The organism is Amphritea balenae (assembly GCF_003858655.1).
Classification (GTDB): Bacteria; Pseudomonadota; Gammaproteobacteria; order Pseudomonadales; family Balneatricaceae; genus Amphritea; species Amphritea balenae.
Genome location: NZ_RQXV01000013.1, coordinates 1 through 56,651 on the forward strand (window position 1 = coordinate 1; position 56,651 = coordinate 56,651).

A 56,651-nucleotide genomic window follows, 5' to 3' on the forward strand; every position below is an offset into this window, starting at 1 on the left:
CTTTTACTTACATTGGACGAAAACCTAAAAACGCAATTTCTCAGCATCTTGATAATTTACTTAAAAAAATAAGTTATGGCTGTTGGTGGCAGGAGCCTACAACAATAGGTGCGTCTTCTCTGGTAGATAAGGTTTATGTTGCATATCCAGATTTAATAGATAAGCGATTGAAATCTAAGGATGTTGTTGGTTTAAGTAGCAGCATGTTTTTGGATGAAGATGTAGTTGAGTTTTCCAAGCTATTGTTATCGACTCACTCCTTAGATATTAAAAGCCTGAAGAACCTTGATGCTGTATTAACTTTGCCACATGAATCGTTATTTGGTGATAATGAGCGTTACCGCTCTCACGTACTAGAAACACTGCATAGGTATGGCGAAAATAGCGCAGTTAAGTATCATCCTCGATATAGTGAATATGACCTGCTTAGACTGGAAGATGAAGGGGTCACTCTATTACCTGCGGAGGCAGCATTTGAAAGTTTATTGATGCTGTTACCTACCAAGACAACTATCATTGGGGATGTTTCCTCGACACTACTAACTACGCGTTGGATTAGGCCTGATCTTAATGTGATCTCGGAAAGTAGAGGGGGGGTGAATAGGAAATTAGAAAACTTATTTAAAGAATTAGATATTCTTATTTCTTGAATAAAGCTTCTGTTTTATAAAATTTAGTTGTTTTCTCTCGTTGTGTTTTAAATCGTTTATGAACCCACATGTATTGGCTTGGTGCTTTGCGAATCCCTGCTTCAATCGCTGCATTTATAAGACTTGCATCTTCGGTTTCCTCACCTGAAGGGAAGCCCTGTACAGCACTAGCCTCAAGGACATAACCTGAATTGTCAGGTTTGCGCCAGCAATCAAGCTTTACCAGAGGTGACTGATTCAATTTGTGCATTTTTGTTGTAGCGACAGTTGTCGCAGCTGATTGGCCAAAAAAAGGCACAAAAACAGTACCTTTACGACCCAGGTCCTGATCCGGGGCATACCAGATACAGCGGTTTTTGCGCATCGCTCGCAGCATCTGACGCGTCTGTTTACGTTCTATCGGTTGGCTGAATCGCTCTCTGCCGGAGGTGAAAAACCACTCCAGCATCGGATTGTTGTGGGCGCGGTACAAGGTACTACAGGGGGCGCCGTGTAGGGAAAACAGTAAACCTGCAAGATCCAGACATGAGAAATGCCAGCCCATCAGGATGACACCGTTGCCCTGTTTCAGATAGTTATCCAGCAGTTCGAAATTTCGAAATTCAGTATTTGAACGAAAAAGATCTTTGTCTTTCCAGTAGGCCCAGCCGGTTTCGATGAGGCCGATACCGTTGTTTTCAAATACTTCCTTAACCCTGTTTTGTTGTTCTTCCTGGCTCAGTTCAGGAAAACAGGTTGCTATATTTACCTGGGTGACATGGCGTCGAGAGGGCATCAGGCGGTAAAGCACACGGCCAAGTGTCCTGCCTATCCGGTAACCTGCGGCTAATGGAAGTGCGCATACCAGCCGTAACAAACCAATACCGAGCCAGAGCCCCCAATATTTTGGTGCTAAAAAATCTGACCAGCTCACTTCTTTATCGCCCACAATCTATCCAGATGCTGTAAAATCAGGCAATTATAATGTTTGCCTCCCCTGAACTCTAGTTCTGATCAGAATGCTGGAGGCTGAATAACTAAGAGTTTGATTAATTGTGAAGACAGATAACAGTATGCAGGTTTATCTTCGGTTACTGCAGTATGTGAAGCAGTACTGGCCTGCCTTTATCGTTAGTGTGGTTGGTTTTGTGATTTATGCGGTATCACAGACAGCTTCGGCCAAATGGCTCGAAGCTTTCGTTGATACGGTTGAGCGGGGAGCGTTTGAAGACCGAATCTGGCTGGCGCTGGCTATACTGGGGATCTTTTTTATCCGGGGTATCGGCACTTTCTTGGGTAATTATGGACTAGCCTATGTTGCCCGTTATGTTATCCATAACCTGAGACTTGATCTGTTTAAGCATCTGATGATTCTGCCTAGCAGTTATTATCATAAAAGCTCAAGTGGGGAGCTGTTAGCCAAGCTTACTTATAATGTTGAGCAGGTCACCGGAGCTGCGACGAACGCACTTAAAATAGCCCTGCGGGAAGGTCTTACTGTTATTGGTTTGTTCGGTTATATGCTTTATCTGAACTGGAAGCTGACGTTATTGTTTTTAGTTATAGGACCGATAGTGGGTGCGATTGTGGGGATTGCTGCCCGTAGAATGCGTGGGATCAGCCGAAATGTGCAGAAAAGTGTTGGGGATATAACCTCATCTGCTGCTGAAGCAATCAAAGGCTATCAGGTGGTTAGAATCTTTGGTGGTAGCCAACTGGAGATTGACCAATTTACTGATGTAAGCCAGCAAAACAGACGGCAAACGATGAAGATGGTTGTGACACAATCGGTTACCACGCCTATCGTGCAGATGCTGGTTGCTGGTGTTATAGCGCTTATGACGTTTTTAGCGATGGATCCCGATCTGATCCAGGAAATGAGTACAGGGCAGTTTATTGCTTTTATTTCTGCTGCTGCATTGATGGCTAAACCGGTTCGTTCATTAACCGAAATAAGTAGCATGATTCAGAAAGGTCTGGCCGCATCTGAAAGTGTTTTTGATGTTGTTGATACCGAGCCAGAAAAAGATAGTGGTACTCTTAAGCTTGAGAACGTTCGCGGTGCTTTGCAATTCGATCATCTCAGTTTTACATATGATTCAGACGGCAAAACTGTTCTTAATGATATCAACTTAAATGTAGCGCCAGGTGAAACCATCGCGCTGGTAGGTAAGTCCGGTAGTGGTAAATCGACTCTGGCTGGATTGTTGCCGCGTTTTTACGATGCCAGTGAAGGTGAAATACTGTTGGATGGTCATAATATCCAGGAGTATTCGCTGGCTAGCCTGCGTAATCAGATCGCCTTGGTTAATCAGCAGGTGATTCTCTTTAATGGCAGCATTGCTGAGAATATTGCCTATGGTGCTATGGCTAATTGTTCAAGAGAGCAGATTGAATCAGCCGCCCAGGCCGCTCACGTGACCGAGTTTGCAAATAACCTGCCTGAAGGTCTTGATACGCTGGTCGGTGAAAATGGTACTTTGTTGTCAGGCGGGCAACGGCAACGTATCGCCATTGCCCGGGCAATTCTGAAAGATGCGCCAATTCTGATTCTTGATGAAGCGACCTCTGCCCTGGATACCGAGTCGGAACGCCATATTCAGGATGCGCTTGAGAATGTTATGCAAGGTCGTACAACGATAGTGATTGCTCACCGACTATCTACAATCGAAAACGCAGACCGGATCATGGTAATGGATGCCGGTCGTATACTCGAGCAGGGCTGCCATGCTGAACTTCTGCAGCAGAACGGTATCTATGCCAACCTCTATCAATTGCAGTTCTCTGAAACTGCGGATCTGCCAGCAACCAAACAACAACCGGATCAGGAATAAATAATATGAAACTGGTAATGCCCCGTTTTGATAAAGCTCAGGTGCTGGTTGTTGGAGATCTGATGCTGGACCGTTACTGGCATGGCCCGACATCCAGAATTTCACCAGAGGCGCCGGTGCCTGTGGTTAAGGTAGATCAACGTGAAGACCGTCCTGGTGGTGCCGCTAACGTTGCGCTTAACATCACGGCATTGGGTGCGGGTGTGTCGCTGGTAGGTATTGTGGGTGAAGATGAAGCCGGGCTAGCTCTGGAACAGCAACTGAGTTCAGCCAGAGTTAACTGTGCATTCTGTATGAGTAATTCTGAGCCGACGATTACCAAACTACGGGTAATGAGTCGTCACCAGCAACTGATTCGACTGGATTTTGAAGAGCGATTTGCGACGGATTACAGTCAGGCTTTACAGCAACAGATTCAGGCTTTACTGAGCAATGTAACAGCGCTGATATTATCGGATTATGATAAAGGGACGCTGAGCGATCCTCAGGTGTTGATTAAGGCTGCCCGTGCGGTAAAAGTTCCGGTACTGGTCGATCCCAAAGGCTCAGATTTTGAACGTTATCGTGGCGCAACCCTGCTGACTCCGAATATGGGTGAGTTTGAAGCGGTTGTCGGGCCTTGCCATACCGAACAGGAGTTGGTGGATAAAGCTCAGCAGCTGGTGACGAAATTGGAGCTTGATGCGTTACTGGTAACCCGAAGCGAGCAAGGGATGACCTTGATAAAGCCTGGTCAGAATGAGGTGCATTATCCTGCGCAAGCACGTGAAGTCTTTGATGTAACCGGTGCCGGAGATACGGTTATCTCTACACTGGCTGCTGCGCTGGCCTCTGGCGAAACCCTCGAAGTGGCTACCGGTCTGGCTAATATTGCCGCGGGTATTGTTGTAGGTAAGCTGGGTACGGCAGCGATCAGTGGGCCGGAATTACGCGGTGCGGTGAATCGGGAACAAGGCTCTGAGCGAGGCGCTGTCAGTGAAGAGCAGTTACTGATCGCGCTGGATGATGCGCGTTCTGCCGGTGAAAAGATCGTTTTCACAAATGGTTGTTTTGATATTTTGCATGCCGGGCATGTGGGGTATCTGGAACAAGCCAGAGCCCAGGGAGATCGTCTGGTACTAGCGATCAATGATGATGATTCGGTTAAACGGCTTAAAGGTGAAGGTCGGCCAATTAATCCGGTAGAGCGTCGTAAAGCGGTGCTGGCTGGATTGGAAGCGGTCGACTGGGTGGTTAGTTTTGCTGAAGATACCCCTGAACGATTGTTGCAGCAGGTTAAGCCTGATGTGTTAGTCAAAGGCGGCGATTACGGACTGGATCAGGTCGTGGGTGCTGAGTTTGTAAAGGGTTATGGTGGTGAGGTGAAAGTGCTTTCATTCCTCGATAATTGCTCAACTACAGCGATAGTTGAAAAAATTCAGAGTAAATAATTTCGCTTTAATCAGTTTTCCTTAGAAATGCTTGGCTTTCTGCTTGGGCGCAAATACTTCACTCAGATGGGTGTTGGCGGGAATTTTTATCGCCTGCACCCGATCTCTTATCAGTTTGTTTAAACTAAAAATTCCTTCCCGGTTGAGTCGGGCCAGCCAGAGGTCTGTGTTCATCACTACGCTGAGCTCGTTAGAAGTCAGATCGTATTGTTCTTCCGCATGTAGCAGCGAAAGCTGATCCGTTCCAGGTAATTCCAGCCTCAGAGGGTAAACTAGCTGTGCCGAGCAGGTCTGTTTATGGATATAGAGAAAAGGATTACCCAGCAACGGCTGGCGGTTGATATAGACCTGAGCTTCGGGAAGCTTCAAAGGGTTACGCCGCTCGCTGAATAGCTGCATGCTGTGTTCAGTATGATATTCCAGTGTGGAATAGGGCTTGATAAGACGCTGAGTATTCAAATCGGTGCGGCAGAACTGTTTGCCTTTCAATAACAGACACTCTTCAACCAGTTCCTGAGCAAGTGTCAGATAGGGATTGGTTAGCTGTTCCAGTGGTACATATCCCGAAGGTAGTTTAAGTACCGCATGGTCGGTGCGTTGTTGGCGAACCAGTACCAGATATTCTTTATTATCCAGCCGCAGATGAATCTGCGCAGAAACGCCGAGATTAGCATATTTACCAGGAATCTTAGGGGTACAGGCCTTGCGGCGCATCTGCATGGTTTCAAAGTCGACAGGAATACCAACCGGTGTGATATTCACCCCCCCGGCAAAAGGTGCAATCTCAATTGCCTGAGTGCGGAATTCGTTAGGATCTTTACTGGCAAGGATCATGCAGTTTCCTTCGTAAAATACCGGCTATTTTCAGTTCTTCCTGAGGCTATTGTATGCTGCTGCAACATTAGCCCGTAGATGATCCGGGTTTATCGTACCGATAATGGCACTGCTGACACCGGGGTGTCCGAATATCAGATCAAAGCTTGCCTGCAGTGGGTTTTCATACTGCTGACTCAAGTGGCCTGAAGCCAATGCTTTTTTAACCAGAATTCCCTTGTTGTTCGTTGCGGCAAAGTCGATAACGGCCAACTCTTCCTGATAATTCAGGTTGTGCGTCACCATAGCAATATCAGAACGTTTAAGGGTTTCGATACCGCCTTCTACCGTTTTACCCGACATGCCTGCCGCTCGAATCTTGCCCTCTTTTTTCAGGTGTTCCAGCTGTTCTAAAATACCGTAGCGTTGGATAATCTCAAGATCATTACCATCGGAGTGCACCAGTACGATATCAATCACATCGGTCTGCAACCGCTGCAGGCTTCTCTCTATACTTAATCTCACATGTTCGGGGGTAAAATCAAAATGTGATTGCCCAGTCTGGTTATTAAACTCTTCGCCTACTTTGCTGCAGATTATCCAATCATTACGCTGTCCCTGAAGCAGAGGCCCTAAACGCTCTTCACTATTGCCATAAGCGGGAGCTGTATCAATCAGGTTGATACCCAGCTCACGGCTCAAAACCAGTAATTCTTGAGCGGCCCGGGTATCCGGTATGGTAAAACTGTCCGGGTATTTTACGCCCTGATCCCGGCCTAGTTTTACCGTACCAAGGCCGATAGGACTAACTTTAATATCAGTGCCAGCAATTACTTCAGGGGTTAACAAAACATTGTCTCCCATACAGGTTCAGCCACTTTTGCTTCAGGTAACTGATTCAGCGTAGCAATATCGGACCGGTATTCAGGAGTGATGTTCTGTTGTTGCAGCAGATCTAATATCTGGTCACTGAGATCGGGTGCCAACGCCAGTTTAGTGGGCCAGCTGATGATGGTATTGCCGAACGATTGGGCGAAAGCTGCATCCGGTCGGGTAAGGGATGATTGTTTTGGCTCAGCCCGGTTTATATGAAAGCTAGCCCAGCGAGCCTCTTTCAGTTCAATCCAGGGTAATAGTTTGCCAAGAATTTTCTGAGCTTCAGCGATCTGTTGTTCGGTTGTACGTTGAACGCCGGTTTCTGCCAGATCCCCCCCCAGATACCACACTTGCTCGCCATTGCGGGTCGGGTGTGTGGTAATAGTCACGACGGGCTTAGTACCACTGCTGATACAGTGAGCAAAGGTTGGCAGAACTGAGCGGTGACGTACCATGACCATATGTAGGGGACGACGTTGCATCTGTAGTTTTTTAATCTGCAGTTCTTGCAACAACTGTTCGCTACCCTCACCTGCAGTGGTGATATAACGCTGTGCGTTGATTTTCAAATTACCCAGAGTAACGCCGCTCACCTGGCCAGATTGTGAATCCAGTTGTATCTTCGTCGACTCTACTTTACGAATATAATCAGCGTAAGGGCTGGCCAGTGCGCTGATGACGGAGGGTACGTCCAGCACAATTTCATTAAGTTTATATAACTGGCCACGAAACGTCGGGTGTTGAAATACCACTGGGCGCTGTTCAGGTGCTATCTGATCAACCCTGCCTTTAAGTGCTTTACTGGCGAAGAAGGTGGTCATCTTAGAGCCAAGAGAGCCCGCCGACCACATATAGTGGGCATCTGATAATACCCGCGCACTGCTCAGATCCAGTTCACCGGTGCCGGCCAGACATTCACGCCAGCGGGCTGGCATATCTGCGATGCTGTTTGATGCCTGAGTCAGGGCACCATTCAACGCATACTTTGTCCCGCCATGGATAATGCCCTGGGAACAAACGCTCTGGCCACCCCCCAGGGTGTTGGTTTCCAGTAAAATAGCATCATAGCCTTGCTGCCGAACCCTGTTTAGCAACCAAAGCCCGGCGATACCGCCGCCGAAAATAACCAGATCTGTATTGATAGTTTGCATGCATAGTCCTGCTGTAGGTGCGCCCATTATACCCTCGGTATCCCGTTCTGATAATGGTAGACTGCTGTTTTACTTGCGGAAACTGATCAACCGTATGGCTCGCTTGCTTTATACACTGGTATTTTATTGTCTGACGCCCATTATTCTTCTAAAGCTTTGGCTGCGGGGGAAGAAAGCGCCTGAGTATCGTTTACGCTGGGCCGAACGCTTTGGTCTTGTTAAATGGTGGCAGGGTGAACGGCCGATCTGGATTCATGCTGTATCTCTGGGCGAGACTATTGCTGTTATACCCCTGGTGGAACGGCTGTTGCAGGAACACCCGGATATACCGGTTATTATCACCAGCATGACACCCACAGGTAGCGCCCGGGTGTTGGCACAATTTGGCGCGCGGGTACAGCACTGCTACTGTCCTTATGATCTGCCGGATGCTCTGAGCCGTTTTCATCAACGGATTCAGCCACGCAGTTGTGTCATTGTTGAAACCGAGCTCTGGCCCAACCTTATTCATAGCTGTAAGCGCAGAGATATACCCGTCTCTGTTATTAATGCACGATTGTCATCCCGTTCTGCCAGGGGTTATGGAAAAGTCAGCTGGTTAAGCCGGCCTATGTTGCAAAACATTAGTCGGATAGCGGTGCAGAACTCTGATGATGGCGAACGCTTTATTGAACTGGGGCTGGGTGCTGAAAAGCTGGAAGTCACCGGCAGTATTAAATTCGATATCTCGGTACCAGCAGACAATGATGAGCGGATTAGTGAGTTACGAGAAGCCTGGGGTTGTGAACGGCCGGTACTCATTGGTGCCAGTACCCATGATAATGAAGATCAGCAACTGCTTGAAATATATACTAACCTCCAGTCTCGTTATAACAATCTGTTGTTGATACTCGTACCCCGCCATCCCGAGCGTTTTGCTGAGGTCTATGATCAGAGTGTTAAAGCGGGCTGGCACACCTGCCGTCGTAGCCTCGGACAATTGCCAACTCATGATTGTCAGGTCTATATAGGCGACACTATGGGTGATCTGATGTTGTTATACGGTGCTGCTGATATCGTGTTTGTCGGCGGCAGTCTAATCGAGCGGGGAGGGCATAACCCGCTGGAACCTGCTGTTCTTTCTAAACCGGTGTTAATGGGCGCCAATTATTTCAATTTTAATCAGATCGTTTCTCATATGGAGCAGGAACTGGCGTTGCAGACTGTGGCTGATAAGCGGGAACTGCAGCGGGCTGTTGCTGAGCTGATCGAACATCCGGAACAAGCCCGGGCAATGGGTATGAGGGGGCGTCAGTGTATCGACGCCAATCGTGGGGCATTAGAAAAACAGCTGCAGTTGGTCAAGCAACTGTCAGGCATATAAGTTCTAGGTTATAAGCTTTAGGTTTAAACCAACAGTCTTAGTCGCTGCTAAGGCGGCGATCCATCTCTTCACACAGCCAGTGGCCGATAAAGATATGAGCCTCCTGAATACGCGCGGTTTCAGTACTGGGTGCTTTAATCAGGTGATCAGCAATCGCTTTTAGTTTACCGCCATCTTCACCGGTCCAGGCCCAGCAAGTCGCGCCTTTTATCTGAGCGGCCTCGATCGCATTAATCACGTTAGTGCTATTGCCAGAGGTGGATAAGCCGATCACCAGATCATTCGGTTGGCAGAGTGCTTCTATCTGTCGCGTAAATACCGAATCAAAGCTGTAATCATTTGAATGTGCAGTAAGAATGGAGCTATCCACGGTTAGTGCGATAGCTGGTAACGCTTTACGCTCGGCTTTATAGCGCACCACAAATTCAGCCGCCAGATGTTGGCTGTCTGCTGCACTACCCCCATTACCCATAAACAGAAGCTTGCCGCCGGCGGTAAAGGTTGCGGCTATCTGTGTAGCCAGTTGCTCAACCTCTGCTCGTATTTCAGGTAATCGGTTGAAGGTTTGCATATGACGTTGCAGGGCGTTTTCAAATGACATCTGAGTATTCCTTACAGCTCAAAACTGAACTGTTCGCCGGCCTGTTCGGTGAATACTTCAGACAGTACAGCGTTTAACGTTGCGCCGTCACTGTCTCGTATCCAGCTATCCGTATCAACAGAGTAATCGAAGTGAAAGCCGCCGCTACGAGCTGCGAGCCATAACTGCTTAACCGGAGTCTGGCGGGTAAAAATAATCTGCGATTTGTTTTCACAGATAACGGTCAGAACGCCGCCATTATTGATGAAATCAATGTCAGTTTCAGCATCGTCGAGAATATCTTCGACAGCGGTCAGGGTGTCATCCACTTTCTGGTTAAATTCAGATTCGTTCATCAGTTAGCTCTGTAGCTGCAATTTATCGTTGTGACAGAGTATATAGCAGTTCTTTCAGCTACTCATCATTGGCGTGGTCCAGCAGAACGCTGCTCACTCTGTTTCTGCCGGACTGCTTAGCTTTAAGCAGTTCCTTATCTGCCAGCTCTAGTAACTGGAAAGGCGTTTGCCGCGTAATTATTTCGACGGTCGAAATGCCTATGCTTAAAGTAATAGCAGGTAACTTTTGATTACTTTGGGAGGCTAGCTGTTGTTGGATTTTTTTGGCTACAAATAGAGCTCCCTGATGATCCGTTTCTGGTAATAGTAGAATAAATTCTTCGCCACCATAACGGAACGCTTTGTCACCAGGGCGTTTAATATGTTGTCCGATTGTCAGGGCAGTGGTTCGTAAACAATCATCTCCGGCAAGATGGCCATAGCTATCGTTGTACTGCTTGAAATAATCGATATCCATCATTAATAATGAGAGAGATCGTTTAGATCGCGTCGCTCTGAGCCACTCAAGTTCCAGTTGATGCTCAAGCTCGCGACGATTATAAAGGCCGGTCAGGTGATCTTTATTTGATTGTTGTTGTAGCTGATCGGTCAGACGCTTCAGGCTGATCAGTCGGCTGATCCGCGAAACGATTATCTGGCTTGGAACGTCTGGGTGCAGGTAGTCGTTATAGCCCAGCTGACAAGACTGTGTGTGTTCAGCAGAACAGTATTGTTTGCTTAGCATGATTGTAGAAAGGTGTTGTAAAGAGCGCTGCTGTATGACCTGCAGGCAGCGTTGATTGTCACCATTGTCAGGGGGGCCAGTAAAGAGTACAAGATCGATAGTTTCAGGGCTGTCTAAAAATTCCACAAATGTTTCTGAGCCGGAGATAACCCGCAAGTCATAATCATTTCGTAGTGGCTGAATTAACGGCCAGTATTCCGTCATGGAGCCGAGCAAGACTATAATCGGGCGAGGTTTGAAACTGCAGCTGGCGATAGTATGTAAGGGCTGACGACCCGGTTGAGTCAGATAACTCAGAATATCCTCTTTACTGGCTAGGCCCAGCAGCGGTTGTCCTTCAGGATGGTGCATCACCGGGATACGTTTATCGTAGTTGCTTTGTTGCCAAAGGTCCTGCCATTCATCCAGCTGCTTTTGCGTTTGCGGGCCGGGAATAGGTAAAGGGTGATCGAGTTGTTCTAACAGTGATTGCAGTGTTTCGGTTTTCGATATATCCAGTCCTGAGCACCACAAAGCCCGGTACACCAGCGTGCGGAATTGTTGAGCTAGTTGAGCACTGAACTGCCTGAGTGATTCAGTGATCTGATTAGCTTGCCGGGTATTTGGTCTGTTAGGAGGCAGAGCTATAGTCAGATCCGGTGCGCGATGGCGCACTGTAGCAACTTCATTGGTGAGCTCCACCTGATCGTCAGTAGTACAGACATTACTAGTTACATCCGGTGCGTGTTGAATTAAGCGCCATTCAGTCAGATCCTGGCGTTCATCGGCTTGCAGATGCTCATGTAGTGCATAACAGAACGGACAATTGTAATCGCCATAGATAACAACTTTAAGATCAGTAATTGATGGCATGATCCCCAGAAACCTCTGTATCTGAATCCTAATAATAGGTAGATGATGTTGCGACTTGCAAGTTATCTTTAGTAATGCCGTCTGTATGCGGTATACGCAGGTACTCATCATGGCGGCAGCGCTGTATAATCGGCTTATTAACTTCAGATCAGGAATTTAAAACGTGAAAGCTTGTTGGATAGCGATCTTTTTTAGTGCTCTGTTAATCAGTGGATGTGGTCAAAAAGGACCGCTCTATCTGCCCTCTGATGCACCGCAGCAGACACAACTACAGTCACAACAGTAATTTAACCTTTTCTGACCCGATATATTTAAACAGTTGAAGACCATGGATAATTTTGAATACCTGAATGGCCGCCTGTGCGCCGAAGAAGTACCGGTAACCCGTATCGCTGAAGAGTACGGTACACCAACCTATATCTATTCCCGGGATGCACTGGAACGTGCTTATCTTGATTATGCGCAGGCGCTTGAAGGCCGTGATGCGTTGGTTTGTTATGCGGTGAAAGCTAATTCTAATATCGGTGTGCTGAATGTTCTGGCTCGCCTGGGTGCTGGCTTTGATATTGTTTCAGTGGGTGAGCTGGAGCGGGTGATTAAGGCGGGTGGCGACCCGGCTAAAGTTGTTTTTTCCGGTGTGGCTAAGCGTGAAGGCGAGATGCGCCGCGCTTTGGAAGCGGGTATTCACTGTTTTAATATTGAATCTGAAGCGGAACTTGACCGGTTGAATAAGGTTGCTGCTGAGCTGGATAAAGTCGCGGCAATTTCATTAAGGGTTAATCCCGATGTGGATGCAGGTACCCATCCGTATATTTCAACAGGGCTGAAAGATAATAAGTTTGGTGTGGCGATAGAAGATGCCGCGCGTATCTATGCTTATGCGAATAGCCTGAGTCATCTGGATGTACAAGGTGTGGATTGTCATATCGGCTCTCAGCTAACAGAGATTGCGCCGTTCCTGGACGCGCTGGATCGTTTGCTGGTACTGATCGATACCCTGGCTAGTGAGGGTATTACTATTAAACATCTGGATCTGGGTGGTGGCCTGGGTGTTTGCTATACCGATGAAGTACCGCCAACACCTCAGGAATATATCGCTGCAGTGATTGAAAGGCTGGGTGATCGGCCACTGAAGTTGATTTTCGAACCGGGCCGTTCGATCGCCGCTAATGCCGGTATCATGATCACTAAGGTCGAGTTCCTGAAATGTACTGAGCATAAAAACTTCGCCATTATTGATGGTGCAATGAACGACCTGATACGTCCGGCGTTGTATAGCGCTTACATGGAAATTATTCCGGTTGAAGTACGAGAAGGGGAAAGCCGTAGTTTTGATCTGGTAGGCCCGGTATGTGAGTCCGGCGATTTCCTGGGTAAAGATCGACAGCTAAACCTGGAAGCCGGTGATCTGTTAGCTGTTTGCTCGGCCGGTGCATATGGTTTCGGCATGAGCTCAAACTATAATACCCGAAATCGTGCAGCGGAGGTGATGGTGGATGATAACCAAATCCATCTGATCCGTAAGCGGGAAACCGTTGTCGATCAGCTGCGTGGTGAATCAGTTTTACCGGGTTAGTCTCTGAAAAAAGGGCTGAGATTAAACTTTTCTCAGCGCTAACAGAGACCCCGAATATAGAGGCAAATGCTGTCTTAACAGCAACGCCTGGCGAGAGAGATATGTTAGTTCGATTTACAAAAATGCATGGTCTGGGTAACGATTTTCTGGTGCTGGATACCATCACCCAGAAAGTTAAAGTGAACTCAGCGCTAGTGGCGCGTCTGGCGGACCGTAATTTTGGCGTGGGCTTTGATCAGATGCTGATAGTAGAGCCGCCGGGCAATCCTGATATGGATTTCCGTTATCGTATTTTTAATGCCGATGGCAGTGAAGTTGAGCATTGCGGTAACGGTGCACGTTGTTTTGCTAAGTTTGTTCGGGATAAGCGACTCACCGCTAAGGAAACCGTTGCGGTTGAAACTGAGAAGGGGCCTATCTACCTGACGATTACTGAAGACAAGCAGGTAGTCGTTGATATGGGCGTGCCCGTTTTGGAGCCCCAGCAGATCCCTTTCAGTGCTGATCAGGCTGCAGCCACCTATCCAATCGATGTCGATGGTCAGGCGGTTCAGATCAGTGCGGTTTCTATGGGTAACCCTCATGGTGTACTGGTGGTAGATGCGGTTGATACGGCGCCGGTTGAAAGCTGGGGGCCTGAGCTGGAACGGCATCCCAAGTTTCCAGCCAAAGCGAATATCGGTTTTATGGAAGTGATCAGCGGTGCTGAGATCCGGTTAAGGGTTTTTGAACGTGGCGCAGGAGAGACACTGGCTTGTGGCACGGGGGCCTGTGCTGCCGTTGTCGCCGGACGTTTACGTGGTCTGCTGAATGAAGAAGTGACAGTACATCTGCCCGGTGGCACACTGCATATTGAATGGGCTGGCGCAGGCGAGCCCCTGAGAATGACAGGACCGGCAACAACCGTCTATGAAGGACAGATTTTCCTATGAGCGAATTAAAGCCAGAAGCGACCAGTGCAACTGAAAATGGACATCTAGCCCTGAATGCTGAACAGGTAGCTGAATACCTGAAACAGCATCCGGACTTTTTTACTGGCAATGAGCATCTGCTGGAAAAACTGTATGTCCCTCATCAGCGTGGTAATACGGTTTCTCTGGTTGAGCGTCAGACCAGTCTGTTACGGGAGAAAAACCGTGAACTGCATGATTACCTTGGAGATCTGGTCGGTGTAGCCCGGGAAAATGATATCCAGTTCACAAAAACTAAAAAAATGATTCTGGCACTGCTGGATGCTGAAACACTGGATGATGTTGCCGTCGCTATCGATGAGAGCCTGTGTCAGGATTTTCACAGCGATACCACTGCGCTGCTACTCTTTAGTGAACATGCTGAAGAGCAGAATAATTTGCATCTGATTAAGCGTGAAGATGCTGCAGCGATTGATGGGCTGGTGGATCAGTCACAGACCCGCTGTGGTAATTTGTCAGAGTTACAGAACCAGTTACTGTTTAAAGAACATGCTTTTAAGGTTAAATCTGCGGCGGCAGTACCTTTGGTGAAGGGCGAAACACTAGGTTTACTGGCCATTGGTAGCTTTGATCCGACCTACTTTCAAAGCAATCAGGGAACTCTGTTCCTGGATTATATTGGTCAGGCAGTAAGTCGGATTGTCTCGCCGATGTTACGGAACACTCAGGCCTGAAAATGAAAACCGCGGATGCTGCTCTGGATGGATTTTATCTCTATCTGGGCAGCGAGCGTCAGCTATCCCGCCATACACTCAGTAATTACCGCCGTGACCTGACCCGCCTGCAGGAATATCTGCAGCACAGTACTCTGTTTCCTGATGGCAAGGTGAACTGGGCCAAAGTTGAAACGAAACAGATTCGCAACTTTGTCGGCTGGGTGCATCGGGAAGGGCTGTCGGGAAAAAGTATTCAGCGGCTACTGTCGGCCATACGTAGTTTTTATAAATACCTGCATCGCGAAGGCCTGGTACATCAAAACCCTGCACTGGGGGTACAGGCACCTAAAAGTCCCCGTAAACTCCCGCAAACACTGGATGTTGATCAGCTTAATCAGTTGCTTGAATCGGAGGCTACTGATGATCCACTGGAGTGCCGTGATCAGGCGATGATGGAACTGATCTATTCGTCGGGGTTGCGATTGTCTGAATTGGTTAGTCTCGATCTGCATAGTATTGACTGGCAAGATGCCAGCTTAAGGGTTGTGGGTAAGGGAAGCAAAGAACGGTTATTACCTATAGGCGGTAAAGCGATGCAGGCAATAGATTGCTGGCTTAATCTGCGTGATAGCCTGGCCCGACCGGAAGAGATGGCCCTGTTTGTGAGTAAGCGGGGTACCCGGATAAGTACCAGAAGCGTGCAGTTACGGATCGACCGACGGGGTAAAATGCAGCATACTCAAGGTAAAGTTTATCCACACAGACTTCGTCACTCCTTTGCCAGCCATATGCTGGAATCCAGTGGTGATCTGCGGGCAGTACAGGAGCTACTGGGTCATTCAGATATATCGACGACTCAGATCTATACTCATCTGGACTTCCGGCACCTGATGGATGTTTATGAAAAAGCCCATCCAAGGGCTCACAAGCAGACTGAAAATAACGATGATTAAATGTATAACCTTTGATCTGGACGATACTCTCTGGGCAGTTAACCCGGTAATCGTTGCCGCGAATAAAACCCTCTATGGCTGGCTCAGTGAAAATGCTGAAGCCTTTGTTAAATGTCATCAGCTAAGGGACTTCGAAAGCCTTAAGCAGCAAGCACTGCAGACGTTTCCTGATATCGGCCACAGTGTCACTATGATTCGGATGAAGCAGTTGGAAATTGGCTTGTTGCAGGCGGGTTATCCACAGGAGCAAGCGTTGGCACTCGCCCACCAGGCCTTTGAAGTCTTTATCGAAGCACGTAATCAGGTCGAGTTGTTTGAGCATGCCAGAACGATGCTGGAAAAGCTCAAACAGGCGGGCTATATGATTGGGGCACTGAGCAATGGCAATGCGGATGTCAATCGGGTAGGTCTCGGTGACCTGTTTGATTTCGCCCTCAATGCCGATGGTGTGGGTAAAGAGAAACCCCATCCATTGATGTTTGAACTGATGCTGGAACAGAATGGATTGCGGCCCGAGCAGGTCATCCATATCGGAGATAACCCTCATCATGATATCGAAGGTGCGAAGAACGCCGGCCTTTGGACTATCTGGGTCAATCTGGATAACCGTCACTGGCCTGATGGCCTTCCGGCGGATCAGGATGTTGGCTGTCTGGGTGAGATACCCGATGCTGTCGCTGAGATTTCAGTGCGGGCAACACAGCGAGTTACGCTTTAATATTTATCAGAATACATATTTAGACAGGCAGGCTATGACCGAACAGGCGACTCAGAATCAGATCAATTTGAGCTATGACCCGGCAGAAGATCGGATTCTGATTAAAGCAACCGAGAAAGGTAAAGAGTATCGAGCCTGGTGGACCCGCCGTTTGGCATTGCGCATTTATAAACTCTTTGCTGAACATAGCTTTCCAACTGAGAATCAAGCAACGCATTTACAGCCTGAGCAGCAGCAGAATCTCGGCCATATGGAAAAACAAGGCGCTGTAGAGGACGCTGATTTTGCAACACCCTTTCAGGAGGATGCCAGTCATTATCCGCTCGGGGAAAATGGTATTCTGGTCCAGCGGGTTGATATTAAAACTGAAGGTAAAGTAGTTAAATTTATTATGCTACCGGCTGAAGGTGAAGGTATGACTCTGGCTCTGCCACCCGGACAGCGTTACTCATTTGAGCATATGCTACAGCGAGTGATGCAGGCTGGAGAGTGGATCACCACAACACCGCAAGATAGCGCCGGTAACCCACAAAGTCCCCGTATAGCTCACTAATTATTCTTGTTTAAGGCTGAATGCTCGGAGTTACACAGCGAGTGATCAGCCAGAACCTCCAATACCCGACACTGATGCTCATCTTCATAGTGACAGTTGTCTATCATTCGCTGCAACTCTGCCTCCATTGCCTGTAACTGAGCTATTTTCTGTTGCACATCGATCAAATGCTGTTTCGCTATCTGATCTGCCTGCAGGTGATCATCCAGACAGCAGCTGCACAGTTTCTGTAGCTGTTCTATCGCCGGAAGATCAAACCCCAGTTCCCGGGCGTGACGGATAAAGCGCAACAGGGTCAGATGCTGGCTGTTATAGCGACGCTGATTACCTGAGTTACGGTTGGCTGCGGGTAGTAACCCGCGTTCTTCGTACCAGCGAATAGTGGGTATTTTACAGTTGGTTAGTTTTGACAACTGGCCAATCGAATAGTCATTACTCATTCTTCTTTCACTTTTTTCAATTATCCCTTGAACCTCTAGTCACTAGAGACTTTATAGTATTGGTATTGATAAATATAGAATAGAAGTTTTTCTTATGTCCCACTGCTGCGCAAAGTCTACTTTTACAGGCCTGGATCCGGTTTATATACGCATACTCTGGCTGATCATCACGATTAACGGATTGATGTTCGGTGTCGAGATGGTCGCGGGTATTGCTGCTCAGTCCCAGGCACTGCAAGCGGATGCATTGGATTTTCTGGGCGATACCCTTAGTTATGGCATTAGTCTCTGGGCCATAGGTAAAGCGGTCTCTTTTCGAACCAATGCTGCCCTGTTCAAAGGTTTCAGCCTGCTGCTAATGTCCTGCTGGGTGACAGGCTCTACCATCTACCGGATTTTTGTTTTGAACAGTCCTGATGCGGTCACTATGGGGGGCGTTGCGATAGCCGCATTCATTGCAAACATGGTGAGTGTTCTGTTACTCATGCGCTATAAAGATGGTGATGCTAATGTACGCTCAGTCTGGCTTTGTAGTCGTAATGATGCCATTGGAAATCTGGTGGTTCTGATAGCTGCTTCAGGGGTGTGGTACTCAGATACGCCCTGGCCAGACCTGGCTACGGCTTTGATTATGGCAGGTTTATTCCTTTCTTCAGCCTGGCAGATTACCCGCCAGGCAGTGCTTGAAAAAAGAGCCTCAGGAGGTGCAGCACAAGGAGTGGATGAGCCTCCATCTCATCCGGCATCCGGGTGTGCATCAGAGCCTGGATTAGATAATCGTCATTCCGCAGAGTCTTAGTTAAGAGGTAGGCGACAAGGTTGGGAGCTGAGTCCTGAGTTACACAGGCTGCGAAGGGGGCTTCAGGGCCTGTGTAACCGATTACTCAGGGCTCATGCGACCGGGTTTCTGTTTTTGCTGCTCAGGCTTTTTATAGCCGGCGATTAGGGAGCCTGCCACTATCGCCAGACAGGCAATCCCCAGCGTCAGGCTGGCTTCTGCCAGCCCAGTCATAACCAGTAATAATGCTGAAATTAATGGGGCTGAATATGCGAGTACACCTAGTAATTGTAAATTGCCGTGTTTAATACCGTAATCCCAGGTGAAAAATGCGATACCCACGGGACCTATTCCCAGGCCTATAATGCCCAGCCATTGAGTGCTGGTTTCAGGCCATACTGTCGTCTCCCACAGCAGGTGGCAAAACAGAGCCAGAACAGCAGTCACTGCGCAGAACCATCCGACCGCGTCGGTGGTGACCTGTTTAACAAGGCGACTGAGGACAGAATAACCTGACCAGATAAAAGCACAGGCTAACGCCAACAGATAGCCTGTCATGTAATCAGCGTTATAGCTTCCATCATCTCCGATTAATAACCAACAACCATACAGGGCGAGAACGGCGCCGATAATGTGCTGTTTATACACTTTTTCATTAGGTAGTAAACCTGCGAGTAAAACGATAAGCAGTGGCCACATGTAGGCTAGCAGGCTTACCGTGACGGCCGGTGCTTTAGTCATCGCGATAAAGTAGCACAGGTGATAGCCAAAATAACCGCCAACCCCTAACAGCCACGCCAGCTTAGGTTGTCGGAGGTATCGTAAGCCTAAGTGTCCCTGACGCCACCATTTCATACTCATCAGCAGAAAGGCCAGAGTGAAGGTCATCGCCATTAGCTGAAACGGGGGGATACGGCCTTCCGTCAGACGGGTTAATAGCGCCAGGGTACCCCAGAGAAAGATCGAAATTGAGCCGATCAGTGTAGCCTGCAGTGTTGTGGATAACTTCATGAAATGACTCCGACAGTGATCAGCTCAGAGTAACAGTTGTTGCTTTCGGGGGCTTTGCCGTTATAGCGGAGTTATTTGCCGGAACGGCGAAAGTGACTGGGCGGGATATTAAAATGTTTACGAAATCGATCACTGAAAGCCGGCAGGCTGGTGTAACCGACCTTATCGGCCACCTGTTGAATGCTGAGTTGGTTCTGTTCCAGCAATTGCCAGGCTTGTTGCATGCGTTTCTCGATCAGATACTGCTGCGGAGTCATACCCAGTTGCTTACGAAACAATTCACTTAACTGGCGCGGGCTGAGGCTGGCGATGCCCGCAATCTGAGTAAGGCTGATAGCCTGATTGAAATGGTTATCCAGATAGTCCCGGGCGGTTGAAATACGGCGATCAATACTGGTTTTTTCGCCATGCTGTTCGTGTAAAAGTTGTATGAGCAGTAGCAACATCTGGCGCTGGCTACTGGTGGAGTTGCTTTGTTGTAATTGCTGTTGGAGGAAACAGACATACTGCATCAGGGCCGGATTAAGATTGATAAAAGCGGGTAAACGTTCCAGTTCCGGCGCCAGCAGATCAGGAATGTCGGCGACCACAAAGCAGTTATCGACTGATCCGGCAAAACCATGGCTCTCACCTGCTGCAACAATTGCGGCATGTTGACAGGAAACCTGACCGGAGCGTTGACCTACGGTCATATCCAGCTGTCCGGCAACCGGCAATACCAGCTGATGAAAATCATGCTGGTGGCTGTCAGTTTCTGCGCTATAGCTGCGCAAATCCAGGGTAAGGGTGTTTTGATCCATGTTACAGATTGTAACAGCCTTACCCTGACAAATATGCCGCGCAGGATAATCTGATTAGCTCATATACTCGCCGCCGTTAACCGACAGATTTGTGCCTGTGATATAGCCAGCCTCTTCTGCGGTCAGAAATGCCACGGCTCTGGCAATCTCTTCAGGCTGACCCAGACGTCCCACAGGAATGCCTGCAACAATAGACTCCAGTACATTTTCAGGTATCTGGCGTACCATCGGTGTATTGATAAAGCCGGGTGAAACAGCGTTTACGGTTACGCCCTTACGGGCACCTTCTTTAGCGATTGCTTTGGTAAACCCATAAATACCCGCCTTGGCAGCAGAATAGTTGGCCTGACCAAATTGCCCCTGTTCCCCGTTCAGGGAAGAGATATTCACAATTCGCCCGAAACCGCGGCTACACATAGCGTCAAACACCGGCTGACACATGTTATACATAGAATCCAGATTGGTACGTAGTACATCTTGCCACTGCTGCGGCTGCATCCGTTTAAGTGGTGCATCACGAGTTATACCTGCGTTATTAACCAGTACATCGATTGACCCCAGCTCTTTTTCTACTGCAGCTATGAAGCTACAGCAGTTATCGTAGTCAGTAACATCCAATGGGTAGATGGCTACCTCGTAACCTGCCGCTTGCATCGCTTGTTGCCATTCTTTTGCATCGGTATCAGTACCTGGCAGGTAGCTACCAGCAACTTTATGGCCCTGATCCACCATCGCTTTGCACATGGTTTCGCCCAGCCCACCACTGGCACCTGTTACTACTGCTATACGTTGAGTCATCTTGTTCTCCTGAAAATATTATTTTTATTGGATTCGCTAAGTTAAATTTTATTTGCCTGACCAGAATGTCGGTCTCAGGTCGCATATTTCAGCGCTCTTATTTATGAGCTTTGAGCAATGGCTTAAGATTCTGAGCCAGTGATACTTTGCCTTGCTGGTCATAATTCTGACTGCGGGCTTCAATATCGGGTAGCTGGTACAAATAGTTCACCATGATGCCGGCTGATTGCTGCAAACCTTTTATCGATGAGTCTGCCAGCCAGTTTAACTGGGCTATCTGAGCGCCATTACTCAGATGAAAATGAGCCACCGGATCTTTACTGAAGTGACTCCGGCCTTTGACCTGACTGAGGTAATGACAAGCCAGACTTAGTAATGAATCACGGCTTTCAGGTGATGGATTTTGTGTTTCTGAGTCTGAAGCTGACGTATCTTTATGTTGTAGCCACTGCTTTCCGCCAGGCAGTTGACTGAGTTCTGAGGTATCTAGTTGCTCCAGCCAGCGGCAGAACCCTGGCATTGGCGACAGGGTAGAAAACTGCTGTAGCTGAGGGTGTTCCTGCTGTAACCGTGCAACCACCCGTTTGATAAGAAAGTTACCAAAGCTGATACCTGCCAGGCCCTGTTGAGCGTTGGATATTGAGTAAAAAATGGCTGTGTCAGCTTGCTGTATATCTTGTAACGGCGCCGTTTCATCTAATAGCGCCTGAACATTATCAGCCAGCCCTTTGACCAACGCGACTTCAACAAATATCAGTGGTTCGTTGGGCATATTCGGATGAAAAAAGGCAAAACAACGGCGGTCAGAATCGAGTCGGTTTTTCAGGTCATCCCAGCTTTGAATCTCATGTACTGCTTCATAAGCGATCAGCTTTTCCAGAAGCTCAGCGCTGGATTGCCAACTGATCTCCTCCAGTTGTAGAAGGCCAATGTCAAACCAGCTAATCAATAAGCGTTTCAGGTCTGCTTCCAGTGCGCTGAGTTGGGGGTAAGATTTTTTCAATCGAAGCAGCTCGCTACGCATATCGACTAAAAATTTTACGCCCTCAGGTAAGCCATTAAATTGCGTAAGAAGCTTCATTCTGGCGGGATCCAGAGCTTCTCTAAGTTGCTGCTCGTATTGACCAGGAGCCGTCTTCCATAGCTGAAAACACTGCTCAACATGGTCATTGTCAATACCGTAACGTTCAGCCAGTAGCAGCAAAAAACGGCTACGTCCCTGCTCATTTAACATCAGGTAGCTGCGCCCCAGTATGACTGCACGGTTACGGGCGGTGACTTCATCACCTTCATGTAACAGGCAGCCATCCATCCATTTAATCAGCTGCTCCAGATCACTCTGTTCCAGCTCTGGACTAAGAGACAGCTCGCTGGAAGATCTGTTATCTGAACCGGCAGGCCAGATACGGCGCAGGTGACCTACAGTACGTGCCAGCAGGGTTGGAGCGTTTCTTGTTAAGGGGCTGATAGTCTGACTGGTCATGCTTTTCTCCCGGCCTGATATAAGGCTCTGCCGACATTTCGCTATTTAAGCTAGCAGGATATTTTAAAAAAACCAAGGGTTTTTACTTGGTTTTATAGGTATAAACCAGTATTGTTGATCCTATGCTTAGTCTTTAAACCCGGTTTATGGGTAAAAAAATAATAACTATTGAGGATATAGAGATGGATGATTTACACGGTTTTTACCTGGAAGATCTAACCGTTGGACAGACCGCCAGCTATGCAAAGACAGTGACCGAAGCTGATGTGGTGCTGTTTGCCGGAGTATCCGGGGATGATAATCCGGTGCATATTAATGCTGAGTATGCGGAACAAACGATGTTTGGTCAGCGTATTGTGCATGGCATGTTTAGTGCGGCGCTGATCTCAGCGGTATTAGGCACGCGGATGCCGGGACCCGGTGCTATCTATATCGATCAGCAGTTGAAGTTCAAGGCGCCGGTACATATTGGCGATACAGTGACGGCGACAGCAAAGGTATTGGAAATTAATGAGGAACGTCGTCGTGTAACCCTGGAAACTGTGTGTACGGTAAAAGGTAAAGTGGTTGCTGCCGGTGTTGCTACAAATATGGTCGATCGTCGTCCGGTTTGAATAGGAAGAAATAATATGCTGATTAATAAAGAAAAAAGTGCGCTGTTAGTGATTGATGTTCAGGCTAAGTTGCTACCGGGTGTGCATGAAAGTGAGCAGCTGGTAAAAGGCTGTCGTTGGTTGATGGAGCTGGCGCAGCTGGTCGGGGTGCCTGTACTGGGTTCAGAACAGTATCCACAAGGCGTAGGGCCGACCACTGATGAGTTGAAGAAGCTGTTACCGGCTGATGATTTTATCGGTAAGACCTATTTCTCCTGTGCGGACTCCCCTGAATGCAGTGCCCGTATTGATGCGATGGACCGGGAAGAGATCATTATCTGCGGTATGGAAGCTCATGCCTGTGTGATGCAAAGTGCTTTACGCCTGTTAGAGCAGGGTAAGAAAGTCTACGTGGTTGCCGATGCTATTTCTGCGCGTAATCCGGTAGATACTGAGTATGCGATTGCCCGGATGCGTGATGAGGGAGTCAAAATAGTAACCCGTGAAATGGTCGGTTTTGAATGGATGATGCGTTCTGATGTGCCGGAATTCCGGGATTTCAGTATGAAGTTTTTACGTTAATGAAGCTGTTGCGACTTGGCTATAGGTCGTTAAAAGTTCGCTCAAATTACTTTATTACATAAGTGAGCTGCGCTTTTTTACGATCTTTTACCTACTTTGGTGTGCGCTCATGGCGTATGAGAATTTTTTGACAAAAAAAGCGGGAAGCAGATATGGAAAATAAAAATAACAATCCGTACGAGATGGGGCTGGAGCAGAATAGTGCAAACTTCTCTGCACTGAGCCCGATCGGCTTTATCGAACGGGCAGCCAGTGTTTACCCGCAGCGTACAGCGGTTGTTTATGGTGATCTGAGACGTAGCTGGTCGGAAACCTATCAACGCTGTTTGCGCCTGGCGTCAGCACTGAGTAAGCGGGGTGTAGGGGTAGGTGACACGGTGTCTGCGGTTCTGCCAAATATTCCGGAGATGCTGGAGCTGCATTTTGCAGTGCCTATGCTTGGGGCGGTGCTGAATGCGCAGAATACCCGGCTGGATGCTGAAACAGTGAGCTTTATGCTGGATCATGGTGAAGCAAAGGTGTTGATTACTGATCGTGAGTTCTCCGCTACGGTGGGTAAAGCACTGAAAATGTCACAACAAAATCCGCTTGTTATCGATGTTGATGATCCACAGTTTGATGGGGGTGATCTGCTCGGCGAGCTGACCTATGAGCAACTGCTGGCTGAAGGTAAAAGTGACTTTCAATGGCAGCCGCCAGCAGATGAGTGGCAGGCGATTGCGCTGAACTATACCTCAGGCACAACAGGTAATCCTAAGGGCGTTGTGTACCATCACCGGGGTGCTTATCTGAATGCCATGAGTAATATACTGGGGCAGAATCTGCCGCCCCATGCGGTTTATCTCTGGACCCTGCCAATGTTTCACTGCAATGGCTGGTGTTATCCCTGGGCGGTGACCGCGGTAGCCGGAACCCATGTTTGTTTACGCCACCTGCTACCCGAAAAAGTGTTTCAGGCGATTGATAGTTATGGTGTGACTCACTTCTGTGGTGCCCCGGTGGTATTAAATATGCTGCTTAATGCACCAGATGAGGATAAGAAAGAGATAAATCATCCGGTGACGGTAACGACCGGCGGCGCAGCTCCACCGGCTTCTATCATCGAAGGGATGGAACAGTTGGGGATTCAGGTTGTGCATGCTTATGGCCTGACTGAAACTTATGGTCCCAGTGTGTTTTGCTCTTTTCAGGAAGACTGGGCACAGCTGCCGTTGCCTGAGAAGGCGGCGAAAATGGCCCGGCAAGGCGTTCGGGCTCCGGCGATGGATAGATTGATGGTGGCTAATCCTGTCACTTTAGAGCCAGTAGCGATGGATGGCCTTCAGATGGGGGAAGTCTTTATGCGGGGCAATACCCTGATGAAAGGCTACCTTAAAAACCCTTCAGCATCGGCGGATGCTTTTGAAGGGGGGTGGTTCCATACCGGTGATCTGGCGGTCTGGCATCCCGATGGATATATCGAAGTTAAAGACCGGTCTAAAGATGTGATTATCTCTGGCGGAGAGAATATCTCCACTATTGAAGTGGAAGATACGTTATTCCGGCATCCGGCCATTATGGAAGCCGCAGTCGTGGCGCAACCCGATGATCATTGGGGTGAAGTACCTTGTGCCATAGTGACGCTTAAACCGGAAGGGGAGGTGAGCGCAGCAGACATTATCAGCTTCTGTCGTGAAAATATGGCACATTTTAAGTGCCCTAAACGGGTGTTGTTTGCCGATCTGCCAAAGACCTCAACCGGTAAAGTCCAGAAATTTGCATTGCGTAATATGCTGCAGCAACTGGATGATTAAGCGCTGTTGCTGGCCGGATAGTTTGTGGATAACTGAACTGTCCGGGCAAGCTTGCTATGATCGGGGGGATCGATAATGTTTATGAGCCAACCACCTGAGAGTACCCGGATGAAATCGTCTGCAGACGAAGAGCAAAGCACCAGAGTATCAATGCCATCCGCAGATACAGAGCGCCATCGACTGCTTGCTGAGATGGCTGAACAGTCGACTGATATGATCTCCCGGCATACACCGGATGACTGGCGTTTTATTTACGCGTCTCCTGCAGTGACTCATCTGCTGGGCTATAGCGTTGACGAAATAGTCGGCATGTCTGCCTATGAACTCTATCACCCCGATGACGTGGAAGACTTCAAACGTCGCTCCCCTAGTGTCAGCTACGAACGGGGCCTGTATACCCATACCTATCGATTTCGTTGTAAAGATGGCCACTACACCTGGTTAGAAAGTACCAGTCGTTCGATTCGTGATGCAAAGACCGACGAGTTAAAAGAGATCTTAGTAGTATCCAGGGATGTGAGTCAGCGTATTAATGCAGAACAAGCGAATCGGCGCCTGGCCAGAGTACTTGAACATAGCAGTGATCTGGTTGCTTTTGTCACGCCGGATCATCGCGTGAGCCAGCTAAATGAGGCGGCCCGTGATGCGTTGGGGCTGGAGGTTTCTGCCCATGAATCTTTGCAGCTCACAGCACTCTTTACGCCTGAAAGTTATTCGTTGTTACAGCAGCAGGCTTTTCCTGAGGCCCATGATCAGGGGCGGTGGCAGGGAGAGGCCGAAATGTTCAGCCGTATCCATCAGCGGACTATTCCTGTCATGCTTGAGGTGTTGGCACACCGGAGTCTTGATAACCGGCTGGAGTACTTTTCCACGGTGGCCAGGGATATGACGGCGATAAAGCAGGCTGAAGCTAAGCAACAGCAGTATCAGCGCGAGATTGATCATGCTGCCCGACTGATTACTATGGGTGAGATGGCAACAGGGCTTGCCCATGAAATCAATCAACCTCTGACAGCGGTAGTAAACTATGTCCGGGGGATTCAGAGGCGGATGGAATATGACCGGGAATCGGCTTTGGGAGATATCGAACAACCATTAGAGCGGATCGGTAATACCGCTTTACGGGCGGGGGAAATTGTTCGTCAGATGATGGATTTCACCCGTAAAACAGATCCTGAATGGGAATTGTTAGAGCTAAATCCTATTGTTGATGATTTGATTGGTTTCTGTGGTAACGCAGCTAAACGGCATAATGTGCAGTTGATGAACCGCATTCCTGCTGGAATACCCGCGGTATATGCTGATCGTATTCAGCTGGAGCAGATTCTGCTGAATCTACTGCTAAATGGTATAGAGGCTTGTCATCGGGATGAGAATCAACCGGCTCTTATGGTGTGGCTGGAGGCTTCAATGGGGCGGGCGGATCAGGTTATAATTTCGGTGCAGGATCAGGGGCCGGGCTTGCCAGTGGATGATCCTGAACAGTTGTTTGAGCAGTTTTTTACCACTAAAGCTGATGGCTTAGGGATGGGGCTGGCGATTAGTCGCACGCTGATTGAACGGCATGGTGGACAACTTCAGGCAGAGAATTTACCTGATGTGGGCGCGAAGTTTAGCTTTGTTCTTTCTACAGAAGGAGCTTAAAACGCTTCAGATCTGAATCGGGCATTGCGGTTATTTATAAAAGACAGTTAAGGGCGATATGACTGAGCAGACAGTTTATGTAGTAGATGATGATGCCGATGTACGGGACTCTCTGCAGTGGTTGCTTGAATCGGTTGGTTTGAGCGTACGCGCCTATGAAAATGCTCAACAGTTCCTCGATGGTTATATCGCTGATTCTAGCGGCTGTATCCTGATGGATGTACGAATGCCGGGCCTAAGCGGTATCAGTGCGCAGAAGAAGCTACCGGATTACGGTATCGAGATGCCTCTGATTATGATCTCTGGTCATGGCAGCGTTGATATGGCGGTAACGGCCATGACTCAGGGAGCCCGTACCTTTATAGAAAAGCCCTTCAATGACCAGGTATTACTTGATCATGTGCAGCAAGCACTGGAGCAGGATCTGGCAAACCGTGCCAGTCAAAATCAGCTATTGGTAGTACAGCAAAACTATACCGCTTTGACTAAGCGTGAGCGACAGGTGTTTGAACAGGTTGCCAGAGGTCTGGCAAACCAGGAAATCGCAGATTTATTGGGTATAAGCCGTAAAACAGTTGAGGGTCACCGGGCCAATCTGATGAATAAAATGGCGGCGCAATCTCTGCCTGAGCTGATCCAGATGGCGATTAGTCTGGGGTTAATCACAGGTCTGGCGAGTCATTAATATCCAGTATGGAGGAACTGTTGTAGAGCATAGAACTGCTCTATTTTGATAGAGAATGGCCGCTTTCCCAGGCATGTATTGCCTGTTTTCGATCAGCTCCCCAACGATAATTACCGCTTTCGCCGCTCTCCCTTATTACCCTGTGACAGGGGATCAGAAAACCAATATGGTTAGCGGCGACAGCGCTGCCGATAGCCCGTTGAGCTTTAGGTGATCCGGTTGCCCGGGCCAGTTGTGAATAGGAGATAAGCTGTCCCTGCCCGGTATTAATCAACGCTTCCCAGACTTTTATCTGAAAGTTAGTGCCCCGTAGCAGTAGATGCAACTTACCGGGTTGCGGGGTCGCGGGGAATATTGTCTGACTTATATAATCGGCGCCATTGCTGTCTTCAATCACCGTGGCGTTTGGCCATTGATTCAGTAGCTCTTGCTGCTTTTCTGGCAAATCATGGCTAATAAAGGCGAGATAGCAGATCCCCCGGTCAGTCCAGCCAATGAGTGCGATGCCAAACGGGGTAGATGCCTGGCCGTAATTGAGTTGAACGCCATTGCCGCCGGATTTTATCTCGCCCGGCGTCATCGCTTCACAGCTGATCATCAGGTCATGTAGCCGTCCACTGCCCGACAGCCCTGCATCAAGCGCAGCAGACAGAGTATCGGTAGATTGCTGTAACGCCTGCTTGGCATGCTCTTTGGTGAGATACTGTAGAAAGCGTTTAGGCGAAATGCCTGCCCAGCTACTGAACAAACGTTGCAGGTGATACTCGCTCAGATTGACCGCGTCTGCTATCTCTGCAAGTTCTGGTTGCTGTTTGGCATGCTGACGAATGTAACAGATGGCGTCGGCAACGGTTTGATAGTGGCTATCTGTTTTGAGTTCAGACATTTGCAGTGGCCCTCCTGCGTAACAGTGCACGGGGATTAAAACCGGTAACCAGTGCGGTACCGGTAAGGATAATGCTACCCCCGAGTAAGGTATGCCAACCGACCGGTTCATTTAATAGCAGATAGCCCCAGAGCACACCAAAGATCGGGACCAGATAAACCACGGTCAGAGCGGAGGCGGCGCCGACTTCTGCGATCAGTCGGAAATAGAGCAGGTAGGCCACCCCGGTGCAGAAAATACCCAGCAGGATAACGGCACCGATTATGGTGCTGTCGCTGGTGGGTTGCGCAGGAAACAACGGTAACAGAGGGATTAGCAGGAACGTTGCGGCCCACATACTGCCGTGGGCATTGGCGAAGGGCTCAACGCTGGCTGCGCCCTGCGCATAAGTGCTGGCTATACCGTAACTGAAGGCGGCACCCAACGCCGTAATAACGGCAATACCTGAGCCAGGCAGTAGCAGGTTAGTATCAAATCCGAGTAGCAGGGCAACGCCAGCGATACCTAGTAATAATCCTATTATATTTTTCAGTGAGATTTTTGTCTTGAAACGCAGGGCGATCAGTACACTACCCCAGATCGGTGCCGTGGCATTGAGGATTGATAGCAGGGATGCGGATAGCGTCTGGGCAGCATAGGCTAACAGCAGGAACGGCAGGGCTGAGTTGAACCAGCCGAGCATAGCGTAGTGTTTCCAGTGTTTTCGCGTCTGCAGTTTTCGCTTCATTAGCAGCGCGACAGCCAGCAGAAACAGGGCTGCGAATAACAGTCTGAATTCAATCAGGATAGCCGGTCCGATGACAGGGGCGGCCATCCGCATGAATAGGAAGGAACCTCCCCAGAGAGCGGCCAGAAGCAGTAGCTGTAACAGACTTCGTAAACCCATAACAATCTTCCATAAATGTCATTACAAAATGATTAGCGGCTGTAGTGTGATCTTTTTTGGAGTCTTAGACTACCCGATTCTTGCGCAACGAAGGATTATTCGTTGATGAACATTTCTAAAAGATCATTCAGGAATAGACGGCCCTGTTCGGTAGGAGCGATGAGATTGCGATCATTGATTAAAAGGCCTTTATTTCGGGCCTGGGTTAGTAAAGGTTCGATCTGCTCAATACTAAGTCCGGTGCGTGGACTAAACATTGAGCTTTCTACGCCTTGTGTCAGCCTCAGAGCGTTCATCATAAACTCAAAGGGTAGTTCATCCCGGCTAATATCCTGTTCGCCGGATACCGGGTTGAGGGCGTCCATGTAAGCTTTGGGTTGACGCTTTTTCCAGCGTCGGCTAATGCGCTGCTGCTCTGGCCAGGTAGCTTTACCGTGGGCGCCGGCGCCGATGCCCAGGTAATCACCAAAACACCAATAGTTAAGGTTATGACGGGACTGACGGCCGGTCTGGCTATAAGCAGAGATCTCGTATTGGTTATAGCCGTTGGCGGCTAACAGGACCTGACCTTGTTCCTGAATTGCCCAAAGGGTTTCATCTTCCGGAAGTGTCGGTGGCCGGCTGAAAAATTCGGTGTTCGGTTCGATTGTCAGCTGATACCAGGACAGGTGTGTGGGCTGCAGATCAATTGCCAGTTGCAGGTCGTTGAGCGCTTGTTCAGGGGTCTGATTCGGTAGTCCATGCATCAGATCCAGATTAAAATTATCAAAGCCTATTTCGCGTGCTTTTGCTGCCGCATGCAATGCATCGCTACGATTATGGATACGGCCTAAATGCTGTAACTGGGCACTGTCGAAGCTCTGAATGCCGATGGATAAGCGGTTAACCCCGGCGGCTCTGAATCCGGCGAAACGCTCCTGCTCGAAGGTGCCCGGATTGGCTTCCATAGTAATTTCGGCATCTGCAGAAATAGGTGTCAGTTCACCAATTTTCTGTAAAATCTGGCTGATACCCTGAGCGTCAAATAGACTGGGAGTACCGCCCCCGATAAAAATTGTTTCAATCTCACGGCCCTGAACAGCTGCCAATTCTCCCTGCAGGTCCCTGATCAGGGCATCAATGTAACGCTGCTGAGGAATTTCACCGCTGATAGCATGGGAATTGAAGTCGCAATAGGGACACTTCCGCACGCACCATGGGATGTGGATATAAAGAGAAAGCGGCGGTAGTTGTAACATCTCAGAGATAGGCCTGAATTGTTCCAATTAACTGCTGCACCGCTTTACCCCGGTGGCTGAGTTGGTTTTTTTGCTCTGCTGGAAGTTCGGCAGAGGCTTTATCTAATTCGGGAATCAGAAAAAGCGGGTCGTAGCCGAAGCCATTCTCACCCCGTGGAGCCTCCAGTATCTGGCCTTCCCAGCTACCCTGACAGATCAGTGGTGTGGGATCTTCTGCATGACGCATAAACACCAGTACACAGCGGAAGCGGGCGCTACGCTCAGCGCCCTGTTTGCCTTCCAGCTGTTGTAACAGTTTGCGGTTATTATCGGCATCATTAGCATCGCTTCCTGAAAAACGGGCTGAATAGATGCCTGGCGCGCCTTGCAAGGCGTCCACTTCAAGGCCTGAATCATCAGCCAACGCCGGTAAACCGGTTAGCTGGCAGGCATGGCGGGCTTTAAGAATCGCATTTTCGACGAAGCTCAGGCCGGTCTCTTCGGCATCAGGAACCTGAAATTCAGACTGAGGCAGAACTTCAACGCCCAGCCCGCCCAGTACCTGATTAAACTCTTTCAGCTTGCCTTTATTGCCACTGGCCAGAACAATTTTTTGACTCATTGGTTTTCCTTAGTCGACGTAAAAGCGCTGCTCAAAATTGATTTCGTAAGCCGATGTGTTCGGATCCGGTTGTACCTGTAGGCTGAAACGCAGCACCTGATCATCGGTAAAGCCAAAGTCGCCGATATAATAGAGGGCATCGGTTTCCTCTACCTTACTGAAGTCCAGAGTCTGATTTTGTGAGATCAGATTGGTTACTTTGCCCTGTACTATTGCTGAGACAGCTTTAGCCGTGCCGTCAGCCTGCTTATGTAGTACTGAAACATTCAATAAACCGATAGTTTTACTACGTTTAATACCATAGGATTTGGCAACATTCGGTTGAATAAAACTACTATTAAAGGCGTTGTAATGGATGATGTAATCGCCATGAGCGACCATCTGTTCTGCCTGAACAGTACTGGTTAACAAGCCTGAAAACAGACCGATAAACAGCGTCAGAGCTGCTGTAAATCCTTTGCTCCAGAATTGCATTTTCATAACCTACTCCTTATCGGGTGATCCGGTAGATGGCGACTTCGCCGAGCATGTTTGGCCAGAGCCGGATCGACCAGTGATGTTTATGCTGATTATCCACTACAGTACGCTCAAGAATATGAATGTTGCGTTCCAGGCAGAGGTTTTCAAAATCCTTAAAGGTACAGAAATGGATATTGGGTGTGTTGTACCAAGTATAGGGCAGGAATTTTGAGACTGGCATTTTCCCGCGCAACGCCAGATACCCCCGCGCCCGCCAATGGCCGAAATTAGGAAAAGTAACAATACATTCTTTACCTATTCGCAGCATCTCATCAACAATCTGATCCGGACGGTGCATCACCTGTAACGCCTGAGTCATAATCACGGTATCGAAGCTGTTATCCTCGATACCTGCCAGGCCTTCATCGATGTTTTTTTCGATGACATTGACGCCCTTTTCGATACAGGCAGTAATATTGTCGTGACCGAACTCAACCCCATAACCGGTGATGTTTTTTTCCTGTTGCAGGTAACATAACAGTTCGCCATTACCGCAGCCCAGGTCCAGTACTTTACTCTTTGTTTTCACCCATTCCTGAATGATATCGAGATCTGCGCGCATTAGTTGGCCTCCTTACCTGTGGTTGGAATATCAGCGCCTACCCGTTGCATATAGGCGGCAAATATATCCATATAGCGAGGGTTGGGAATCAGGAAGGCATCGTGGCCATGATCTGAATCGATTTCGGCATAGCTAACCTGCTTCTCTGCTTCAACCAGTGCATCGGCAATCTCTCTGGACCTTTCCGGTGAGAAACGCCAGTCAGTCGTGAATGAGATCACCATAAATTTACATAATGCGCCTTCTAATGCGCTGGGCAGGCTGTGGTTGTAGTCGGCTGCCGGGTCGAAATAATCCAGCGCTTTGGTCATTAACAGATAGGTGTTGGCATCAAAGGCGGTAGAGAAACGCTCACCCTGATAACGCAGGTACGATTCAACCTCAAATTGCGGATTAAAGTCGTAGCTGATTTTACCTTCTCTGAGCTCGCGGCCAAACTTTTCCCGCATACCGTCATCAGACAGGTAGGTTATATGCCCCAGCATACGTGCCAGCATCAGTCCGGTTTTGGGGATCTGATTCTCTTCGTAATAATGGCCATTGTTAAAATCCGGATCGCGGGAGATCGCCTGACGAGCGACCTCATTGAATGCGATGTTCTGGGCGCTAAGCTTAGGTGCCGCAGCGATAACCATGCAGTGACGCAGGCGTTCAGGATAGTTAATCGACCACTGTAGTGCCTGCATGCCTCCCAAACTACCACCAACGATCGCAGCCCACTGCTGTATGCCAAAGTGGTCTGCCAGCCTGGCCTGACTTTCAACCCAGTCTGGAACAGTCATAAGGGGAAAGTCAGGGCCGTAAGGCTTACCGGTTTCAGGATTAAGGCTTTGAGGACCGGTAGATCCATGACAACCGCCCAGGTTATTCAGACCGATAACAAAGAACTTGTTGGTATCTATCGGCTTACCCGGGCCTATTGCTGAGTCCCACCAACCGGGTTTCTTATCTTCAGCGCTATGGTATCCGGCCAGATGGTGGTTGCCCGACAGGGCATGACACACCAGTATGGCATTGGATGCATCCGGGTTTAGTTCGCCATAGGTTTCGATAACCAGATCATAGTTTTCCAACGTCTGACCGCAGGCCAGCGCCAGAGGCTGATCAAAATGTATAGTCTGTGGTGTAACAATACCAACAGAGTCTTGAGGAATAGATTGAGGCATAATTCTCACTTAAAGCAGATAACACGGAATAGAAGGTAGAGTCTGTTATCGCGCTTCACATCTCGTATAACAGAGCCTGACTATCCAAAATCAGATAGCCGGTAGGGCGATAGTTATGTTGAGAATGATGTTTCACTTTATTGTTGCTCAATCTTTAATGGATCGGAATAGTCTATCAGATGGGCTCAGGCTTTGCCCTCTGGCGGCGACAGTGAGATATGAATTCTAACCTTATTATCGGACTGGTCAGACTATTATCTCGCTGCCTGGGCCGGAACTGACTCAGAGAAGAAACTGAGTCAGACTAGTCAGCTGGCTGCGGGCGATCTGAATGACAATAAAAATCAGAATCGGAGACAGATCCAGTCCACCTAATGACGGAATTACCTTACGGGCCAGGCTAAACACAGGTTCGGTCAGCTGTGTAATTAGTTGTGGGCCTGGGTGATAACTACCCGGAGCAACCCAGCTGATAATCACTGAACCGATAACCGCATAGAAATAGATTGTTAGTATAGTATCCAATACGCTGACGAAGGATATGACCAGAACCGCGGACAGGTTTTCACCGATCCCCTGACCTTTAAATATCAGGATCAGGAACCAGCTGAGCAGATGCACCAGAAATGCCAGCAGCAGGGGTGAAAGATCGATATTGCCCGGACGTGGCACTAGCTTTTGTAGCGGTGCCAGGGGGGCTGATGTGATTTTAACTACCGCCTGGGAAATGGGGTTGTAGTAGTCTGCTTTGGCAATTTGCAGCAGAAAACGTAACACCACAAGAAAAGCGTATAGTTGGCCAAACAGTTGAATTATTGAGCTCAGAGGATCTTGTCCCATAGCTAGTAAATCCCGTAACAGATTAAAAAATCAGTAAGTTATCAGAGTATAGTGGCTTTCGGCGGTTCTATGAACCACCTTTATACTCTGTTTTAGCATCTCACAGGAAACTTATTTACCCAGCTCTTTGGCCAGCGCTTCGGAGCGATCACTACAGGCCTGCATTCCCTGGGCAATAATCTCTGGTAACCCCTGTTCGGTAAAGGTTTTAATTGCCTGCTCAGTGGTACCTTTTGGTGACGTGACTCTGCGGCGTAGTTCTGCCGGACCGACATCACTCTGACGTGCCATCTCAGCAGCGCCCTGAGCGGTCTGAATCGTCAGTTGTTGAGCAACTTCACGACTCAATCCCAGTTTCTCACCCGCAGCCACCATCGCTTCCATCACCATGAAGTAATAGGCAGGACCACTACCGGACACGGCCGTCACTGCATCAAGCTGAGCTTCAGTTTCAACCCATACGGCAATACCGGTAGCCTGCATGATTTCGCTGGTTTGCTGACGCTGCTGCTCTGTTACTGCTGCATTTGCATATAATCCACTGGCACCCAGCTTAACCAGTGCCGGGGTGTTCGGCATACAACGGACTATTGCCAGCTGTCCGCCAAGCCAGCTATCCAGGCTATTACATAGAATCCCTGCCGCTACAGATACGATAAGTGGTTGGTGTTTTTGTACTGCGGCAGCCATATCCTGGGCAACGACTTTAAGCATCTGGGGTTTGACTGCCAGAATAACGATATCAGCAGCAGCTACCGCAGCATCATTATCTGTGGTGGTATTGAGCCCCTGTTGCTGCAGATCGCTCAATTTTTCCGGGTTAGTGCCGGTCGCCCAGATTTTTTCTGCCGGATAGCCGTTGTTGATCAGACCACCCATGATTGCCCGGGCCATATTGCCAGCGCCGATAAAAGCCAGTGTCGGTTGTGTGCTCACTTAATAATTCCTGATTCTGTTAGGTCACTTATGACCATTCGTTAAATTTTGTTGCTGTAATCCCGCGGGCCGAACAGTGCTGTACCTATTCTAACCATGGTCGAACCTTCTGCTATGGCAGCATCCATATCACCGGACATGCCCATCGATAACGTATCTAAAGGCTGTTGCGGGAGTTGTTCTTGTAGTTGTAGCAGCAGTGCCTGCATCCGGGCAAAAGGGATACGTTGCTGTTCAGGGTCTTCGCAGTTCGCAGGTATCGCCATCAATCCCCGTAATCTGATATTGGGCATTGCGGCAATCTGTTCTGCCAGTTTTGGCAATTCAGCTGGAATAATCCCCGATTTACTCTGTTCTTCACTTATATTGATCTGCAAGCAAATGTTCAGGGGAGGCAAACTGTCAGGACGCTGATCATTCAGGCGTTGGGCAATTTTTAGCCGGTCTACACTGTGGACCCAACTGAAATTTTCAGTAATAGAGCGGGTTTTGTTGGACTGAATCGGGCCGATAAAGTGCCAGCAGATATCGTTGCCCTGCAATAGTTTAATTTTATCCAGTGCTTCCTGCAGGTAGTTTTCGCCAAAGTGGCGCTGTCCTTCCTGCCATAACTGCATCAGTTCTTCTGACTGGCGGGTCTTGCTAACAGCCAGTAATGTCACCTCATCGGGATTTCGGTGCGCATTTTGTGCTGCAATGTTGATTTTGGAACAGATTATACTGAGGTTATTTGCTATGTTTGTCATATGGTTATATCTGGCGATAGCTAAGGTTACATCTTATAACAAGATGAGTGCGTTAACCGTATCTGATTACGGTCGTTATATTAATAGAGAACACAGACTCCAGAGACATTATGGATATTACAGAACTCTTATCTTTTACGGTACAGCAAGGAGCATCGGATCTTCACCTGACAGCGGGTATGCCTCCCGTAATCCGGGTGGATGGAGAAGTACGCAGGATCAAATTACCCTCTCTGGAACATAAACAGGTTCATACGCTTATCTATGACATCATGAATGATAAGCAGCGTAAAGATTATGAAGAGCGCTATGAAACTGACTTTTCATTTGAAGTGCCGAAACTGGCCCGTTTTCGTGTTAACGCATTCAATCAGAATCGCGGTGCTGCTGCGGTATTCCGGACTATCCCCAGTAAAGTGTTAACCATGGACGACCTGGGTATGGGTAAGGTATTTCAGGACCTGTCTGAAAAGCCCCGTGGTCTTGTGCTGGTCACCGGTCCGACAGGTTCAGGTAAGAGTACCACGCTGGCAGCGATGGTTGACTATATTAATGAGACCCGCAACGAGCACATCCTGACCATTGAAGATCCGATAGAATTTGTTCATAACAGTAAGAAATGCCTGATAAACCAGCGCGAAGTACATCGTGATACGCTGGGCTTTGATGAAGCTTTACGTTCAGCTCTGCGTGAAGATCCGGATGTCATCCTGGTGGGTGAGATGCGAGACCTGGAAACTATTCGTCTGGCGCTGACGGCTGCTGAAACCGGTCATCTGGTGTTTGGTACTTTGCATACCACCTCAGCAGCTAAAACCATTGACCGTATTATCGATGTATTCCCTGCCGCGGAGAAGTCGATGGTGCGCTCGATGTTATCAGAATCACTACAGGGTGTTATCTCGCAAACCCTGCTAAAGAAACCTAAAGGTGGGCGAATTGCTGCCCATGAGATTATGGTGGGTACCCCGGCAATTCGTAACCTGATACGTGAAGATAAAGTGGCACAGATGTACTCTGCAATTCAGACCGGATCGGCATTTGGTATGACCACCCTGGATCAGACTCTGACTGAGTTGTTGCAGAAAGGCCTGATCAGTCGTGAAGCGGCCCGAGAAAAAGCGATGATGCCGCAGAACTTCTAACGACGGAGCGTATATTTTGGATATTACTCAACTACTTAAGGTCATGATTGACCGGAATGCCTCAGACCTGTTTATAACGGCGGGAGCCCGGCCAAGTATTAAAGTGGATGGCAGTATTAAACCACTGACGAAGGAGTCGTTGAAACCGGCACAAGCCCGCTCGCTTACCTACAGTACGATGAATGACAGGCAGTTGTCTGAGTTTGAAGGGAGTAAGGAGTGTAACTTTGCCATCAGTGCGCCGGGTATCGGTCGCTTCAGGGTATCGGCGTTCTTCCAGCGTAACTCGCCGGGTATGGTGTTACGCCGGATCAATACCCGTATACCCTCGTTGGAAGAACTGAATTTGCCGCCAGTGCTTAAAGATCTGGCGCTGACCAAGCGGGGTTTGATTCTGTTCGTGGGTGGCACCAGCACGGGTAAATCGACCTCTCTGGCATCGATGATTGATTACCGTAATACCAATACCGCGGGCCATATCATCACCATTGAAGATCCAATTGAATATATTCATGAGCACAAGCAGAGTGTTATTACTCAGCGAGAGGTGGGTCTGGATACAGAATCATTCGAAGTTGCTCTGAAAAATACCCTGCGTCAGGCGCCGGATGTGATACTGATGGGTGAGATTCGAAGTGCCGATACGATGGGCTACGGTCTGACCTTCGCAGAAACCGGTCACCTCTGTATGGCTACCCTGCATGCTAATAATGCTAACCAGGCATTAGACCGGATAATTAGTTTCTTTCCCCCAGAGCATCATGCTCAGATCTGGATGGATCTGTCGCTCAACTTGAAAGCGATTATTGCGCAGCAATTGGTGCCCACTAAAGATGGTAAAGGGCGTCGGGCTATTATAGAGGTTCTGATTAATACGCCGCTAATGCAGGATCTGATCCGTAAAGGAGAGGTTCATGAGCTCAAAGAGGTGATCAAAAAGTCGACCAATCTGGGTATGCAGACCTTCGATCAGGCGCTGTATAACGAGTATAAAGATGGCAATATTAATTATGATGTTGCTATTGCTCATGCTGATTCACCGAACGATCTACGGCTGATGATTAAGCTTAATTCTGAAACTAACCCCGATATTGATAGCGAAGAAGATACTGGTTTCTTCCTGCAGGACGACGAAGACTTCCTGCATAATGAAGGTTCGCTGGATGTGAAAGGGATGTAGGATCCTGAGCCCGAACTTGAAATAAAAAAATGGCGCCCTGAGGCGCCATTTTTTATTACACTGCTTAACTGTATCGGAAGCTTTAGCTTTGCTGGAACACTATCTGACCTTCCAGCAAGGTGTAATGCACGACACCTTTCAATGGATAGTTCAGGAACGGTGTATTGATACCTGCAGAACGGCAATTCTGCTCTGTTAACATCCACTCCTGCTCAGGATTGAAGATACAGATATCTGCACTTGAACCCGGTTGCAGAGCGCCTAGTTCGGTGCCCAACACCGCCGCGGGTCCTGCGGTTAGCTTATGTAACATCTGAGGCAAAGATATGAGTTCCTGCTCAACCAGCATCAGTGAAAGCGATAACAGGGTTTCGACACCGGTCATACCCGACTCAGTGGCTGCGAACGGTGCTTGCTTAGCTGCCAGTTCGTGGGGCTGGTGGTCGGAACAGATCGCCTGGAAGCCATCGGCCAGCAGCGCCTGGCGCAGACCCGCGCGGTCCAGCTGGCTGCGCAGTGGTGGAATCAGGTGGAAGTTAGGGTCAAAACCGCTGACGTTTTCATCGGTGAGTAGCAGATTTTGAATAGCAATATCCGCTGTTACATTGAGCCCTCGTTCCCGGGCATCCATAACCATCTTGACGGAACGTTCACAGGACAGCTGACCGAAGTGGGCTCTGACGTCAGTCTGCTCAATCAGTAACAGGTTGCGGGCAACTTCAATTGTTTCGGCACTTTCAGGGATACCATTCAGGCCTAGCCGGGTACAGGTTGTGTCATCGTGCATGGCACCATCGGCGGCCAGATCGGCATCCTGTGGCTGGAAAATGACCAGCAGATTGTGGGTGGCGGCATATTCCAGACAACGAACCAGAATTAATGAACTGCGAATCGGTTCGCGGACATTGCTAAAACCGATACATCCGGCCTGACTCAGGGCGTGCATCGGACTTAGCTGTTCACCTTGCAGACCCTGCGTCAGTGCACCCATCGGTAATACCCGGGTATTACCCGCAGCTTTTGCGCGATCCTGGATCAGATCAACCACGGCGGTGTTATCCGCAATCGGTTTAGTGGTCGGTGGCGTGCAGATGGTGGTGATACCCCCGGCTGCAGCTGCCGCGGTTTCACTGGCGATGGTGCCTTTGCGGGTATAACCCGGTTCGCGCAGCTGTGCGCACAGGTCGATAAGCCCTGGACTGACAACCAGACCCGTGGCGTCAATTACCTGGTCAGCATTGAAGTCAGCAGGAGTCTCTCCGAGTGCGGCAATTTTTCCGGCACTGATAAAAACACTGGTTATCTGATCCAGGTCGTTAGCAGGATCAATAACGCGGCCATTTTGAATCTCAATATTCATGGTCATTCGCCTGTTTCACTCTGTCGCTCTGCTTGCTGTTCAGTCATCTGACCACCCATCGACATCGACATCACCGCCATACGAACGGCAATGCCGTTGGTGACCTGTTTCAGAATCATCGACTTTGGCCCGTCAGCGACGGCGGTTTCGATCTCGACACCACGATTGATCGGTCCCGGATGCATCACAATAGAGTCCGGATGGGTCAGCTTGAGTTTTTCTTCAGTCAGACCGTATAGTTTATAGAATTCTGCTTCACTGGGGAGAAGGGCGCTCTGCATACGCTCCTTTTGCAGACGTAACATCATCACTACATCAACGTCTTTCAGGCCCTGATTCATATCAGTAAAGACTTTTACGCCCAGTGCTTCGATATGGCGGGGTAACAGTGTAGTCGGGGCGATGACTCTTATCTCCGCCGCGCCTAATGCCCGCAGGGCATGAATCTGGGAGCGAGCTACCCTGGAGTGAAGTATGTCACCAACAATGGCGACAATCAGTGGTTCAAATGAACCTTTGTGCTGACGGATAGTGAGCATGTCCAACATCGCTTGTGTCGGGTGTGCATGACGGCCATCGCCAGCGTTAATTACCGCTACATTCGGGGTTACGTTAGCGGCGATATAATGCGCTGCACCGCTATCTGAATGACGCACTACAAACATATCCGAGTGCATCGCTTCCATTGTCATCAGGGTGTCTTTAAGGGTTTCGCCTTTAGAGGTTGATGAGGTTTTGATGTTCAGATTCAACACATCGGCAGACAGGCGCTTGGCCGCTAGCTCAAAAGTGCTTGCGGTACGGGTGCTCGCCTCAAAAAACAGGTTTACTACCGTCTTACCCCTTAGCAAAGGTACTTTCTTAACCTGTTGGGCGCTCATATCCACAAATGAGTCAGCGGTGTCCAGGATCTCTGTAAGCAGCTCCCGGCTTAACCCTTCGGTGGTAAGGAAGTGTTTTAACTGTCCGGCATTGTTGAGCTGGATCAGATTTGGATCTTGTTGTTCAAACATATCAGTTCCGGCAGTAGGGTTAAGGGTTAGACTTCTTTCGGATCTCCAGAGATAAAGGCTCCGGGCCTGTCAGTTTAACCTGTTCATCATCGGCCAGCGCCAGGGTATCACCTATCACATCTGCCTGAATGGGCAGTTCCCGACGGCTCAGGTCTAACATGGTTACAAGTGTAATAGAGGCAGGGCGACCATAATCAAACAACTCATTCATCGCTGCGCGAATAGTCCGGCCGCTCATGATGACATCATCGACTAAAATGATATGTCGGCCTTCAGTAGCGCTGGGCAAAACCGATGGCTGTACCTTTGGATTAAGGCCCGCACGGGAGAAATCATCCCGATAGAATGAGATATCCAGCGTGCCCAGTGGACCAGAAATGTCCAACTGTTGATGCAGATGCTCCGCTAGCCAGACACCTCCGGTACGAATTCCTATCATCATTGGGTTTTCAATTCCGCGTACCTTAACCAGGTTGCGCAGATCAGTGGCCATTTTGTCTAACAGGTTATCTACTTTAATGACGCCCGATACCATAGAGGTCCTCCAGTCGGGTTTCACTGGATATTAGCTGGTCTGATTCAAACCAGCTTTCCAGAATCAGTTGAGCGGCAATTCCGTCAACCGAGTTTTCTTTAAAATTAGTGCTGCCACCCCGGGCCAGACTGATCTGTTTTGCTTCCCGGGTCGAGAGGCGCTCATCAATCAGATAGCAGGGGACTTTGCAGCGTTCTTTGATTCGGTTAGCGAATTTACGGGCCCGACGGGACATATCACTGATACTGCCATCCATATTTAATGGGATGCCGACGACCAGCGCAACAGGCTGCCATTCAGTGATCAGTGCTTCAATCAGTGACCAGTCGGGAATGCCATCACGGGCATTTATCGGAGCTAAGGGAGATGCGGTACCAGTAATAGGCTGTCCGGCGGCAATGCCGATTCGGGTGGTACCAAAGTCAAATCCAATAACGGGACCTGTTATTGTGTTCATTCCGCTTCTTAATCCTGGTTAGCGGCACAGAAGAGTGTTCAGGCGTGGCCACTCTGGGATGTCATCAGATTCAGATTAACACCCAGGGTTGTTGCAGCTGCCTGTAATCGTTCTTCAGCCGGAATGTTGAATATTATATCCAAATTAGCCGGGCAACTTAACCATACATTGTCACTCAGTTCCTGTTCTAGCTGTCCAGCGCTCCAGCCAGCATACCCCAAAGCTACCAGGTACTGTTCAGGGCCTTCGTTATTGCTGATCGCGTGCATTATATCCATCGAGGTGGTAATCGTCAGCTGACCATTAATTTCATAGCAGGAGTCCCAGTCGCGCTCGGTAGGGCTGTGAAGGATAAAGCCCCGATCATCCTGCACCGGTCCGCCGGCGTAAACCGGGGCCTGTATTTTACACTCCTGGGTCAGTTCAAGGTGATTGAACAGCTCACCCAGGCTGAGCTCAGTGGGACGATTGACCACAATACCCATGGCGCCGTATTCATTATGATCGCAAATGAAGGTCAGGGTATGGTCAAAATTATGATCATCCATATGAGGCATGGATAGGAGGAAGTGTCCTTGCAAACTGCCTGGCAGATACGGAAAAGGTTTGGAAATAGCCATAATATGTACCTGCATCTGGGCAGAAAAAAGACTCTGCGACACCTTAATTCTTAGTATACCCGAGTAGTTTTCTCAAATTTCCAGGTGCGGATGATTTCCAGTATATCGGTATTTTTTCGCATCTCTACCGGGAACTGTTGGAAAGGTGATGCCAGCTGCACAATACGTACAGCAGCATCGTCCAGTACTTTATTACCGGAAGAGTGCAGTACCCGGATCTCCTTCACATTGCCGTTTGGCAGTACAACAACCATCATGCGAAGGCTACCGTACAGGCCGTTTTTACGCGCCTCTTCAGGGTAATTAAGGTTGCCAACGGACTCAATCTTGCGGCGCCAGTTAGCCAGGTAAGTAGCGTCAGAATGACTACGAGTCGATGCCGATGTAAGCCGTTTTATACGTGGGCGTTTAGCATATTCCTGACGCTGAAATTCAAGCTGGGCTTCGAGGCTGGCGATCTCCAGACTACGCGCCAATAATGATTTTGAACTGCCCGGGGCCGGTGGAGGTGGTGATGATTTCTTTAACAGAGCGGGAGAGTTGTTACTCTTTTTCGGTTGCTTAGCTGTTGTTGTCAGTACTTTCTTTTCAGGCGCGACAGTTGTTTTACTAACCATGGCATCCAGATTTGGAGCGGGTTCAGTTGTGACTGCAGGCGCCGGGGTGGTCGCGTTAGGGTTGGGCTGTGTTACCGGCTGTAGCGGTGCTGTTTCCTGAATATCCCGGTGTTGAAAGTCAGCTTTTTCACGGGTTGCAGGCAGGGCTTTTTCTTCCAGTTGGCCACTACCCTGTTGATCCGCCTGGGCGATAAAGTCAGCCTGCTCAGGTGCGGTCTCACTTTTATATTGCGCCAGGGTGACCTCCAGCGTTTGGGCTGGAGGTTGTTTGGGTGACATTGTAAACCCGATACCCAGAATACCTGCTGCATGAACTGCCAGGGCCAGGAACAAAGTAAAGCCGAGTCGGTCGGCTGATGTAACAACAGCGACAGCTTTACTCATGTGTCATTCCGGTGATCAAAGCAGTATCAGCTCCCTGTGCCTGGCTCTGTATTAGCGATTTAATTCTGATGGTAAGGTTTTTAAGGCTTTAGCTTTGCCTCAATTACATTCATCAGATCCATACCGATATCCAGGCCAAACTGATCATCCAACTCGCGGATACAGGTTGGGCTGGTAACATTTACTTCGGTCAGATAGTCGCCTATGACATCGAGTCCGGCAAACAGAATGCCCTGAGCTTTGAGCGTTGGGCCAACCTGTTCTGCAATCCACTTCTCTCTGTCGGTTAGTGGACGACCTTCGCCCCGGCCTCCGACAGCCAGATTACCACGGGTTTCACCGTTGGTTGGAATGCGCGACAGACCGTAAGGTACGGCTTCACCATTCACCAGCAGAATACGTTTATCACCATCGACAATCTCCGGCAGGTATTTTTGTGCCATGATGGTTTCGGTACCAAATTTAGTCAGGGTTTCGATAATCACCCCCAGATTTACACCCTCTTCCTGAATTCGGAAGATCGAGGTGCCGCCCATACCATCTAACGGTTTAAAGATGACATCTTTATATTCGGCGTGGAAGTCTCGCAGCAGGTCGTCGCGTCGTGTCACCAGTACCGGCGGGCAGCATTCAGGGAAGTGGGTAGCAAATATCTTTTCGTTATAATCCCGTAGCGCCTGAGGTCGGTTTACCATCAGGGTGTTACCTTCAGCGGCGGCAATTTCCAGCAGGTGAGTGGTATAGATAAATTCGTTATCAAAAGGTGGATCTTTACGCATCAGAACCACATCAAGACTGCTGAGCTCTTCAACCTGGTATTCGCCACGTTCAAAAAAATTGTCTGGGTTCATATCGACACTCAAAGGTGCCATTTTAGCCAATACTTTGCCGTCGCGCAGATAAAGGTCTTTTTGCTCCATGTACCATAGTTCCCAGCCTTTGCGCTGAGCGGCCCAGAGCATTGCCAGTGAACTGTCTTTTTTGAAGCTGATGGATTCAATCGGATCCATCACAATACCGACTTTAACTGTCATCGAGTAACCTTATTAATCTGTTGATTAGGTGGATTCTACCTGCCTGCTATTATCATCACCAGTGGTTAGCTCAGATCGCCCCATAGATACTGCAAAATAGATATGGCTGCTACCGGAGCTGTTTCAGTACGGAAAACCCGTGGACCGAAGGCGACAGGTTTAAAGCCCTGGGCCAGTGCCAGTTCGACCTCTGCTTCAGTTAATCCTCCTTCAGGGCCGATCAGTAACGCAATTGAGCCGGGTTGTTGAAAATCACCTAAAGGTTGCTCTGTATGATGATGCAGAACCAGTTTAAGGTCAGCTTCAACACTGGTGACCCAATCAGTTAAAGATTGAGGTGCTGACACCTCTGGGACATCACATCGCAGACTTTGTTCACAAGCACTGACCGCGATCTGTTGCCAGTGCTGGCGGCGTTTTTCCTGACGCTCGGCATTAAGTTTTACTTCGCAGCGCTCAGAAAACAGTGGTGCCAGAGAGTTTATGCCCAGTTCAGTGGTTTTCTGAATGGCGAAATCCATACGTTCGCCACGGGAGATCGACTGGCCAACCGTGATATTCAACGGTGAACGGCGAGCGGGTTCTGATACTTCGGTGACTCTGGCCCGGGCGCTGCGTTTAGCAACTTCAGTCAGTTCTGCCCTGTACTCAAAGCCGTCGCCATTAAACAGAATAATCTGTTCACCGGCGCGCATCCGTAACGCCCGGGATACGTGTTGAGTGACGGTATCGCTAAGATCGATTTCCAGGCCATCACTAAGAGGCTGAGTTTCGTAAAAACGGGGTGTTCTCATAATCTGTCTTTAACTGTATTGATAAGCATCAGGATGCATTATGCAGTGTTTGGTGGGTTGAACCAAAAAAATGTACCAAAGAGAAGAATGACACCACGGAGAGATCAAAGGACAGGGAGAAACATAGTTACATATATTGTTGATCTTCTCAGTGCTCTCAGTGCCCTTATCATGCCCTATGGGTGCTGTGGTGAAGTAAGCTCTTAGGGTTCCCTTTAGCCTGAGAATAAGCAAAAAAAAGGCAGAGTAAAATACTCTGCCTTTTTCGAATGACTCAGCTCAATCTTAGATGCCTGCAGCAGCGCGTAGTTCGTCGGCTTTATCGGTCTTTTCCCAGCTGTAAGCTGTAAATGTATCGTTACCGTTGGTCATCTCAAACGGGTTGTGGCCAAAGTGACCGTATGCCGCTGTCTGACGGTACATCGGGTGCAGCAGGTCCAGCATGCGGGTGATAGCATGCGGGCGCAGGTCGAAATGGTTGCGGATCAGCTCAATGATCTTGCCATCGGAAACTTTGCCGGTACCAAAGGTGTTGATTGACATTGAGGTCGGCTCTGCAACGCCGATCGCATAAGAGATCTGAATTTCACATTTGTCTGCCAGACCCGCTGCAACAACGTTCTTGGCAACGTAACGGCCAGCGTATGCGGCTGAACGGTCAACTTTTGATGGGTCTTTGCCGGAGAATGCACCGCCGCCGTGGCGGGCCATGCCGCCGTAGGTATCCACGATAATCTTACGACCGGTCAGACCACAGTCACCTACCGGGCCACCGATAACAAAATTACCGGTTGGGTTGATGTGGAACTTAGTGCTCTTATCGATCCACTCTTCAGGCAGGGTGTGCTTGATAATCAGCTCCATCACCGCTTCCTGAAGGTCTGCCATAGAGACATCCGGGTTGTGTTGCGTTGAAAGTACAACCGCATCGATACCAACCGGCTTGCCGTCTTCATAACGGAAAGTTACCTGGCTCTTGGCATCCGGACGCAGCCATGGCAACAGTCCAGACTTACGCGCTTCTGCCTGACGTTCAACCAGACGGTGAGCGTAGCAGATAGGCGCTGGCATCAGGACATCGGTTTCGTTGCTGGCGTAGCCAAACATCAGACCCTGATCACCGGCACCCTGATCTTCGGGTTTAGCGCGGTCGACACCCTGATTGATATCAGGTGACTGCTTACCAATGATGTTGATCACACCACAGGTCTCGCCATCGTAGCCGACTTCAGAAGAGGTGTAGCCTATATCGCAGATAACGCCACGTACCAGATCTTCCAGATCGACCCAGGCAGAGGTAGTGATTTCACCGGATACCACAGCAACACCAGTTTTAACCAATGTCTCACAGGCAACACGGGCATGCTTGTCTTCAGCAATAATGGCATCAAGTACCGCATCAGAGATCTGGTCGGCAATTTTATCAGGATGACCTTCGGAAACTGATTCCGAAGTAAACAGGCTGTATTCGCTCATTTCGCGTCTTCAATCCAAACTTTAGGGAATAAGGTATGGCATCTGATCGGAGACCAGAGCATAAGAATGGGCGTATTTTAATCTGGTTACGCATCGATTGCATGACCATGATTAGCTTTTTGGATGATTTTTTTACTTTTTTAGATGAAAACCACTCATTTTCATCAAATTCTGCGTAAATAGGTTTGAAGCTGATGACCGGTTGCGAGAAAATACCCGCCTGTTTTTTGTTGCTGCTGCGGGAAACGCCTCATAAGGGAAATCCCGAAAGCATCTGACATATTTAAAATCTCAATATGGGTTTCACCCCTGGAGTTAATGAATGTCCTCGCGTAGAGAACTTGCCAATGCAATTCGTGCCCTCAGTATGGATGCTGTTCAGAAGGCTAAATCTGGCCACCCTGGTGCGCCAATGGGTATGGCTGATATCGCTGAAGTACTATGGAATGACTTCCTGAAACATAATCCGGCGAACCCGCATTGGCTGGACCGTGACCGTTTTGTACTGTCAAACGGCCATGGCTCAATGCTGATCTACAGCCTGCTTCACCTGAGCGGTTATGATCTGTCTATTGATGACATCAAAAACTTCCGTCAGCTGCACTCTAAAACCGCCGGCCACCCGGAATACGGTTATGCTCCGGGCGTTGAAACCACTACTGGTCCACTGGGGCAGGGCATCACCAACGCAGTAGGCTTCGCCGTTGCAGAGAAGTCTCTGGCGGCGCAGTTTAACCGCGAAGGCCATGAGATTATCGATCACCACACTTATACGTTCCTCGGCGATGGCTGCCTGATGGAAGGTATCTCCCACGAAGCCTGTTCTTTAGCGGGTACTCTGGGTCTGGGTAAACTGATTGCGTTCTACGACGACAACGGCATCTCTATCGATGGTGAAGTTGAAGGCTGGTTCACCGATGACACGCCGAAGCGTTTTGAATCTTACGGCTGGCAGGTAATTCCTAATGTGGATGGCCACGATGCTGAGCAGATTAAAGCAGCAATCGAAGCGGCACAGGACAACGAAGATCAGCCAACGCTGATCTGCTGCAAGACCATTATCGGTTTTGGTTCTCCTAATAAGCAGGGCAAAGAAGATTGCCACGGCGCACCTCTGGGTGACGACGAGATCGCACTGGCGCGTAAAGAGCTGGGTTGGGAACACGATGCATTCGTTATCCCTGAAGATATAGCCAGCCAGTGGAATGCCAACGAGCCTGGCAAGATCCTGGAAAATGAGTGGGAAGAGCGTTTTGCTGAATACAGCAAGGCTTACCCGGCTGAAGCCCGTGAACTGATTCGTCGTTACACTGGCGAGCTGCCAGCAGACTTCTCTGCTCAGGCTGATACTTATATTAAAGAGCTGCAGGACAAGGGCGAAACTATTGCGTCCCGTAAAGCATCTCAGAATGCACTGAATGCATTTGGTCCTCTGTTGCCAGAACTGATGGGCGGCTCTGCTGACCTGGCCGGTTCTAACCTGACCTTGTGGTCCGGTTGTAAAGGTGTGACTAAGGATGATGCATCCGGTAACTACATGTTCTACGGTGTACGTGAGTTCGGTATGTCAGCGATCATGAACGGTATTGCACTGCACGGTGGTTTCATCCCGTACGGCGCGACCTTCCTGGTATTCATGGAGTATGCCCGTAACGCACTGCGTATGGCGGCTCTGATGAAGCAGCGTGCTATCCATGTATACACCCACGACTCTATCGGTCTGGGTGAAGATGGTCCGACACACCAGCCGATTGAACAGATCGCTAACCTGCGTCATACCCCTAATATGAGCACCTGGCGTCCGGCGGATGCAGTTGAATCCGCTGTTGCATGGAAGTCTGCACTGGAACGTGCCGATGGTCCTACAGCGATGATCTTTTCGCGTCAGAATCTGCCACATCAGGCGCGTACTGATGAGCAGCTGGCCAATGTTGCCCGCGGTGGTTACATCCTGCGTGACACTGCAGGTACACCGGATGCGATCATCATCGCTACAGGTTCTGAAGTAGGTCTGGCAATGGACTCTGCTGAAGCGCTGGCAGCTGAAGGTAAGCAGGTACGTGTAGTCTCTATGCCTTGTACAGATCTGTTTGATAAGCAGGATGCTGCTTACCGCGAAGCGGTACTGCCTTCATCTATTGCTGCGCGGGTTGCTATTGAAGCTGCTCAGGCGGACTACTGGTACAAGTATGTTGGTCTGAATGGCGCGATCGTAGGTATGACCAGCTTCGGTGAATCTGCTCCGGCGGGCGAGCTGTTTAAACTGTTCGGCTTCACGATTGAGAATGTAGTCGAAAAAGTTAAGTCTGTTCTGTAACAGCAGACATAAGCAAAGGGCCAGCTGATTCAGTTGGCCTTTTTGGTTAAAGACCCTGATGCCCCTTTATTATGAGTTTTAAAGTTGCCATAAACGGCTACGGCCGGATCGGACAGTGTGTTTTACGCGCCATCTACGAGAGCGGTTACCGCGATCAGTTACAGGTGGTTGCCCTGAATGAACTGTCGGATATTGATACGGTCAGTTATCTGACCCGGTATGATACGACCCATGGCCGATTCCCGGTTGCGGTGGATCATGACGGCCAGAATCTGCTGATCAATGGCGACTCTATTCGGGTGTTGAGCGAAGAAGATCCGGACAAGTTGCCCTGGGCCGAGATGGATATCGATCTGGTATTGGAGTGCTCCGGTAGTTTTAGTGACCGGGACTCTGCTCAGCAGCATATCAAGAGCGGCGCACAACGTTTGTTGTTTTCCCAGCCTGCGGATACTGATGTAGATGCCACCATTGTGTATGGCTTTAACGATCAGTTGCTACAGGCCGATCAGCAAATAGTGGCGGCAGGGTCTTGTACCACTAACTGTATTGTTCCGGTACTGAACCTGTTACACCGGGAACTGACTATTCTAAGCGGTGTGACTACTACTATTCACTCCGCAATGAACGATCAGCCGGTCATTGATAGTTATCACCAGACCGATCTGCGCCTGACCCGAAGTTCGATGCATTCGATAATCCCTGTGGATACAAGCCTTAATAAAGGCATTGATCGATTGTTGCCAGAACTGGCAGGACGATTTGAATCCCTGCATGTGCGGGTGCCGACCATCAATGTATCGCTGCTGGATATCTCTTTGAATGTTGCTAATACCACTAATGCGAATCAGGTAAACAGCATTTTGCAGCAGGCAGCTCAGGGGCCCCTTAAGGGACTTTTGGGCTATACCGAAGAGCCCCATGCTTCGGTAGACTTCAACCGCGATAGCCGCTCAGGCATTGTAGATGGAACTCAGACCCGGGTAAGCGGCGGTAATATGATCAAGCTGTTGTGCTGGTTTGATAATGAGTGGGGCTTTGCCAACCGGATGCTGGATGTGGCACAGGCCTGGCTTAACAAAGAATAACAAGGCGATATGGCAGGACTGATGAGTTGTATCTGGCCATACCAACAGAATTTTATACAATCTTAGAAAGTAGGAAGCGTAATGAGCGTACTGAAAATGACCGAGCTGGATCTGAATGGCAAGCGCGTTCTGATCCGTGAAGACCTCAATGTACCCGTCAAGGATGGCCAGGTAACCAGCGATGCCCGTATCCGTGCATCACTGCCAACAATCAAACATGCATTGGAAGCCGGTGCAAAAGTGATGTTGATGTCTCACCTGGGTCGTCCTACTGAAGGTGAATACGATGAAGCCAGCTCGCTGGCGCCAGTCGCTAAACATCTGGCTGGCCTGCTGGGACGTGAAGTGCCGTTAATCAAAGACTGGCTGGCGGGTGATTTTGAAGTTGCTGAAGGCGATCTGGTGCTGCTGGAAAACGTACGCTTCAATGCCGGTGAGAAGAAAGATAATGAAGCACTGTCGCAGCAGATGGCTGCGCTGTGCGATATCTACGTGATGGATGCTTTCGGTACCGCGCACCGCGCCCAGGCGTCTACCCACGGTGTGGCTAAATTTGCCCCGGTTGCTTGTGCTGGTCCTCTGTTGGCCGGTGAGCTGGATGCCCTGGCTAAAGCGCTGGATAATCCGGCCCGCCCAATGGCTGCTATCGTTGGTGGTTCTAAGGTTTCCACTAAGCTGACGGTGCTTGAGTCACTGTCCGATAAAGTTGATCAGCTGATCGTAGGTGGCGGTATCGCCAACACTTTCCTGGCAGCTGCAGGCAAGCCGGTAGGTAAATCGTTGTGCGAACACGACCTGATTCCTACGGCTAAGGCATTGATGGAAAAAGTTAATATTCCATTGCCGGTTGATGTAGTTGTAGCGACTGAGTTTGCTGAAACAGCGACGGCAACGGTTAAGTCTGTTGATGACGTGGCTGAAGACGATATGATTCTGGATATCGGTCCACAATCTGCAGCTAACCTGGCAGGTCTGTTAAAAGACGCCGGTACTATTATCTGGAATGGTCCTGTAGGCGTATTTGAATTTGATCAGTTCGGTGAAGGGACTAAAACCTTATCACTGGCGATTGCTGAAAGTAACGGCTTCTCTATTGCCGGTGGTGGCGATACGTTGGCCGCTGTGGATAAGTACGAGATTGCAGAGCAGGTCTCTTATATCTCTACCGGTGGTGGTGCTTTCCTTGAGTTTGTAGAGGGTAAGGTATTACCAGCAGTCGCAATGCTGGAATCCCGCGCTTAATTAAAGCTATTGGGCTCAGGATTTCGGCGTTAAAAGCTGGCTTAGAATGCTCACTTACAAATGTAAGCTCCGCTTCTGCACCAGCTTTTGCCTTGAACTCCCATCGCTCATGACGCTTTAATGATTTGAAGATAAAATACATAGCAGCTGTATCACTTGGCTGCTTAAGATAGAATTTAAAGCCGTTAAGTGGCTTAACAAAGACCCTGGCAATCCATAAGGGGATTGGAATTTCTGGGAAATGTGGCTAAGCAGTGGAGTTGATCTGCTGTATTGCTTTGGTGGTTCCAAGGCTTTACAGCAGATCAGCTTCAACGCAACGACAGATTTTTCAGAAAACCGATCAGCGACGCCAGATGAACGACAAAATTTATTAATTTAACGACAATACCCGGCAGCATAAGGCACTTAAAACTACTAAGCGCCCTTATGGAATGTCAGGGTCAATAGGTGAACATATGGCTCTTATTAGCATGCGTCAGCTGCTGGATCATGCAGCAGAGAACGACTACGGTATTCCGGCATTTAACGTAAATAATCTGGAACAGATGCGCGCTATCATGGAAGCGGCGAATAAGACCGATTCTCCTGTTATCGTGCAGGCATCTGCCGGTGCGCGTAAATACGCGGGCTCTAACTTCCTGCGTCATATGATTCTGGCGGCAATTGCTGAATTCCCGCATATCCCTGTTTGTATGCATCAGGATCACGGTACGTCTCCTGCTATTTGTCAGCGTTCTATTGCGATGGGCTTTTCATCTGTAATGATGGACGGTTCCCTGATGTCTGACGGCAAAACGCCGTCCAGCTACGAATATAACGTGGATGTAACCCGTCGTACCGTAGAGATGGCGCATGCATGCGGCGTTTCTGTTGAAGGTGAACTGGGTTGTCTGGGTTCTCTGGAAACCGGCCAGGCGGGTGAAGAAGATGGCGTAGGCGCAGAAGGCACTCTGTCTGCTGAGCAGATGCTGACCGATCCTGAAGAAGCGAAAGATTTCGTTGCTCAGACCGGTGTTGATGCTCTGGCAATCGCTTGCGGTACTTCTCACGGCGCTTACAAGTTTACCCGCCCACCAACCGGTGACATTCTGGCGATCGATCGTATTAAAGCGATCCACGAAAGTATCCCGGATACCCACCTGGTAATGCACGGTTCTTCTTCTGTCCCACAGGAGTGGCTGGCAGTTATCAACGAGTTCGGCGGTGAGATCCCTGAGACTTACGGTGTGCCGGTTGAGCAGATCGTTGAAGGTATCAAGCACGGTGTACGCAAGGTTAATATCGATACTGATTTGCGTCTGGCATCAACTGGTGCGGTACGTCGCTTCCTGGCTGAGAACCCATCTGAGTTTGATCCACGTAAATTCCTGAAAGTAACCATGGATGCGATGGGCGATATCGTTACTGACCGTTACGAAGCATTCGGTGCTGCAGGTAATGCCAGCAAGATCAATGCGATCTCTCTGGAAGATATGGCTGACAAATACGGTCTGTAAAACGCGTTAGTGTTTTATAGATAATTTGTTAGATTAAAAAACCGCCAATTGGCGGTTTTTTGCTTTTGTAGGCAATGGTCTGTTAAACCTCTTCCTCTTCAATCACTTCTGTTTCCTGTCTGGCTAACTCAAGCCACTCTTGGCAGGCGGGGAGGTTAAGTACCCGCTCTTTATAAGCTTCCAGCTGAGGTGTCAGCGCAACGCCGTAGCTATTAAAGCGGTATATTACCGGGGCATAGAAGGCATCAGCAATACTGAAATCCCCATAAAGGAATTGCTCGGAACCGCTTATTTTTAATGCCTCGTCCCAGAGTTGGCAGATCCGCTCAATATCTTTCCGGCTGGCTTCTGAAGTGGAGAAATTATCCACAGTCCGGCGACAGTTCATCGGCATCTCGTTACGTAGTGCCATAAAGCCGGAATGCATCTCGGCGCAGCTGCTACGGGCATGGGCTCGTAGTTGAATATCTACCGGCCAGCCAGCGCCATTTAAGTGCTGCTCGCTGATATATTCGCAGATCGCCAGTGAATCCCAGATAGTCTGACCGTTATCGAGTAACACCGGTACCTTAGCGGCGCTACTGTACTGTTTTATCTGATCGGTAAAGCCCGGAGTAAACAGTGCGATGCGTAGGGTTTCAAATTTCAGGCCTGTATGGCGCATTAATAGCCAGGCCCGCAGTGACCAGCTGGAGTAGTTGTGGTTGCCGATAACTAATTGCATCATTATGTGTCCCTGTTTACGGATAGATTGGATTGATTTAGTCTGGCGTTTAACCGGTTGAGTCTCAAACCAATTAATCTGATAACAGGTATTTATTCCGCTGATGTTAGACCATGAACTGCTTCGTACTTTTATTGCGGTGGTAGATACCGGCAGCTTTACCCGTGCCGCGGCGCAGGTGTTTCGCACCCAGTCTGCAGTCAGTATGCAGATGAAGCGGCTAGAGGAACAGCTGGATAAGGTCTTGTTCCTGAAAGAGGGACGTGAGCTGCAGCTTACCGATGACGGGCTGAAACTGGCAGGATATGCGCGACGGATACTGAAACTGCATGATGAAGCGTTGAGTGAGTTATCCACAAGTGAGAACCGGCGACCACTGCTGCTGGGATGCCCGGATGACTATGTTCAGGGGGTATTGCCGGATTTGTTGGCGCAAATCCATTCAACTGTACCCGGCATTCAGGTTCAGATAAGTACAGGATCTTCATCGGTGTTGCGGGATCTGATGGACCGGGGGCAGCTGGATCTGTCGGTTTTAACCCGTCGTCCGGAGCGAGAGGAAGGCTATCTGCTATTGCAGGATAAAGGGGTTTGGGTAGCGCCCTCGGCGGACTTTATCGTTCGTAACCAGCCTTTGCCGCTAGCGTTGGTCGAGCCTGACTGTAAATTTCATACGACCGCGGTAGATGGACTGACGAAACAGGGCGTCTCATTTGAAATTATCTGTATCTCGGGCCATTGTGCACTATTGATTGAGATGGTTCGCAGAGGTGAGGCCGTGACTATGTTGTCGGACTGTGGCGTGCCGGATGATCTGTATCGACTTCCGGCAACCAGTGGCTTTCCTGAGTCGCCAACGGTGGATATTGTTCTACAGTCGGCTGCAAATCCTCATCCGGATTTTGGCTCAGACCGGCTGACCCAGCTGGCCAGCCGGACAGCCGGGATGTTAGCAAAATTTTGATAAGCAAACGGATTAGCAGCAACCCCCACCCGTGTCAGCCTGAGAGGCTGTCAGATCAAACGGCAGGCTGGTGCCGCAACCATCGAAGATACCGTAGTGGGTATCGAAGTTACCGATAAATTCAAAGTGCTCTTTAAAGCGGGTGTCGTGCAACATCTTCCAGGTATTACCGCAGACAGGAAAGACCTTACCTTTCTCTATGCTATGGTGCTTATCCAGAATAAAAGTGTGAGGCTTATGCTCTATCGTCCCTTTGTAGATCACCGCCTGACCGTAGTCTTCGCAATGGCTTTCAAGCTCCGGTAGCTTGAACAGGCGGTAGGTGGCGGAGAAGAAATTAATATGGCCAATGCGCTCGCTAATCTTTGGGTTATCGATGGTAATTGGCCGATCGTCGACCAACCGTGGGTCGATAAAGCCCGCCTTTTTAGCAAGGTTGTGGAAGTCGTTCCAGTACAGAGCGCCGCTCAGGCACTCCCCATACAACACCGGATCATCAATCAGCTCCGCGGGAATACGGCGCTCGGCGTAAACATCGGAGAAGTAGATCTCACCACCGGGCTTAAGCAGGTCGTAAGCTTGCTTTAGTACCGCTTCTTTATCCGGGGAGAGGTTAATGACGCAGTTAGACACAATAATATCGAAACTGTTATTTTCCAGTCCCAACTGATCCAGCTGTTCAATATAGCCTTTCTTAAATGTAGTGTTGGCTTTGTCGAAACCAAATTTTTCACGGTGATACTCGATATGACGGTTGGCTACATCCAATTGCTCGTCGGTCATGTCTACACCGACCACCGATCCCTGTTCACCAACCAATTGAGCCAGCGCATAACAGTCACGGCCCGAACCGCTACCCAGGTCCAGTATTTTCATTCCCGGCAACTGCTCAGGACAAACCAGTCCACAACCGTAATAGCGCATCATCACTTCATCATGAATATTGCTAAGCACAGGTTTCAGGAATTCGGGCATACCCTCGTCGGTGCAGCAAGCGTTGGTTTGAAGGTCATCGGAGCCTTGCAGGGTTTTACCGTAATATTCCTGTACTTGATCATGCATTGTCGGTTACTCATTGGCCGTAGTGTCGGGTTATTGCGGGTTATAAATACCATAAGGCTGCAGGTATTAGAAATGACTTGTTAGTCTAACAAAATAGCCTTTAACTCTCCGCTTAGATCACCACATAAAATCACTGGAAAACTTTGCCTGAAATGCCGGGGAAGGAGGTAGGAAAAACCTCAGATTTCAGAACTCTAGACAAGCTCTTTCCATGAATAAATATCATCAAATATTTCCAATAGGAAACATTGACTTTGGTAGTAAACAGGCAGATAAAGCGACCTGTTTCTAACTGATCAGGGAGTATACAGCGACTATGAATGCTGTAATTGTTGGGGTTCTGACTATGTTGGTGCTGAGCCTGTTGCGTACCCATGTGGTAATGGCGCTGTTAATCGGTGCGATGGCGGCGGGTTTGGCAGGCGGCTTAGGACTTGAAGGTTCAATCGCGGCCTTCAATGACGGCATTGGTGGTGGTGCCAGCGTTGCCCTAAGCTATGCCTTGTTAGGAGGCTTTGCGGTGGCGATTTCCCAATCGGGTCTGCCCCATGCTCTGGCCGACAAAGTTATTCTGATGTTAGGGCGCGAACATAATCCGCGACGGGTTGAGTTGGTAAAAAACCTGTTATTGCTGATGATTATGCTGGTGGCGATCTCTTCCCAGAATGTGATGCCTATCCATATCGCTTTTATTCCGTTACTGATTCCACCACTGCTGTTAGTGATGAGTAAGATGCAGCTGGACCGTCGTTTGGTCGCCTGTGTACTGACGTTTGGCCTGGTAACCCCATATATGTTTTTACCGGTCGGCTTTGGCGGTATCTTCCTGAACGAGATTCTGCTGAAAAATATCACTACCAGCGGCCTGGATGTGACGGGCATCAGCGTTATTGAAGCGATGGGTATTCCTGCCCTTGGCATGCTATCAGGTCTGCTGATCGCTGTGTTTATCAGCTACCGTGGTAAGCGTCAGTATAATGTTGATCAGATTGCGGCAACAGAACATGCGGCCATTCAATACGATGGTAAACGTATCCTGTTAGCGTTGCTGGCGATTGGCGTTGCCTTTGTTACTCAGTTATACACAGGCTCAATGGTGATGGGGGCATTGCTGGGCT

General features: G+C 49.1%; 58 protein-coding genes (1 of these 58 running past the window's edge). 25 read left to right on the forward strand and 33 right to left on the reverse strand.

Annotated features, from left to right (window positions below):
• Window positions 1–650: polysialyltransferase family glycosyltransferase (locus EHS89_RS21165; RefSeq protein WP_211340370.1), on the forward strand; the 650-nt coding region annotated here is incomplete at its 5' end.
• On the opposite strand, the gene EHS89_RS18255 is transcribed toward EHS89_RS21165, so the two are convergent.
• Window positions 640–1,578 (reverse strand): lysophospholipid acyltransferase family protein, encoded by a 939-nt coding sequence (locus tag EHS89_RS18255; protein WP_229753579.1) that lies wholly within the window; start codon window positions 1,576–1,578, stop codon window positions 640–642. The genes EHS89_RS21165 and EHS89_RS18255 overlap by 11 nt on opposite strands.
• 124 nt (window positions 1,579–1,702) lie before the next feature.
• On the opposite strand from EHS89_RS18255, the gene msbA reads away from it, so the two are divergent.
• On the forward strand, window positions 1,703–3,463 hold the full coding sequence (msbA, locus tag EHS89_RS18260; RefSeq protein WP_124927611.1) for a lipid A export permease/ATP-binding protein MsbA: 1,761 nt from the start codon (window positions 1,703–1,705) through the stop codon (window positions 3,461–3,463).
• Between the two features lie 5 nt (window positions 3,464–3,468).
• Complete coding sequence (hldE, locus tag EHS89_RS18265) at window positions 3,469–4,893, forward strand: bifunctional D-glycero-beta-D-manno-heptose-7-phosphate kinase/D-glycero-beta-D-manno-heptose 1-phosphate adenylyltransferase HldE (RefSeq protein WP_124927612.1); 1,425 nt, start codon at window positions 3,469–3,471, stop codon at window positions 4,891–4,893.
• 21 nt (window positions 4,894–4,914) lie between these two features.
• On the opposite strand, the gene EHS89_RS18270 is transcribed toward hldE, so the two are convergent.
• The 3 genes from EHS89_RS18270 to EHS89_RS18280 are packed head-to-tail and all read right to left on the reverse strand — an operon-like array spanning window position 4,915 to window position 7,733.
• Window positions 4,915–5,727 (reverse strand): hypothetical protein, encoded by an 813-nt coding sequence (locus EHS89_RS18270; protein ID WP_124927613.1) that lies wholly within the window; start codon window positions 5,725–5,727, stop codon window positions 4,915–4,917.
• A gap of 30 nt (window positions 5,728–5,757) precedes the next feature.
• Window positions 5,758–6,570: an aldo/keto reductase gene (locus EHS89_RS18275; RefSeq protein WP_124927614.1), complete on the reverse strand. Its 813-nt coding sequence runs from the start codon at window positions 6,568–6,570 to the stop codon at window positions 5,758–5,760.
• Window positions 6,549–7,733, reverse strand: a complete 1,185-nt coding sequence (locus EHS89_RS18280) for an FAD-dependent oxidoreductase (protein ID WP_124927615.1) — start codon at window positions 7,731–7,733, stop codon at window positions 6,549–6,551. Before EHS89_RS18280 ends, EHS89_RS18275 begins: the two co-directional genes overlap by 22 nt.
• On the opposite strand from EHS89_RS18280, the gene waaA reads away from it, so the two are divergent.
• Window positions 7,732–9,096, forward strand: coding sequence for a lipid IV(A) 3-deoxy-D-manno-octulosonic acid transferase (waaA, locus tag EHS89_RS18285; RefSeq protein WP_229753580.1), 1,365 nt, complete (start codon window positions 7,732–7,734; stop codon window positions 9,094–9,096). The genes EHS89_RS18280 and waaA overlap by 2 nt on opposite strands.
• Before the next feature lie 37 nt (window positions 9,097–9,133).
• Here waaA and EHS89_RS18290 read toward each other — a convergent pair whose 3' ends face one another.
• Genes EHS89_RS18290 through EHS89_RS18300 form a run of 3 tightly spaced genes read right to left on the reverse strand, consistent with a single transcriptional unit; the run spans window position 9,134 to window position 11,608 of the window.
• Window positions 9,134–9,697 (reverse strand): D-sedoheptulose-7-phosphate isomerase, encoded by a 564-nt coding sequence (locus tag EHS89_RS18290; protein WP_124927616.1) that lies wholly within the window; start codon window positions 9,695–9,697, stop codon window positions 9,134–9,136.
• A gap of 11 nt (window positions 9,698–9,708) precedes the next feature.
• Complete coding sequence (cyaY, locus tag EHS89_RS18295) at window positions 9,709–10,032, reverse strand: iron donor protein CyaY (protein WP_124927617.1); 324 nt, start codon at window positions 10,030–10,032, stop codon at window positions 9,709–9,711.
• A gap of 58 nt (window positions 10,033–10,090) precedes the next feature.
• Window positions 10,091–11,608 carry a diguanylate cyclase gene (locus EHS89_RS18300; protein ID WP_170167548.1) on the reverse strand — a complete coding sequence of 506 codons (1,518 nt, stop codon included), beginning with the start codon at window positions 11,606–11,608 and terminating at the stop codon, window positions 10,091–10,093.
• A gap of 163 nt (window positions 11,609–11,771) precedes the next feature.
• Here EHS89_RS18300 and lptM point away from each other — a divergent pair, with 163 nt between their 5' ends.
• The 7 genes from lptM (at window position 11,772) to EHS89_RS18335 (ending at window position 17,035) form a co-directional block, all read left to right on the forward strand.
• Window positions 11,772–11,894, forward strand: a complete 123-nt coding sequence (gene lptM / locus EHS89_RS18305; protein WP_124927619.1) for an LPS translocon maturation chaperone LptM — start codon at window positions 11,772–11,774, stop codon at window positions 11,892–11,894.
• A gap of 42 nt (window positions 11,895–11,936) precedes the next feature.
• Window positions 11,937–13,184, forward strand: a complete 1,248-nt coding sequence (gene lysA / locus EHS89_RS18310) for a diaminopimelate decarboxylase (protein WP_124927620.1) — start codon at window positions 11,937–11,939, stop codon at window positions 13,182–13,184.
• Between the two features lie 101 nt (window positions 13,185–13,285).
• On the forward strand, window positions 13,286–14,116 hold the full coding sequence (gene dapF, locus EHS89_RS18315; protein ID WP_124927621.1) for a diaminopimelate epimerase: 831 nt from the start codon (window positions 13,286–13,288) through the stop codon (window positions 14,114–14,116).
• Window positions 14,113–14,829, forward strand: coding sequence for a DUF484 family protein (locus tag EHS89_RS18320; RefSeq protein ID WP_124927622.1), 717 nt, complete (start codon window positions 14,113–14,115; stop codon window positions 14,827–14,829). The genes dapF and EHS89_RS18320 overlap by 4 nt, the downstream gene beginning before the upstream one ends.
• A 2-nt stretch (window positions 14,830–14,831) precedes the next feature.
• A complete protein-coding gene (gene xerC, locus EHS89_RS18325; RefSeq protein WP_124927623.1) occupies window positions 14,832–15,764 on the forward strand; it encodes a tyrosine recombinase XerC in 933 nt (310 codons plus the stop codon).
• Window positions 15,757–16,482 carry an HAD family hydrolase gene (locus tag EHS89_RS18330; protein WP_124927624.1) on the forward strand — a complete coding sequence of 242 codons (726 nt, stop codon included), beginning with the start codon at window positions 15,757–15,759 and terminating at the stop codon, window positions 16,480–16,482. Before xerC ends, EHS89_RS18330 begins: the two co-directional genes overlap by 8 nt.
• A 34-nt stretch (window positions 16,483–16,516) precedes the next feature.
• A complete protein-coding gene (locus tag EHS89_RS18335) occupies window positions 16,517–17,035 on the forward strand; it encodes a hypothetical protein (RefSeq protein WP_124927625.1) in 519 nt (172 codons plus the stop codon).
• On the opposite strand, the gene EHS89_RS18340 is transcribed toward EHS89_RS18335, so the two are convergent.
• Window positions 17,032–17,475: a MerR family transcriptional regulator gene (locus EHS89_RS18340; RefSeq protein WP_124927626.1), complete on the reverse strand. Its 444-nt coding sequence runs from the start codon at window positions 17,473–17,475 to the stop codon at window positions 17,032–17,034. The two genes, EHS89_RS18335 and EHS89_RS18340, sit on opposite strands and share 4 nt — an antisense overlap.
• 94 nt (window positions 17,476–17,569) lie before the next feature.
• Between EHS89_RS18340 and EHS89_RS18345 the strand changes: the two genes are divergently transcribed.
• Window positions 17,570–18,274, forward strand: coding sequence for a cation efflux transmembrane domain-containing protein (locus tag EHS89_RS18345; RefSeq protein WP_124927627.1), 705 nt, complete (start codon window positions 17,570–17,572; stop codon window positions 18,272–18,274).
• An 81-nt stretch (window positions 18,275–18,355) separates the two neighbouring features.
• Here the strand turns inward: EHS89_RS18345 and yddG are convergent, their stop codons facing one another.
• The 4 genes from yddG to EHS89_RS18365 all read right to left on the reverse strand — a co-directional run bounded on the left by yddG (window position 18,356) and on the right by EHS89_RS18365 (window position 22,345).
• Complete coding sequence (yddG, locus tag EHS89_RS18350) at window positions 18,356–19,264, reverse strand: aromatic amino acid exporter YddG (RefSeq protein WP_124927628.1); 909 nt, start codon at window positions 19,262–19,264, stop codon at window positions 18,356–18,358.
• Window positions 19,265–19,335: 71 nt separating this feature from the next.
• On the reverse strand, window positions 19,336–20,064 hold the full coding sequence (locus tag EHS89_RS18355) for a helix-turn-helix domain-containing protein (protein WP_170167549.1): 729 nt from the start codon (window positions 20,062–20,064) through the stop codon (window positions 19,336–19,338).
• Between the two features lie 54 nt (window positions 20,065–20,118).
• Window positions 20,119–20,862 carry an acetoacetyl-CoA reductase gene (gene phbB / locus EHS89_RS18360; RefSeq protein WP_124927630.1) on the reverse strand — a complete coding sequence of 248 codons (744 nt, stop codon included), beginning with the start codon at window positions 20,860–20,862 and terminating at the stop codon, window positions 20,119–20,121.
• A gap of 97 nt (window positions 20,863–20,959) precedes the next feature.
• Entirely contained in the window at window positions 20,960–22,345 is a 1,386-nt protein-coding gene (locus EHS89_RS18365; RefSeq protein ID WP_124927631.1) for a malonyl-CoA decarboxylase, read from the reverse strand.
• Between the two features lie 182 nt (window positions 22,346–22,527).
• Here EHS89_RS18365 and EHS89_RS18370 point away from each other — a divergent pair, with 182 nt between their 5' ends.
• From EHS89_RS18370 to EHS89_RS18390, 5 genes are all read left to right on the forward strand, one after another.
• Window positions 22,528–22,959 carry a MaoC family dehydratase gene (locus EHS89_RS18370; RefSeq protein ID WP_124927632.1) on the forward strand — a complete coding sequence of 144 codons (432 nt, stop codon included), beginning with the start codon at window positions 22,528–22,530 and terminating at the stop codon, window positions 22,957–22,959.
• Window positions 22,960–22,974: 15 nt separating this feature from the next.
• Entirely contained in the window at window positions 22,975–23,520 is a 546-nt protein-coding gene (locus EHS89_RS18375) for a hydrolase (protein ID WP_124927633.1), read from the forward strand.
• A gap of 152 nt (window positions 23,521–23,672) precedes the next feature.
• Window positions 23,673–25,313, forward strand: coding sequence for an acyl-CoA synthetase (locus tag EHS89_RS18380; RefSeq protein ID WP_124927634.1), 1,641 nt, complete (start codon window positions 23,673–23,675; stop codon window positions 25,311–25,313).
• 81 nt (window positions 25,314–25,394) lie between these two features.
• Window positions 25,395–26,957 carry a PAS domain S-box protein gene (locus EHS89_RS18385; RefSeq protein WP_124927635.1) on the forward strand — a complete coding sequence of 521 codons (1,563 nt, stop codon included), beginning with the start codon at window positions 25,395–25,397 and terminating at the stop codon, window positions 26,955–26,957.
• Between the two features lie 58 nt (window positions 26,958–27,015).
• Window positions 27,016–27,642, forward strand: coding sequence for a response regulator transcription factor (locus EHS89_RS18390; protein ID WP_124927636.1), 627 nt, complete (start codon window positions 27,016–27,018; stop codon window positions 27,640–27,642).
• 40 nt (window positions 27,643–27,682) lie between these two features.
• Here EHS89_RS18390 and EHS89_RS18395 read toward each other — a convergent pair whose 3' ends face one another.
• The 10 genes from EHS89_RS18395 to EHS89_RS18440 all read right to left on the reverse strand — a co-directional run bounded on the left by EHS89_RS18395 (window position 27,683) and on the right by EHS89_RS18440 (window position 36,022).
• A complete protein-coding gene (locus EHS89_RS18395) occupies window positions 27,683–28,528 on the reverse strand; it encodes a methylated-DNA--[protein]-cysteine S-methyltransferase (protein WP_124927637.1) in 846 nt (281 codons plus the stop codon).
• The gene (locus EHS89_RS18400) at window positions 28,521–29,414 is read right to left on the reverse strand and encodes a DMT family transporter (protein ID WP_124927638.1); all 894 of its coding nucleotides are present in this window, start codon (window positions 29,412–29,414) and stop codon (window positions 28,521–28,523) included. Before EHS89_RS18400 ends, EHS89_RS18395 begins: the two co-directional genes overlap by 8 nt.
• A 95-nt stretch (window positions 29,415–29,509) precedes the next feature.
• The gene (hemW, locus tag EHS89_RS18405) at window positions 29,510–30,652 is read right to left on the reverse strand and encodes a radical SAM family heme chaperone HemW (protein ID WP_124927639.1); all 1,143 of its coding nucleotides are present in this window, start codon (window positions 30,650–30,652) and stop codon (window positions 29,510–29,512) included.
• 1 nt (window position 30,653) lies between these two features.
• A complete protein-coding gene (locus tag EHS89_RS18410; protein ID WP_124927640.1) occupies window positions 30,654–31,253 on the reverse strand; it encodes an XTP/dITP diphosphatase in 600 nt (199 codons plus the stop codon).
• 9 nt (window positions 31,254–31,262) lie between these two features.
• Window positions 31,263–31,733, reverse strand: coding sequence for a DUF4426 domain-containing protein (locus EHS89_RS18415; protein WP_124927641.1), 471 nt, complete (start codon window positions 31,731–31,733; stop codon window positions 31,263–31,265).
• A 10-nt stretch (window positions 31,734–31,743) separates the two neighbouring features.
• Window positions 31,744–32,334: a methionine biosynthesis protein MetW gene (gene metW, locus EHS89_RS18420; RefSeq protein ID WP_124927642.1), complete on the reverse strand. Its 591-nt coding sequence runs from the start codon at window positions 32,332–32,334 to the stop codon at window positions 31,744–31,746.
• Window positions 32,334–33,500: a homoserine O-succinyltransferase MetX gene (metX, locus tag EHS89_RS18425; RefSeq protein WP_124927643.1), complete on the reverse strand. Its 1,167-nt coding sequence runs from the start codon at window positions 33,498–33,500 to the stop codon at window positions 32,334–32,336. The genes metW and metX overlap by 1 nt, the downstream gene beginning before the upstream one ends.
• Window positions 33,501–33,782: 282 nt before the next feature.
• Window positions 33,783–34,340: a YggT family protein gene (locus EHS89_RS18430; protein ID WP_124927644.1), complete on the reverse strand. Its 558-nt coding sequence runs from the start codon at window positions 34,338–34,340 to the stop codon at window positions 33,783–33,785.
• 111 nt (window positions 34,341–34,451) lie between these two features.
• Entirely contained in the window at window positions 34,452–35,276 is an 825-nt protein-coding gene (gene proC, locus EHS89_RS18435; RefSeq protein ID WP_124927645.1) for a pyrroline-5-carboxylate reductase, read from the reverse strand.
• Between the two features lie 41 nt (window positions 35,277–35,317).
• Window positions 35,318–36,022, reverse strand: a complete 705-nt coding sequence (locus tag EHS89_RS18440; protein ID WP_124927646.1) for a YggS family pyridoxal phosphate-dependent enzyme — start codon at window positions 36,020–36,022, stop codon at window positions 35,318–35,320.
• A 110-nt stretch (window positions 36,023–36,132) separates the two neighbouring features.
• On the opposite strand from EHS89_RS18440, the gene EHS89_RS18445 reads away from it, so the two are divergent.
• Both EHS89_RS18445 and EHS89_RS18450 read left to right on the forward strand, forming a co-directional pair.
• A complete protein-coding gene (locus EHS89_RS18445; RefSeq protein WP_124927647.1) occupies window positions 36,133–37,167 on the forward strand; it encodes a type IV pilus twitching motility protein PilT in 1,035 nt (344 codons plus the stop codon).
• 13 nt (window positions 37,168–37,180) lie between these two features.
• Window positions 37,181–38,347 (forward strand): PilT/PilU family type 4a pilus ATPase, encoded by a 1,167-nt coding sequence (locus EHS89_RS18450; protein ID WP_444541815.1) that lies wholly within the window; start codon window positions 37,181–37,183, stop codon window positions 38,345–38,347.
• A gap of 82 nt (window positions 38,348–38,429) precedes the next feature.
• Here EHS89_RS18450 and EHS89_RS18455 read toward each other — a convergent pair whose 3' ends face one another.
• The 9 genes from EHS89_RS18455 to metK form a co-directional block, all read right to left on the reverse strand.
• Window positions 38,430–39,707: a dihydroorotase gene (locus EHS89_RS18455; protein WP_124927649.1), complete on the reverse strand. Its 1,278-nt coding sequence runs from the start codon at window positions 39,705–39,707 to the stop codon at window positions 38,430–38,432.
• Window positions 39,708–39,709: 2 nt separating this feature from the next.
• Window positions 39,710–40,720: an aspartate carbamoyltransferase catalytic subunit gene (locus EHS89_RS18460; protein ID WP_124927650.1), complete on the reverse strand. Its 1,011-nt coding sequence runs from the start codon at window positions 40,718–40,720 to the stop codon at window positions 39,710–39,712.
• Between the two features lie 19 nt (window positions 40,721–40,739).
• Entirely contained in the window at window positions 40,740–41,255 is a 516-nt protein-coding gene (pyrR, locus tag EHS89_RS18465; RefSeq protein ID WP_124927651.1) for a bifunctional pyr operon transcriptional regulator/uracil phosphoribosyltransferase PyrR, read from the reverse strand.
• Complete coding sequence (ruvX, locus tag EHS89_RS18470; protein WP_124927652.1) at window positions 41,236–41,712, reverse strand: Holliday junction resolvase RuvX; 477 nt, start codon at window positions 41,710–41,712, stop codon at window positions 41,236–41,238. Before ruvX ends, pyrR begins: the two co-directional genes overlap by 20 nt.
• Window positions 41,713–41,750: 38 nt before the next feature.
• The gene (locus tag EHS89_RS18475; protein WP_124927653.1) at window positions 41,751–42,332 is read right to left on the reverse strand and encodes a YqgE/AlgH family protein; all 582 of its coding nucleotides are present in this window, start codon (window positions 42,330–42,332) and stop codon (window positions 41,751–41,753) included.
• A 50-nt stretch (window positions 42,333–42,382) separates the two neighbouring features.
• On the reverse strand, window positions 42,383–43,333 hold the full coding sequence (locus tag EHS89_RS18480; RefSeq protein WP_124927654.1) for an energy transducer TonB: 951 nt from the start codon (window positions 43,331–43,333) through the stop codon (window positions 42,383–42,385).
• Between the two features lie 80 nt (window positions 43,334–43,413).
• Window positions 43,414–44,367 carry a glutathione synthase gene (gshB, locus tag EHS89_RS18485; protein WP_124927655.1) on the reverse strand — a complete coding sequence of 318 codons (954 nt, stop codon included), beginning with the start codon at window positions 44,365–44,367 and terminating at the stop codon, window positions 43,414–43,416.
• A gap of 65 nt (window positions 44,368–44,432) precedes the next feature.
• The gene (locus tag EHS89_RS18490) at window positions 44,433–45,161 is read right to left on the reverse strand and encodes a 16S rRNA (uracil(1498)-N(3))-methyltransferase (protein WP_124927656.1); all 729 of its coding nucleotides are present in this window, start codon (window positions 45,159–45,161) and stop codon (window positions 44,433–44,435) included.
• Between the two features lie 285 nt (window positions 45,162–45,446).
• Complete coding sequence (metK, locus tag EHS89_RS18495; protein ID WP_124927657.1) at window positions 45,447–46,637, reverse strand: methionine adenosyltransferase; 1,191 nt, start codon at window positions 46,635–46,637, stop codon at window positions 45,447–45,449.
• A 322-nt stretch (window positions 46,638–46,959) separates the two neighbouring features.
• Between metK and tkt the strand changes: the two genes are divergently transcribed.
• The 4 genes from tkt to fba all read left to right on the forward strand — a co-directional run bounded on the left by tkt (window position 46,960) and on the right by fba (window position 52,783).
• Window positions 46,960–48,954, forward strand: a complete 1,995-nt coding sequence (gene tkt, locus EHS89_RS18500; RefSeq protein ID WP_124927658.1) for a transketolase — start codon at window positions 46,960–46,962, stop codon at window positions 48,952–48,954.
• A 71-nt stretch (window positions 48,955–49,025) separates the two neighbouring features.
• On the forward strand, window positions 49,026–50,042 hold the full coding sequence (locus EHS89_RS18505; protein ID WP_124927659.1) for a type I glyceraldehyde-3-phosphate dehydrogenase: 1,017 nt from the start codon (window positions 49,026–49,028) through the stop codon (window positions 50,040–50,042).
• 81 nt (window positions 50,043–50,123) lie between these two features.
• Window positions 50,124–51,284 (forward strand): phosphoglycerate kinase, encoded by a 1,161-nt coding sequence (locus EHS89_RS18510; RefSeq protein ID WP_124927660.1) that lies wholly within the window; start codon window positions 50,124–50,126, stop codon window positions 51,282–51,284.
• 458 nt (window positions 51,285–51,742) lie between these two features.
• On the forward strand, window positions 51,743–52,783 hold the full coding sequence (fba, locus tag EHS89_RS18515) for a class II fructose-bisphosphate aldolase (RefSeq protein WP_124927661.1): 1,041 nt from the start codon (window positions 51,743–51,745) through the stop codon (window positions 52,781–52,783).
• Window positions 52,784–52,865: 82 nt separating this feature from the next.
• On the opposite strand, the gene EHS89_RS18520 is transcribed toward fba, so the two are convergent.
• A complete protein-coding gene (locus EHS89_RS18520; RefSeq protein ID WP_308430930.1) occupies window positions 52,866–53,510 on the reverse strand; it encodes a glutathione S-transferase family protein in 645 nt (214 codons plus the stop codon).
• A 100-nt stretch (window positions 53,511–53,610) separates the two neighbouring features.
• Between EHS89_RS18520 and EHS89_RS18525 the strand changes: the two genes are divergently transcribed.
• Window positions 53,611–54,471 carry a LysR family transcriptional regulator gene (locus tag EHS89_RS18525; RefSeq protein WP_124927662.1) on the forward strand — a complete coding sequence of 287 codons (861 nt, stop codon included), beginning with the start codon at window positions 53,611–53,613 and terminating at the stop codon, window positions 54,469–54,471.
• A 12-nt stretch (window positions 54,472–54,483) separates the two neighbouring features.
• Here the strand turns inward: EHS89_RS18525 and EHS89_RS18530 are convergent, their stop codons facing one another.
• Complete coding sequence (locus EHS89_RS18530) at window positions 54,484–55,533, reverse strand: methyltransferase domain-containing protein (RefSeq protein ID WP_124927663.1); 1,050 nt, start codon at window positions 55,531–55,533, stop codon at window positions 54,484–54,486.
• A 316-nt stretch (window positions 55,534–55,849) separates the two neighbouring features.
• On the opposite strand from EHS89_RS18530, the gene EHS89_RS18535 reads away from it, so the two are divergent.
• On the forward strand, window positions 55,850–56,651 hold the 5' portion of the coding sequence (locus EHS89_RS18535) for a Na+/H+ antiporter family protein (RefSeq protein ID WP_124927664.1). 521 nt of this gene lie beyond the right edge of the window; only the first 802 of its 1,323 coding nucleotides appear in the window; its start codon is at window positions 55,850–55,852; its stop codon lies beyond the right edge, outside the window.

Coding starts and splice junctions, on each gene's coding strand:
- EHS89_RS18340 (WP_124927626.1), bottom strand. CDS start 17,475: ATGAGTAATGACTATTCGATTGGCCAGTTGTCAAAACTAACCAACTGT.
- EHS89_RS18530 (WP_124927663.1), bottom strand. CDS start 55,533: ATGCATGATCAAGTACAGGAATATTACGGTAAAACCCTGCAAGGCTCC.
- EHS89_RS18370 (WP_124927632.1), top strand. CDS start 22,528: ATGGATGATTTACACGGTTTTTACCTGGAAGATCTAACCGTTGGACAG.
- EHS89_RS18445 (WP_124927647.1), top strand. CDS start 36,133: ATGGATATTACAGAACTCTTATCTTTTACGGTACAGCAAGGAGCATCG.
- EHS89_RS18330 (WP_124927624.1), top strand. CDS start 15,757: ATGATTAAATGTATAACCTTTGATCTGGACGATACTCTCTGGGCAGTT.
- EHS89_RS18395 (WP_124927637.1), bottom strand. CDS start 28,528: ATGTCTGAACTCAAAACAGATAGCCACTATCAAACCGTTGCCGACGCC.
- EHS89_RS18400 (WP_124927638.1), bottom strand. CDS start 29,414: ATGGGTTTACGAAGTCTGTTACAGCTACTGCTTCTGGCCGCTCTCTGG.
- EHS89_RS18290 (WP_124927616.1), bottom strand. CDS start 9,697: ATGTCATTTGAAAACGCCCTGCAACGTCATATGCAAACCTTCAACCGA.
- phbB (WP_124927630.1), bottom strand. CDS start 20,862: ATGACTCAACGTATAGCAGTAGTAACAGGTGCCAGTGGTGGGCTGGGC.
- tkt (WP_124927658.1), top strand. CDS start 46,960: ATGTCCTCGCGTAGAGAACTTGCCAATGCAATTCGTGCCCTCAGTATG.
- msbA (WP_124927611.1), top strand. CDS start 1,703: ATGCAGGTTTATCTTCGGTTACTGCAGTATGTGAAGCAGTACTGGCCT.
- EHS89_RS18280 (WP_124927615.1), bottom strand. CDS start 7,733: ATGCAAACTATCAATACAGATCTGGTTATTTTCGGCGGCGGTATCGCC.
- yddG (WP_124927628.1), bottom strand. CDS start 19,264: ATGAAGTTATCCACAACACTGCAGGCTACACTGATCGGCTCAATTTCG.
- EHS89_RS18510 (WP_124927660.1), top strand. CDS start 50,124: ATGAGCGTACTGAAAATGACCGAGCTGGATCTGAATGGCAAGCGCGTT.
- EHS89_RS18440 (WP_124927646.1), bottom strand. CDS start 36,022: ATGACAAACATAGCAAATAACCTCAGTATAATCTGTTCCAAAATCAAC.
- EHS89_RS18335 (WP_124927625.1), top strand. CDS start 16,517: ATGACCGAACAGGCGACTCAGAATCAGATCAATTTGAGCTATGACCCG.
- EHS89_RS18415 (WP_124927641.1), bottom strand. CDS start 31,733: ATGAAAATGCAATTCTGGAGCAAAGGATTTACAGCAGCTCTGACGCTG.
- cyaY (WP_124927617.1), bottom strand. CDS start 10,032: ATGAACGAATCTGAATTTAACCAGAAAGTGGATGACACCCTGACCGCT.
- dapF (WP_124927621.1), top strand. CDS start 13,286: ATGTTAGTTCGATTTACAAAAATGCATGGTCTGGGTAACGATTTTCTG.
- EHS89_RS18430 (WP_124927644.1), bottom strand. CDS start 34,340: ATGGGACAAGATCCTCTGAGCTCAATAATTCAACTGTTTGGCCAACTA.
- EHS89_RS18480 (WP_124927654.1), bottom strand. CDS start 43,333: ATGAGTAAAGCTGTCGCTGTTGTTACATCAGCCGACCGACTCGGCTTT.
- EHS89_RS18320 (WP_124927622.1), top strand. CDS start 14,113: ATGAGCGAATTAAAGCCAGAAGCGACCAGTGCAACTGAAAATGGACAT.
- EHS89_RS18355 (WP_170167549.1), bottom strand. CDS start 20,064: ATGGATCAAAACACCCTTACCCTGGATTTGCGCAGCTATAGCGCAGAA.
- metX (WP_124927643.1), bottom strand. CDS start 33,500: ATGCCTCAATCTATTCCTCAAGACTCTGTTGGTATTGTTACACCACAG.
- gshB (WP_124927655.1), bottom strand. CDS start 44,367: ATGACAGTTAAAGTCGGTATTGTGATGGATCCGATTGAATCCATCAGC.
- EHS89_RS18390 (WP_124927636.1), top strand. CDS start 27,016: ATGACTGAGCAGACAGTTTATGTAGTAGATGATGATGCCGATGTACGG.
- EHS89_RS18490 (WP_124927656.1), bottom strand. CDS start 45,161: ATGAGAACACCCCGTTTTTACGAAACTCAGCCTCTTAGTGATGGCCTG.
- xerC (WP_124927623.1), top strand. CDS start 14,832: ATGAAAACCGCGGATGCTGCTCTGGATGGATTTTATCTCTATCTGGGC.
- EHS89_RS18505 (WP_124927659.1), top strand. CDS start 49,026: ATGAGTTTTAAAGTTGCCATAAACGGCTACGGCCGGATCGGACAGTGT.
- EHS89_RS18525 (WP_124927662.1), top strand. CDS start 53,611: ATGTTAGACCATGAACTGCTTCGTACTTTTATTGCGGTGGTAGATACC.
- fba (WP_124927661.1), top strand. CDS start 51,743: ATGGCTCTTATTAGCATGCGTCAGCTGCTGGATCATGCAGCAGAGAAC.
- pyrR (WP_124927651.1), bottom strand. CDS start 41,255: ATGGTATCGGGCGTCATTAAAGTAGATAACCTGTTAGACAAAATGGCC.
- EHS89_RS18365 (WP_124927631.1), bottom strand. CDS start 22,345: ATGACCAGTCAGACTATCAGCCCCTTAACAAGAAACGCTCCAACCCTG.
- hemW (WP_124927639.1), bottom strand. CDS start 30,652: ATGTTACAACTACCGCCGCTTTCTCTTTATATCCACATCCCATGGTGC.
- EHS89_RS18375 (WP_124927633.1), top strand. CDS start 22,975: ATGCTGATTAATAAAGAAAAAAGTGCGCTGTTAGTGATTGATGTTCAG.
- metW (WP_124927642.1), bottom strand. CDS start 32,334: ATGCGCGCAGATCTCGATATCATTCAGGAATGGGTGAAAACAAAGAGT.
- EHS89_RS18300 (WP_170167548.1), bottom strand. CDS start 11,608: ATGCCATCAATTACTGATCTTAAAGTTGTTATCTATGGCGATTACAAT.
- ruvX (WP_124927652.1), bottom strand. CDS start 41,712: ATGAACACAATAACAGGTCCCGTTATTGGATTTGACTTTGGTACCACC.
- metK (WP_124927657.1), bottom strand. CDS start 46,637: ATGAGCGAATACAGCCTGTTTACTTCGGAATCAGTTTCCGAAGGTCAT.
- EHS89_RS18455 (WP_124927649.1), bottom strand. CDS start 39,707: ATGAATATTGAGATTCAAAATGGCCGCGTTATTGATCCTGCTAACGAC.
- EHS89_RS18520 (WP_308430930.1), bottom strand. CDS start 53,510: ATGATGCAATTAGTTATCGGCAACCACAACTACTCCAGCTGGTCACTG.
- EHS89_RS18385 (WP_124927635.1), top strand. CDS start 25,395: ATGAGCCAACCACCTGAGAGTACCCGGATGAAATCGTCTGCAGACGAA.
- EHS89_RS18460 (WP_124927650.1), bottom strand. CDS start 40,720: ATGTTTGAACAACAAGATCCAAATCTGATCCAGCTCAACAATGCCGGA.
- EHS89_RS18270 (WP_124927613.1), bottom strand. CDS start 5,727: ATGATCCTTGCCAGTAAAGATCCTAACGAATTCCGCACTCAGGCAATT.
- EHS89_RS18275 (WP_124927614.1), bottom strand. CDS start 6,570: ATGGGAGACAATGTTTTGTTAACCCCTGAAGTAATTGCTGGCACTGAT.
- EHS89_RS18410 (WP_124927640.1), bottom strand. CDS start 31,253: ATGAGTCAAAAAATTGTTCTGGCCAGTGGCAATAAAGGCAAGCTGAAA.
- EHS89_RS18345 (WP_124927627.1), top strand. CDS start 17,570: ATGTCCCACTGCTGCGCAAAGTCTACTTTTACAGGCCTGGATCCGGTT.
- hldE (WP_124927612.1), top strand. CDS start 3,469: ATGAAACTGGTAATGCCCCGTTTTGATAAAGCTCAGGTGCTGGTTGTT.
- EHS89_RS18380 (WP_124927634.1), top strand. CDS start 23,673: ATGGAAAATAAAAATAACAATCCGTACGAGATGGGGCTGGAGCAGAAT.
- lysA (WP_124927620.1), top strand. CDS start 11,937: ATGGATAATTTTGAATACCTGAATGGCCGCCTGTGCGCCGAAGAAGTA.
- EHS89_RS18475 (WP_124927653.1), bottom strand. CDS start 42,332: ATGGCTATTTCCAAACCTTTTCCGTATCTGCCAGGCAGTTTGCAAGGA.
- waaA (WP_229753580.1), top strand. CDS start 7,732: ATGCATAGTCCTGCTGTAGGTGCGCCCATTATACCCTCGGTATCCCGT.